At 70.8% G+C, this 57,671-nt stretch carries 45 protein-coding genes (1 of these 45 running past the window's edge); 30 read left to right on the plus strand and 15 right to left on the minus strand.

The features are described 5' to 3' along the window. The 12 genes from AC1DVZ_RS03505 to AC1DVZ_RS03560 form a co-directional block, all read left to right on the plus strand. Positions 1-1,397: FHA domain-containing protein (locus AC1DVZ_RS03505; RefSeq protein WP_477616798.1), on the plus strand; the 1,397-nt coding region annotated here is incomplete at its 5' end. Next, positions 1,394-3,061: a serine/threonine-protein kinase gene (locus AC1DVZ_RS03510; RefSeq protein WP_477616799.1), complete on the plus strand. Its 1,668-nt coding sequence runs from the start codon at positions 1,394-1,396 to the stop codon at positions 3,059-3,061. The genes AC1DVZ_RS03505 and AC1DVZ_RS03510, both read left to right, overlap by 4 nt. A 39-nt stretch (positions 3,062-3,100) precedes the next feature. Continuing rightward, a complete protein-coding gene (locus AC1DVZ_RS03515; protein ID WP_477616800.1) occupies positions 3,101-3,871 on the plus strand; it encodes a hypothetical protein in 771 nt (256 codons plus the stop codon). Positions 3,872-3,886: 15 nt separating this feature from the next. Then, positions 3,887-10,192 carry an Ig-like domain-containing protein gene (locus AC1DVZ_RS03520; RefSeq protein ID WP_477616801.1) on the plus strand — a complete coding sequence of 2,102 codons (6,306 nt, stop codon included), beginning with the start codon at positions 3,887-3,889 and terminating at the stop codon, positions 10,190-10,192. Between the two features lie 64 nt (positions 10,193-10,256). Beyond that, complete coding sequence (locus tag AC1DVZ_RS03525; RefSeq protein WP_477616802.1) at positions 10,257-11,225, plus strand: AAA family ATPase; 969 nt, start codon at positions 10,257-10,259, stop codon at positions 11,223-11,225. A gap of 188 nt (positions 11,226-11,413) precedes the next feature. Further along, positions 11,414-12,742 (plus strand): DUF58 domain-containing protein, encoded by a 1,329-nt coding sequence (locus tag AC1DVZ_RS03530; RefSeq protein ID WP_477616803.1) that lies wholly within the window; start codon positions 11,414-11,416, stop codon positions 12,740-12,742. Continuing rightward, positions 12,739-15,168, plus strand: coding sequence for a transglutaminase-like domain-containing protein (locus AC1DVZ_RS03535; protein WP_477616804.1), 2,430 nt, complete (start codon positions 12,739-12,741; stop codon positions 15,166-15,168). The genes AC1DVZ_RS03530 and AC1DVZ_RS03535 overlap by 4 nt, the downstream gene beginning before the upstream one ends. After that, a complete protein-coding gene (locus AC1DVZ_RS03540) occupies positions 15,165-19,661 on the plus strand; it encodes an FtsK/SpoIIIE domain-containing protein (RefSeq protein ID WP_477616805.1) in 4,497 nt (1,498 codons plus the stop codon). The genes AC1DVZ_RS03535 and AC1DVZ_RS03540 overlap by 4 nt, the downstream gene beginning before the upstream one ends. A 190-nt stretch (positions 19,662-19,851) precedes the next feature. Then, positions 19,852-20,121 (plus strand): hypothetical protein, encoded by a 270-nt coding sequence (locus AC1DVZ_RS03545; RefSeq protein ID WP_477616806.1) that lies wholly within the window; start codon positions 19,852-19,854, stop codon positions 20,119-20,121. Positions 20,122-20,270: 149 nt separating this feature from the next. After that, complete coding sequence (locus AC1DVZ_RS03550) at positions 20,271-20,576, plus strand: WXG100 family type VII secretion target (RefSeq protein ID WP_477616807.1); 306 nt, start codon at positions 20,271-20,273, stop codon at positions 20,574-20,576. Positions 20,577-20,700: 124 nt separating this feature from the next. Then, positions 20,701-21,918 carry a hypothetical protein gene (locus tag AC1DVZ_RS03555; protein WP_477616808.1) on the plus strand — a complete coding sequence of 406 codons (1,218 nt, stop codon included), beginning with the start codon at positions 20,701-20,703 and terminating at the stop codon, positions 21,916-21,918. Between the two features lie 148 nt (positions 21,919-22,066). Further along, positions 22,067-22,543, plus strand: a complete 477-nt coding sequence (locus AC1DVZ_RS03560; protein ID WP_477616809.1) for a DcrB/PsbP domain-containing protein — start codon at positions 22,067-22,069, stop codon at positions 22,541-22,543. Positions 22,544-22,978: 435 nt separating this feature from the next. Here AC1DVZ_RS03560 and AC1DVZ_RS03565 read toward each other — a convergent pair whose 3' ends face one another. Further along, positions 22,979-24,070: an inositol-3-phosphate synthase gene (locus AC1DVZ_RS03565; protein ID WP_477614200.1), complete on the minus strand. Its 1,092-nt coding sequence runs from the start codon at positions 24,068-24,070 to the stop codon at positions 22,979-22,981. A gap of 13 nt (positions 24,071-24,083) precedes the next feature. Further along, positions 24,084-24,758 (minus strand): PadR family transcriptional regulator, encoded by a 675-nt coding sequence (locus AC1DVZ_RS03570; RefSeq protein WP_477616810.1) that lies wholly within the window; start codon positions 24,756-24,758, stop codon positions 24,084-24,086. A 268-nt stretch (positions 24,759-25,026) separates the two neighbouring features. Between AC1DVZ_RS03570 and AC1DVZ_RS03575 the strand changes: the two genes are divergently transcribed. The 6 genes from AC1DVZ_RS03575 (at position 25,027) to rplI (ending at position 30,729) form a co-directional block, all read left to right on the plus strand. Next, positions 25,027-27,237 (plus strand): transglycosylase domain-containing protein, encoded by a 2,211-nt coding sequence (locus AC1DVZ_RS03575; RefSeq protein ID WP_477616811.1) that lies wholly within the window; start codon positions 25,027-25,029, stop codon positions 27,235-27,237. Next, positions 27,234-28,736 carry a glycosyltransferase 87 family protein gene (locus AC1DVZ_RS03580; protein WP_477616812.1) on the plus strand — a complete coding sequence of 501 codons (1,503 nt, stop codon included), beginning with the start codon at positions 27,234-27,236 and terminating at the stop codon, positions 28,734-28,736. Before AC1DVZ_RS03575 ends, AC1DVZ_RS03580 begins: the two co-directional genes overlap by 4 nt. A gap of 163 nt (positions 28,737-28,899) precedes the next feature. Next, on the plus strand, positions 28,900-29,187 hold the full coding sequence (gene rpsF, locus AC1DVZ_RS03585; RefSeq protein ID WP_056921396.1) for a 30S ribosomal protein S6: 288 nt from the start codon (positions 28,900-28,902) through the stop codon (positions 29,185-29,187). A gap of 85 nt (positions 29,188-29,272) precedes the next feature. Next, positions 29,273-29,851 (plus strand): single-stranded DNA-binding protein, encoded by a 579-nt coding sequence (locus AC1DVZ_RS03590; protein WP_477616813.1) that lies wholly within the window; start codon positions 29,273-29,275, stop codon positions 29,849-29,851. A gap of 168 nt (positions 29,852-30,019) precedes the next feature. Continuing rightward, on the plus strand, positions 30,020-30,256 hold the full coding sequence (gene rpsR, locus AC1DVZ_RS03595) for a 30S ribosomal protein S18 (RefSeq protein ID WP_056884210.1): 237 nt from the start codon (positions 30,020-30,022) through the stop codon (positions 30,254-30,256). A gap of 26 nt (positions 30,257-30,282) precedes the next feature. Further along, a complete protein-coding gene (gene rplI, locus AC1DVZ_RS03600) occupies positions 30,283-30,729 on the plus strand; it encodes a 50S ribosomal protein L9 (RefSeq protein WP_477616814.1) in 447 nt (148 codons plus the stop codon). A gap of 69 nt (positions 30,730-30,798) precedes the next feature. On the opposite strand, the gene AC1DVZ_RS03605 is transcribed toward rplI, so the two are convergent. After that, positions 30,799-31,629, minus strand: coding sequence for a M57 family metalloprotease (locus tag AC1DVZ_RS03605; RefSeq protein WP_477616815.1), 831 nt, complete (start codon positions 31,627-31,629; stop codon positions 30,799-30,801). 271 nt (positions 31,630-31,900) lie between these two features. Between AC1DVZ_RS03605 and AC1DVZ_RS03610 the strand changes: the two genes are divergently transcribed. Then, positions 31,901-33,424, plus strand: a complete 1,524-nt coding sequence (locus AC1DVZ_RS03610) for a gamma-glutamyltransferase (protein WP_477616816.1) — start codon at positions 31,901-31,903, stop codon at positions 33,422-33,424. A 159-nt stretch (positions 33,425-33,583) separates the two neighbouring features. On the opposite strand, the gene AC1DVZ_RS03615 is transcribed toward AC1DVZ_RS03610, so the two are convergent. From AC1DVZ_RS03615 to AC1DVZ_RS03625, 3 genes are read right to left on the minus strand one after another with little or no spacing between them, the layout of a single operon-like run. Beyond that, positions 33,584-34,939 (minus strand): MATE family efflux transporter, encoded by a 1,356-nt coding sequence (locus AC1DVZ_RS03615; RefSeq protein WP_477616817.1) that lies wholly within the window; start codon positions 34,937-34,939, stop codon positions 33,584-33,586. A 28-nt stretch (positions 34,940-34,967) separates the two neighbouring features. After that, the gene (locus AC1DVZ_RS03620; protein WP_477616818.1) at positions 34,968-35,621 is read right to left on the minus strand and encodes a TetR/AcrR family transcriptional regulator; all 654 of its coding nucleotides are present in this window, start codon (positions 35,619-35,621) and stop codon (positions 34,968-34,970) included. A gap of 5 nt (positions 35,622-35,626) precedes the next feature. Then, complete coding sequence (locus AC1DVZ_RS03625) at positions 35,627-38,137, minus strand: glycoside hydrolase family 3 protein (protein ID WP_477616819.1); 2,511 nt, start codon at positions 38,135-38,137, stop codon at positions 35,627-35,629. Positions 38,138-38,278: 141 nt separating this feature from the next. On the opposite strand from AC1DVZ_RS03625, the gene AC1DVZ_RS03630 reads away from it, so the two are divergent. Next, entirely contained in the window at positions 38,279-39,091 is an 813-nt protein-coding gene (locus tag AC1DVZ_RS03630) for a PIG-L family deacetylase (RefSeq protein ID WP_477616820.1), read from the plus strand. A gap of 85 nt (positions 39,092-39,176) precedes the next feature. Here AC1DVZ_RS03630 and AC1DVZ_RS03635 read toward each other — a convergent pair whose 3' ends face one another. The 3 genes from AC1DVZ_RS03635 to AC1DVZ_RS03645 all read right to left on the minus strand — a co-directional run bounded on the left by AC1DVZ_RS03635 (position 39,177) and on the right by AC1DVZ_RS03645 (position 41,159). Further along, positions 39,177-39,866: a DNA alkylation repair protein gene (locus AC1DVZ_RS03635; protein ID WP_477616821.1), complete on the minus strand. Its 690-nt coding sequence runs from the start codon at positions 39,864-39,866 to the stop codon at positions 39,177-39,179. A gap of 49 nt (positions 39,867-39,915) precedes the next feature. Further along, positions 39,916-40,755 (minus strand): hypothetical protein, encoded by an 840-nt coding sequence (locus AC1DVZ_RS03640; RefSeq protein ID WP_477616822.1) that lies wholly within the window; start codon positions 40,753-40,755, stop codon positions 39,916-39,918. 131 nt (positions 40,756-40,886) lie between these two features. Further along, complete coding sequence (locus AC1DVZ_RS03645) at positions 40,887-41,159, minus strand: DUF2277 domain-containing protein (RefSeq protein WP_477616823.1); 273 nt, start codon at positions 41,157-41,159, stop codon at positions 40,887-40,889. A gap of 398 nt (positions 41,160-41,557) precedes the next feature. On the opposite strand from AC1DVZ_RS03645, the gene dnaB reads away from it, so the two are divergent. Both dnaB and AC1DVZ_RS03655 read left to right on the plus strand, forming a co-directional pair. Then, positions 41,558-42,925 (plus strand): replicative DNA helicase, encoded by a 1,368-nt coding sequence (gene dnaB, locus AC1DVZ_RS03650; protein ID WP_477614185.1) that lies wholly within the window; start codon positions 41,558-41,560, stop codon positions 42,923-42,925. A 74-nt stretch (positions 42,926-42,999) separates the two neighbouring features. Further along, positions 43,000-43,845, plus strand: a complete 846-nt coding sequence (locus tag AC1DVZ_RS03655) for an aminoglycoside phosphotransferase family protein (RefSeq protein WP_477616824.1) — start codon at positions 43,000-43,002, stop codon at positions 43,843-43,845. Between the two features lie 21 nt (positions 43,846-43,866). Here the strand turns inward: AC1DVZ_RS03655 and AC1DVZ_RS03660 are convergent, their stop codons facing one another. Further along, complete coding sequence (locus AC1DVZ_RS03660; protein WP_477616825.1) at positions 43,867-44,802, minus strand: DUF429 domain-containing protein; 936 nt, start codon at positions 44,800-44,802, stop codon at positions 43,867-43,869. Between the two features lie 215 nt (positions 44,803-45,017). Between AC1DVZ_RS03660 and AC1DVZ_RS03665 the strand changes: the two genes are divergently transcribed. After that, positions 45,018-46,073: a fatty acid desaturase family protein gene (locus AC1DVZ_RS03665; RefSeq protein WP_477616826.1), complete on the plus strand. Its 1,056-nt coding sequence runs from the start codon at positions 45,018-45,020 to the stop codon at positions 46,071-46,073. A 51-nt stretch (positions 46,074-46,124) separates the two neighbouring features. Here the strand turns inward: AC1DVZ_RS03665 and AC1DVZ_RS03670 are convergent, their stop codons facing one another. Continuing rightward, positions 46,125-47,231 carry a DNA glycosylase AlkZ-like family protein gene (locus tag AC1DVZ_RS03670; RefSeq protein ID WP_477616827.1) on the minus strand — a complete coding sequence of 369 codons (1,107 nt, stop codon included), beginning with the start codon at positions 47,229-47,231 and terminating at the stop codon, positions 46,125-46,127. A gap of 35 nt (positions 47,232-47,266) precedes the next feature. After that, a complete protein-coding gene (locus AC1DVZ_RS03675; RefSeq protein WP_477616828.1) occupies positions 47,267-47,992 on the minus strand; it encodes a serine hydrolase in 726 nt (241 codons plus the stop codon). Between AC1DVZ_RS03675 and AC1DVZ_RS03680 the strand changes: the two genes are divergently transcribed. The 5 genes from AC1DVZ_RS03680 to AC1DVZ_RS03700 all read left to right on the plus strand — a co-directional run bounded on the left by AC1DVZ_RS03680 (position 47,943) and on the right by AC1DVZ_RS03700 (position 51,939). Beyond that, positions 47,943-49,466 (plus strand): flavin-containing monooxygenase, encoded by a 1,524-nt coding sequence (locus AC1DVZ_RS03680; protein WP_477616829.1) that lies wholly within the window; start codon positions 47,943-47,945, stop codon positions 49,464-49,466. The genes AC1DVZ_RS03675 and AC1DVZ_RS03680 overlap by 50 nt on opposite strands. Positions 49,467-49,479: 13 nt before the next feature. Further along, a complete protein-coding gene (locus AC1DVZ_RS03685) occupies positions 49,480-49,674 on the plus strand; it encodes a hypothetical protein (protein WP_477616830.1) in 195 nt (64 codons plus the stop codon). A 23-nt stretch (positions 49,675-49,697) separates the two neighbouring features. Continuing rightward, a complete protein-coding gene (locus tag AC1DVZ_RS03690) occupies positions 49,698-50,258 on the plus strand; it encodes a DinB family protein (protein WP_477616831.1) in 561 nt (186 codons plus the stop codon). Between the two features lie 140 nt (positions 50,259-50,398). Continuing rightward, positions 50,399-51,415 carry a GTP pyrophosphokinase gene (locus AC1DVZ_RS03695; protein ID WP_477616832.1) on the plus strand — a complete coding sequence of 339 codons (1,017 nt, stop codon included), beginning with the start codon at positions 50,399-50,401 and terminating at the stop codon, positions 51,413-51,415. 110 nt (positions 51,416-51,525) lie between these two features. Next, positions 51,526-51,939 (plus strand): VOC family protein, encoded by a 414-nt coding sequence (locus tag AC1DVZ_RS03700; protein ID WP_477616833.1) that lies wholly within the window; start codon positions 51,526-51,528, stop codon positions 51,937-51,939. A 91-nt stretch (positions 51,940-52,030) separates the two neighbouring features. Here the strand turns inward: AC1DVZ_RS03700 and AC1DVZ_RS03705 are convergent, their stop codons facing one another. The 3 genes from AC1DVZ_RS03705 to AC1DVZ_RS03715 form a co-directional block, all read right to left on the minus strand. Next, positions 52,031-53,632, minus strand: coding sequence for a glycoside hydrolase family 13 protein (locus AC1DVZ_RS03705; RefSeq protein WP_477616871.1), 1,602 nt, complete (start codon positions 53,630-53,632; stop codon positions 52,031-52,033). A 222-nt stretch (positions 53,633-53,854) separates the two neighbouring features. Next, positions 53,855-55,342 (minus strand): DHA2 family efflux MFS transporter permease subunit, encoded by a 1,488-nt coding sequence (locus AC1DVZ_RS03710; protein ID WP_477616834.1) that lies wholly within the window; start codon positions 55,340-55,342, stop codon positions 53,855-53,857. 227 nt (positions 55,343-55,569) lie between these two features. Next, the gene (locus tag AC1DVZ_RS03715) at positions 55,570-56,040 is read right to left on the minus strand and encodes a VOC family protein (protein WP_477616835.1); all 471 of its coding nucleotides are present in this window, start codon (positions 56,038-56,040) and stop codon (positions 55,570-55,572) included. A 117-nt stretch (positions 56,041-56,157) separates the two neighbouring features. On the opposite strand from AC1DVZ_RS03715, the gene AC1DVZ_RS03720 reads away from it, so the two are divergent. Both AC1DVZ_RS03720 and AC1DVZ_RS03725 read left to right on the plus strand, forming a co-directional pair. Further along, entirely contained in the window at positions 56,158-57,078 is a 921-nt protein-coding gene (locus AC1DVZ_RS03720; protein WP_477616836.1) for an amidohydrolase family protein, read from the plus strand. A 10-nt stretch (positions 57,079-57,088) separates the two neighbouring features. Beyond that, positions 57,089-57,671 carry the 5' portion of a hypothetical protein gene (locus tag AC1DVZ_RS03725; protein WP_477616837.1) on the plus strand. Its footprint extends 371 nt past the window's final position, so only the first 583 of its 954 coding nucleotides appear in the window; the start codon lies at positions 57,089-57,091; the stop codon falls past the right edge of the window.

A 57,671-nucleotide genomic window follows, 5' to 3' on the forward strand; every position in this document is an offset into this window, starting at 1 on the left:
TGCTCGAGGGGTCGCCGCTGCGCGTGGTCACCCGCGGCAGCGCGTATGCCGTGGGGTCCGGTCCCCACGGGCCCTCCGAGCTGCGCGCCACCGGGCGCGGTCCCTGGGCCGACCAGGACGCCGCCCCGGACGTCACCGTGCTCGTGCTGCACACGGGGTCGCCGACCGGTCCGGCCACGACGGCTCCGACTTCTGGTGTCCCCGTGGCCGCGACGGTCTCGGAGTCCCCCACGGTCTCGGAGGCGACGACCCCACCCCCGGCCGAACCCGCTCCGAGTGGTGGCGGTGCCGGGTGGAAGCTGCCCAGCGTGTTCGGCCGCACCCGTGAGCCGGCCCAGCCCGATACCGGGCTGCCTGCCCAGCCGGACCCCGCCGCACAGCCCGCCCAGCCCGCGGCGACGGTCGACGTGGTGGGTGACGTGGGTGAGGTGGAGGACCTGCCGAGCTATGACCACCTGTTCGGCGCCACCCAGCACGACCGGCCGGCCTGCATCGAGCCGCACGACACCCAGGGCATCGACGAGCCGCCCATCGGCCACGCCCCCATCGAGTCGGCCGGCGGCTTCGACCCCCGCGACGCCGTCGAACGGCAGCCCGCTCAGCGACACCCCGACCACACGCTCGCCCCGCCTCCCGACACCGGGCGCCCTGCTCCCGCGCCACCACGGGCCGGCCTGATCAGCTCGGTGCCATGGAGGAGTGGCGGCTCCGACGTCCCGCCGCCCGCACCGGCCGCACCGGTCGCACCGCCCGCGGTCGAGGGGCCGCGATCGCAGCCTCGCGCCGAGCCAGAGGTGCGATCGCGACTCGTCGTTCCGCCTGCGATCCCCGATGAGCCGCCCACGACCGCCGAGGAGTCACACACCTCCGAGGACTCCGATGCCACGGTCGACCGCAGCGCTCTCCTCGCGGGACGGGCGGCAGCCGTCAGCGGTCCCACGGTCCTCGCGGTCCTCTGCCCGGCCGGCCACTCCAGCCCCCCGCACTCGGGCGTCTGCCGCCTGTGCGGACGCGAGATCCCGCCGCAGCAGCCGTTCCAGACGACCCGTCCGCCGCTCGGTCTGCTCCGCCTCGCGAACGGCGACGTGGTCCAGCTCGACCGAGGCGTCCTGCTCGGACGCTCGCCCAAGGTCAACGCGGAGCTCAGCGCCGCCGACCGGCCACACCTCGTGCGGGTGGCCTCGGCCCAGAACGACATCTCGCGCAACCACGTCGAGATCGTCCTCGAGGGATGGCACGTCCTGATCCGCGACCTGGGCTCCACCAACGGCACCACGGTCGCGCTGCCCGGCCAGCACCCTGTCCGGCTGCGCCCCAGCGACCAGCAGGTCATCGAGCCCGGCACTGTCATCACCCTCGCCGACGAGGTCAGCCTGACCTACGAGGTCGGCGCGTGAGCACGTCCACCCCACCGGAGATTCCCGGTCTCGTCTACGTCCAGCCGGTCGGTTCGGGCGGGTACGCCGACGTGTTCCTCTACGAGCAGCAGATGCCGCGGATGAACGTCGCGGTGAAGGTCCTCAAGGGCGAGGGCCTGACCCCGGCCATCCGCCGTCAGTTCGCCGACGAGGCCGACACCATGGCCCAGCTGGCCGACCACCCCTACATCGTCCAGGTCTTCCGCGCCGAGACCGCCTCGGACGGTCGGCCCTACCTCGTCATGAAGTACTACCCGCCGCCCAACATGGCGGTGCGGGCCCGCTCGGAGCGGTTCACGGTCGAGGAGGTCCTGCGCATCGGGATCCAGCTGGCCAGCGCGGTCGAGACGGCCCACCGGGCGGGCATCACGCACCGCGACATCAAGCCGGCCAACGTTCTCGTCAGCCAGTACGGCGCTCCCGGTCTCACCGACTTCGGCATCGCCGGCCGCGGTGGGGCCGCCGCCGAGGAGGAAGCCGACGACGTCGGTGTCTCGGTGCCCTGGGCCCCACCGGAGGTGCTGTTCGGGCAGTCCAACGGTGACGCCCGCGCCGATGTCTACAGCCTGGCCGCGACCCTGTGGCAGCTGCTCGTCGGTCGGTCGCCGTTCGAGGTCGCCGGTGGCGACAACTCCGCCTACGCCCTGATGCCCAGGATCCGCTCCACCCCGGTGCCGAGCACCGGTCGGGCCGATGTGCCGGTCTCGCTCGAGCGGCTCCTCGGACAGTCCATGGCCAAGGACGCCGGCAACCGCCCGGCCACCGCACTCGCGTTCGCGAGGGCCCTACAGGAGATCGAGCAGGAGCAACGCTTCCCGCGCACGGCAATCGTCGTCCTCGACGAGCAGGGCCAGACGACGCTCGCCGACCAGACTCCCTCCCCGGCCGACGACGGCGGGGACGAGGACCGCACCCGGGTGCGCAGCCCTCAGGCGGTGCGCAGCGCCCAGGTCCTGCCGCAGCCGCGGCCGGCGCACACGGCATACCCGTCGCTGCGCGGCTCCACCTCGATTCCCGCAGCGGGGCACACCACCGTGAGCTCTTCCCGGGCCGGCGCGGTGGGGGCCGCTGGCGCCGGGGTCCCCGACGACCTCGCCGAGGAGGGGACGGTCCGGGTCGACCGCTCGCGCGATGCCGCCCACCCGCCCCATCAGGGCGCGACGACGGCTCCGGGTGGCGCCACCGCACCGGTCGAGGGTGACGGTCGGCACGAGATCAGCCCGGCGGTGCTGCTGACCCTCGTCGGCGTGGTCGTGGCGCTGCTCGCAGCGGTCGCGCTGTGGGCGGTCCTCGGTCGCGGCGACGGCGACCCCGCCACGCCGACGACCGCCCGGACGGTGGCCGGGCCGGGCGACGACAGCCCGCTCGACGCCCCGGAGGTTCCCACGATGAGCGTGAGACCGGTCATCGGAGGGGTGGCCTTCTCGTGGAGCTACCCGGGTGCCCGGAAGGGCGACACGTTCAGGTTCCGGTCCGCCGCGACGGTCGACGCCGTCTCCGAGGCCGGGCCGTCCCCGTCGCTGCCGACGTCGACCACGGTCGTCAAGGCCGCCAAGGGGACGCAGGTGTGTGGTGAGGCCCGGGTCGTCAGGGGCGGGGCCGAGTCCAACTGGTCCGCCCCGAACTGTGAGAAGGCGGGCTAGCGATGGGGGAGCTGACATGAGAAATGACAGGGGGATGACATGGGTGTGACCGTGGACTTCTGCGGTGAGCTGTTCGTGGCCGAGGGGTCGGGTCCGCTCACCATCGGCCGGGTGGGGCACATCGAGATCGACGACAACCCCTACCTGCACCGCAACTTCCTCCAGATCGTCGAGGAGGGCGGGCTCTGGTGGTTGGCCAACGTCGGCACCACGCTCACCGCCACGGTGGCCGACAAGAAGGGGCTGTTCCAGGCCTGGCTCAACCCGGGCGCGCGGATCCCGCTGGCCCTCGAACGGCTCACCGTCTGGTTCACCGCCGGGCCGACGACCTACGACTTCGACATCCTCGTGGACTCGCCCGCCTTCACCTCCACCGGAACCGAGGACAGGGCGGACGACGACGCGACCGGCGAGACCACCGTGGGGCGGGTGTCGTTCACGCCGGACCAGAAGCTGTTGATCGTGGCCCTCGCGGAGCCGTTCCTGCGCCGGGGACAGGCGGGCACGGCCCAGATCCCTTCGTCGGCCGACGCCGCCGCGCGGCTGGGCTGGAAGGTCACGAAGTTCAACCGAAAACTGGACAATGTATGCCAGAAGGTCGCCGATGCTGGTACACGTGGACTGCACGGGGGGCCGGGGAAGCTGGCCAGCAACCGCAAGGCCAGGCTCGTCGAGCACGCACTGTCGACCCGTCTGGTGACCGAGCCAGACCTGGTGCTGCTCGACGGCACGGCGCTGCTGGACGGCGTGGACGGCACGGGCGGCACGGGCGGCACGGACGGCACCACGCACACCAACCAGGGGGAGTAGGTAGTAGTGAGTCCGATGTCGACTCGACGGGTGGGGGTGGCGTCCGGTCTCGTGGTGGCGCTTGCCGCGACGAGCCTGACGTTCTTCGCGGTCACGTCCAAGGGCGAGACCGTGCACGAGACCGAGCTCAGCGACGGCGGGGTCTGGGTGTCGTCCGCCAAGGACGCCCGGTTCGCGCGGGTCAACAAGGCCGTGGGGCAGTTCGACGGGGGCGTCGCCGCCTCGAGCGGTTCCGGCGAGCCCGTCGACATCCTCCAGGACGACTTCGCCGTGGCCGGACTGGTCGTCGGGTCGGGCGCACTCACGCCGATCGAGCCCAAGTCGGGCCGGCTCGCGGAGGGCACGGGGGTGTCCGCCCCCGCTTCGCAGGCCGGCACCAACCTGCAGGTGTTCGTTCCCCGCACCGTGGACCTGCGCGGTGGCACGGTCGCCATGGTCGACCCGAAGAGCGGCAAGGTCTGGGCCCAGACCTACGACGCCAAGGCAGGTCTGGTCACCCTCGAAGCCCTCACCACCGGCGCCAAGCCGCTGGTGACCGTGGGCGCCGTCGCGGCGATCGCGGTGGACGTCAAGGGGGGAGTCCACGCGGTCTCCGGTGCGACGGGCAAGGTCGTGTCGATCGCCCGCACCGCAACGGGATTCGCCAAGCCGGTGGTCGAGTCGGTCACGCTCAAGGACGCCAAGGTCGTCGACATCACCGCGGTGGGCACCCGCTGGGTCGTCTACAGCGCGGGAGACGACAAGCTCTGGACCCAGGGCAGTGACAAGCCGGCTGACGGGGGCACCGCGCGGGCCGAGGGACAGCCTGCGTATGCCGCGTTGCAGCAGCCCGGTCCCGACGCCGACTCCGTGGGCCTCCAGGACTCGACGACGTTGCGGCTCATCGGCTTGGGCGGTGGAGGGGCCGGCGGCGGTGTCCAGGTCACCATCGGCGACAACGAGACGCCGCCGTTGCCGTCACGTCCCCTGCGCACCGGCGCGTGCATCCACGCGGCCTGGGCCAGCGTGGTCAACAACTACTACGGCAAGGACTGCGGTTCCGGGCAGCCGAGTCCGGCCGTGACCATCGTGCGCGAGACCAAGGAAGCAGTGAAGTCGGGCGTCTCGCTGCGCACCAACCACGGACTCGTCGTGCTCAACGACCTCGACGGCGGGGAGGTCTGGGACCTCGACAGCAAGCCGAAGAAGCTCGACGAGTGGGACTCGCTGATCCCGCCGCCGCAGACCGACAAGACCACCAAGAAGAAGGACCCCAACCTCATCGACGAGACGTCGGTGGCCCAGCCCCCGCAGGCCAAGCCCGACAACCTCAAGGCCCGTCCGGGTCGGACGTCCAAGCTGCACGTCCTCGACAACGACACCGACGCGGCTGGCTCGGTGCTGGCGATCGACCCGGGCGACCTGGGCCGACCGGACCTGGCCGGGGTCTCGGCCAGCGTCGCCGCGGACGGCCAGAGCATCGACGTGGCGATCCCGGCCAGGCCGGAGCGCCAGTCGTTCACCTTCAGCTACAAGATCAACAACGGCAAGGCCCCCCAGAAGTCGGAGGCCAAGGTCACCGTGACCCTGGTCCCCGACGAGGTCAACAGCCCGCCGACGTTGCGACCTGGCACGGCGAACCTGTCCCGCACCGTCTACCCGGTCATCCGGGGCAAGCTGCTTCCGGTGCAGGTCGTCGGCGACTGGCGCGACCCCGAGAGCGACTCCCTCAGCCTCGAGGCGACGGGCGACGGTTCGTCGGTCGACGGCCTCGGCCGCCTCAACGTCCTCGCGCCGATGAAGGCGGGCACCCAAGGGGTGGAGTACTCCGTCAACGACGGGCGCGACAGCACCAAGGGCAGCGTGACGGTCAAGGTCATGGGTCCCGACGAACCTCTCCAGAAGCCGAGGACCCAGCCGGACGTCGTCCGCGGTGTCGTCGGCAAGCCGCTGCAGCTCGAGCCGCTCGGCAACGACATCCCGGGGGCCGACCCCAGCGAGCCCGACGCCAGGATGCGGTTGAGCCGCGAGCTCCAGTCCAGCACCGTGGACGTCACCACCAACCTGGACACCGGCGTCGTCACCGTGACCGGTGCGAGCGCCGGGACCTTCGAGCTGAGCTACGGCGCCCAGGTGGGTGGCGGCATCTCCGCGGGCCGGGTGCGCGTCGACCTGATCGCCGACCCGAGCCCCGACGCCCCTCCCGTGGCGGTGCCCGACTCGGCGACGCTGCGCGACCAGACGCCCGTGCTCACCGACGTCCTGGCCAACGACTACAGCCCGCGGGCCGACGTGCTCGTCACCCGCTCGGTCACCGTCACCTCGGCCAACGCGTGGCTGCGTCCCTCGATCTACCAGGGCCGCTGGGTGCGGATCGAGGCCCTCGACCCCGCCGGCCCGGGTGGACGTCCCCGCACGGGCACCGTCTCCTACACGATCAGCGACGGCGTGAAGTCGACCACCGGCCAGGTGGCCGTCTCGCAGTTCCCGGCCAACGACCGCAACGGGCCGGTGGTCGGCGACGACCAGGCCGTGGTCCGCGCGCAGGACACCGTGACGGTGCCCGTCATGGACAACGACAGCATGGCGGACGGCATACCCCTGGTGCTCGACCCCGCCAGCGTCAAGGTCATCAACGGGGCGGGTGACGCGTTCGCCTCCGGCAACGTCGTGCGCTTCGTCCCCAGGAACCGCAGTCCGAAGGTCCAGGAGACCGTGACGGTGGAGTACGCCGTCTACCCCATCGGGGACAAGCAGAAGGCGACGACGGGTCGGATTGCCATCACCGTCATGCCGCTGCCCTCGACCGGCACACCCAACCAGCCGCCGGTCGCGCGCAGCTTCTCCACCAGTGTCACCGCCGGCGACCCGCTCACGATCACGGTGCCCTCGTCCGGCGTCGACCCGGACGGCGACAGCGTGACCGTCGTGGGTCTGGTCGGCGACGAGGGCGGTGCCGTCGACCTGAGGTACGGCCGGGTCACGGGCTTCGGCCCGTCGACGATCAAGTACGAGGCCTACCCGACCGCCGCCGGCACCGAGGTCCTCAACTACGAGGTCCGTGACCGGTTCGGCGCGACCAGCCGGGGCTTCGTGCGGATCGGGGTCGTCCAGCCCGGTGACCCGCAGCCACCGGTGGCCGTGGAGGACGAGGTCCGCGCCAAGCCGGGCAGGAGCGTCACGGTCGACGCCACCCTCAACGACCTCATCGCGCGGGGCGACAGTGTCGAGCTCGAGTACAAGGCGCCCCTCAACCCCGAGTCCGAGCTGGCCAAGTGGAAGGTCGACGAGGCCAACACCTACTTCACGACCAAGGTCCCCGACGTCAAGGCCGGTGTCCAGCACCTGACCTACGGCATCGGCAACGGCCTCTTCGACCCGTCGCGGTCGACGATCGCTGTGGTCCCCGACCCCACCGCCAAGAACCCACCCGTCGCCGTCGACGACACCGCGAAGCCGACCCAGGGCGAGACGAGTGCCGTGGTCGACGTGCTCGCGAACGACCGCGACATCGACGGGACCCGCGAGTCGCTCACGGTGTCGGCAGTGCTCTCGCCGGACGGCACCATCGAGGGCAGGCAGGTCCGCGTCGAGGTCAAGCCGTTCCCCTACACCGTGCCCTACGTCATCACCGACGAGGACGGCCTCACGGCGATGGCGCTGATCCACGTCCCCACGGGTGGGTCCGGGGTCCCGTTCGTCGTCTCCGGCGCGCTGATCGAGATGGACAAGGACTCCACCAGGTCGGTCAAGCTCTCCGACTACGTCAAGTCGCCGCGGGCCCGGGTCGTCAGCATCACCACCGGCGACAACCTCAGCGCCTCGCCCAGGGACCGGCTGAGGGTCGAGGCCGACGGCCGTTCGGGACTGACCCTCACCTCGTCCGGTGGCTACATCGGACCGGGTGCCGTGATGCTCGAGGTGAGCGACCAGGAGACCGTGGACCAGAAGGACTTCAAGACGGCCTACGTCTCGATCCCCGTGCAGATCGGTCCCAAGATCCCCCTGCTGCGCTGCCCGGACTACGCGGTGTCGCTCAACGCCGGGGGTCTGGCGCGCACGGTCGACATCCCCACCCTGTGCCACGCCTGGGTCCCCATCGGGATGACCCTCGACGACGTCGCGTTCGAGAGCTCCTGGCGGCCCGAACCCAAGGGGGTCGACCTCTCCCGCAGCGGGGCGGGTGACCGGACCATCGGGCTGAAGGCGCGCAAGGACGCGCCGAGCAGCATCGACGGGCGGCTCGTCGTCAAGGCCCGCGGCGGCCCCGAGTCGGTCGTCAGGGTGTCGGTCATCGGGCTCGCCGAGGGCACCGTGGGCACCGACGCCAACGGCAACCCGCTCACCAACCTGGGGCCGCCCAGGCTGCGGCCGTTCTCGATCGCGGGTCTGAAGGCCGGTTCGTCCCAGACGATCAGCCTGCGGTCCTACCTCGACTCACCGCTCGAGAAGCCCGAGTGCTCCATCTCGTCGGCCACCGTCCCGGCGGGTTCCGGGCTGACGGTGAGCTACTCCGGGTGCGACCTGACGGTCACGGCTGCGGCCACAGCCCGGGGGCAGGCGTCGGTGAACGTGTCGGTCGCTGACGGTCCGGGGCGCTTTGCGGCGGGCAGGGGCACCATCGAGATCCTCGGCAAGCCGGACGCACCGACCGGCGTTGCCGCCGAGGCCGACCGGGTCAGCGGAGGTTTCGCCCGGGTGCGCTGGCTCCCGCCGGCCATCGACGGCGGCAGCCCCATCACGCGCTACATCGTCGTCGTCAGGGGCCCGGGAGGTCGCGAGGAGAGCTGCTCGGCCTCGCCGTGCACCATCACCGGTCTGCAGGACGGCGAGTCCTACACGTTCACCGTGTCCGCGGTGAACGCCATCGGCCGCAGTCCCGAAAGTGCGACCAGCAACGCCGTGGTCCCCGACACCCTGCCCAACCCGGTGACGGGTGTGCGCATGGCCGGTCGGGGTGACGGCTCGCTCGACATCGCGTGGAGCGCGCCGGCCAGGAAGGGCAGCGAGGTCACGGCCTACGACGTCCGCGTCACGGACACCACCAGCGGCACGGTCCGGTCGCAGGCCGTCGCGGCGCCGACCCTGCAGGCCACCGTCGCTGGCCTGGTCAACGACAACGAGCAGACCGTCCAGGTGCGGGCCAAGAACAAGCTGGGCCACGGACCCTTCGGCCCGGCGGTCAGCATGCAGTCGGCCGGCACCCCACCGGCTGTGGCCGCTCCGGCCGTCACCAACGGAGGTACCGGTCCGGCCGCAGGCTCGTCGCGGCTGACCATCTCGTGGTCGGCGGTGCAACCCAACGGACCGCCGCTGACGAAGTACACCGTCTACGAGAGCCGCGACGGCGGCGCGTGGGCAGCGATCGGCACCACGTCGCCCAGCACCCGGTCCCTGGGCCACACCACGGTGTATGACGGTGCGAGCTACCGCTACGTCGTGACGGCCACCAACGGTGCCGACATCGAGGGCCCCAAGGCCAACTCGACGGCGTTCTCGTCCGTCGGCATCCCCGAGGTCCCGGGTTCCCCCAACGTGAGCACGCCACAGCCGAACAAGGGAGCCACCGTGCGGGTTGCGGTGGGCGACTCGCGGGCTGCCGGCTTCACCCAGCTCCAGTGGCTCACCAGCGAGGGTGACACCGGAACGGTGAGCTGCGGCTGCCCAGAGGGCACGGTCAGGCAGTTCGACATCAACGGGGGTCTCGGGATCGTCAACCAGACCATCCGGGTCCGGGCGTTCAACGGCAAGGACTGGTCGGCCTACGGACCTGCCAGCAACTCCTACCGGCCCTACGGCAGCACCCTGGACCCGACCAACCTGCGCTCGACGCGCACCGGCAACACGATCACCTGGCTCTGGAACACCCCCGACAACGGGCGCGCCACCGACCAGGTGCAGGTGCGCGGGGCGGTCGACCAGACCTGGAACAGCGACCACACCTCGGTCGACTTCGACGGGGCCGCGGGCCGCAGCTACCAGCTCGAGGTCCGGGCCCACTCGGCGGCCGGCTGGTCGGGCTGGGTCGGCCCGGACGGCGCCAGCATCCCTCCTCCCGATCCGTCCATCGGGGGCATCAGTCGCGGCCAGCTCCGGACCAGTGCCTGCGGCAACTGCCGCGAGATCAACTGGACGGCCCAGGACGTCCTGCCCGGCGGCTACACCATGCACTGCTACTACAACGGCGGCAGCGAGTTCTACAGCGCTGCCGTCACCGTCAACGCCAACGGCAGCCACAGCGGTGCCTGGTGCGCCGTCGACCCCAACCTGGCCAACACCGTCAAGATCACGATCACCGGCGGTCCGTCCGGGACGGCAACCTCCGGCTTCGTGAACTTCTGACCACGCGGCACACCTCCATGACCACCACACACGAAGTCCACCACTACCGAAAGACATGGCACCGATGACCGTCACCCATGACCAGGCCCAATGGTTCGCGCAGGCGTTCACCCAGATGGTCGAGAACGTCGACAAGGCCGTCCTGGGCAAGCAGCACGTCATCCGGCTCGCGCTGACCTGCATGCTGTCCGAGGGGCACCTGCTGCTGGAGGACTTCCCGGGCACGGGCAAGACCCAGCTCGCGCGGGCGATGGCCAGCACGGTGCAGGGCACCAACAGCCGGGTGCAGTTCACGCCCGACCTGCTGCCCAGCGACGTGACCGGGGTGACGATCTACGACCCGGCCAAGCAGACGTTCGACTTCCACCCCGGTCCGATCTTCGCCAACATCGTGCTGGCCGACGAGATCAACCGCGCCTCGCCCAAGACCCAGTCGGCGCTGCTCGAGGTGATGGAGGAGGGCCGGGTCACGGTCGACGGCGTGCCCCACCCGGTCGGTGAGCCGTTCATGGTCATCGCCACCCAGAACCCCATCGAGCAGGCGGGCACCTACCGGCTGCCGGAGGCGCAGCTCGACCGGTTCCTCATGAAGACGAGCCTGGGCTACCCCGACCACGAGGCGACCGTGAAGGTCCTCGCGGACGCCAAGACCCGTGACCGCACCAAGGCCCTCGAGCCCGTCGTGACGAGCAACGTCGTCATCGACATGGCGGCCCTGGCCGACGAGGTGCACGTCGACCCGGCGATCCTCGCCTACATCGCGCGCATCGCCGAGGAGTCCCGTCGCCACGTGTCGATCAAGCTGGGCCTCTCGGTCCGCGGCTGCCTCGCCTTCGTGCGCTGCGCCAAGACCTGGGCGGCCAGCCAGGGTCGCACCCATGTCATCCCCGACGACGTGAAGCTGATCAGCCACCCCATCCTGTGCCACCGCCTGCTGCTGACCGCCGAGGCGCAGTTCGCCAACATCACGGTCGACCAGGTCATCAACCAGATCCTCTCCGAGGTCGCCCCGCCCGCCGAGCGAGTCGCCTGAGCATGACGGTGCAGAAGCCAGGGCCGGCTCCGGGGCCGGAGGTGCGCGAGCTCCCGGAGGACGTGGGCCACACGACGCGCAGAGCCGACCTCAAGCAGGGTCGGCGGACCGGACGTGCCCAGGCCCCGACGGCACCGGGGTCGCCTCTCGGACCACCCCCGTATACCGGGTCGCCGAGTCCATCGGGCGTGGGCGCCACCGGCCCGCGCCGCCTGCCCACCCTGCCGTCACTGCCCTCCATCACGGTGACCCGGCCCAAGCTGCCGACCTCCGTCGCCCGTGCTGGTGCGCGGGCCTCGGGCGAGCTGGCCGGGCGCACCGAGGGGATCCGCAGCGCCACCCGACCGGTGTGGGCTCCCGTCGCCGCGTTCCTGCGCTGGGTGTCCCCGCTGGGCTGGAGCATCCTCGCGCTGGGTGTGGCGTGCTGGCTGGTGGCCGCGCTGACCGACTGGGACGAGTGGGCCATGATCGGTGCGGCGGCGATCGCCCTCGTGGCGTGCTGTGCGCTGATGGCCGTGGGGCGCACCCGCGTGCGGATCGACACCGAGGTCGACCCGTTGCGCGTCACCGTGGGCGAGCCGGCCACGGGCCGCATCGCGGTGACCAACGAGTCGAAGCGGGGCATGCTGCCACTGCTGGTGGAGCTGCCCGTCGGTGTCACCGCGGCCCGCTTCACGCTGCCGCCACTGGGATCGGGCAAGGCCCACGAGGAGCTGTTCGTCGTCCCGACCGAACGCCGCGGGGTCATCGCGGTCGGTCCCGCCTCGACCATCCAGGGTGACCCCCTCGGCATCGTGCGACGGACCCTGCGCTGGACCGACGTCACCGAGCTGTTCGTCCATCCCCGGACGGTCTCGCTGGAGAGTCTCGGCGCTGGGCTGCTGCGCGACCTCGAGGGTGAGACCACCCAGGAGATGTCGATGTCCGACCTCGCCTTCCACGCGCTGCGCGAGTACCAGCCGGGCGACGACCGGCGCTACATCCACTGGCGCTCGTCGGCCAAGGCGGGTCGCCTGCTCGTGCGCCAGTTCCTCGACACCCGTCGCTCGCACCTGACGATCGTCGTCGACGCCGACCCCGAGAAGTACGCCGGCGGTGAGGAGGACGCCGAGACGGCGATCTCGGTTGCTGCCTCGGTGGGTAAGCGCGCCCACATGGACGAGCAGGACTTCACCATCGTCTGCCGCGACTCCACCGCGTCGCGCACCAGCGCGCCCCTGGCCATGGATGCGCTCGCACGCGTCGAGCTGGGCCGCAGCGACCTCTACGCCATGGCCGGCGAAGGACTGTCGCTCGCCCCCGACACGTCCATGGTCGTGCTCGTCACCGGGTCGGCCACTCCCTTCATCCAGGTCCAGCGAGCCCTGGGCCGGTTCGAGACGGAGGTCCTGCGGGTGGCCCTGACCATCGACCGCGACCAGCGCGTCGGAGTCAAGAACGTCGGTGGCACCACCCTGCTGAACATCCACGGCCTGGCCGACCTGCCCGCCGTCCTGATGGGGGTGACGGCCGCATGAGCGCCAACCCCCTCGCCCCTCCCCGCGAGTCGATGCTGCCCACCGAGCGCACGCGTGCCGACCGCGTCGCCGGCCTGCGTGCGAACCTGCTTCCCTCGCGCGACGACGTGGTCGACCTCGCGTTCACGGCGCTGCTGGTCGCCTTGGCGCTGTGGGGTTTCCGCACCGTGTTCTTCGGCTGGGAGTGGATCCTCGCGGCCGTCGGCGGGCTGCTGCTCGGCCTGCTCGTCGCCCACGTGGTGACCGCCTTCCGGCTGCCGGCGGTGGTGACCCTGCTCGGTCTCACCGCGGCATACCTCGTCCTCGGCGGGCCGCTCGCGGTCCGCGACCACCTCGCCCTCGGGGTGTTCCCCACGGGGCGCACCGTCCACGACCTCGCCGCGGCCGCGGTGCACGGGTGGAAGCGCCTGCTGACCCTGCTGCCACCGGTCGACGCCACCGTCACCCTGCTCGCCCTGCCGCTCATCGTCGGCCTGGTCGGGGCGGCCGTCACCTACACCGTGGCGCGCCGCCGCAGCCACGGGTATGCCGTGGTGGTGCCTCCGCTGGCCGCCCTCGCCCTGACCATCGCGCTCGGCACGCTCGAGCCCGCCTCCCTGGTCGCCCAGGGGGCCGCCTTCGCGCTGGCCGCCATCGGCTGGATGATCGTGCGGAGCACCCGGTCGCGCCCGCCCCTGCAGAACGGCGCGGGACGCGGAGCCCGCCTGGGCATCGGCACCGGACTCCTCGCCCTGGCCGCCGTCGCGGGACTGGTCGCGGGGCCGCACCTGCCGGGCACCGACGGCGAGCTGCGCCGGGTCGCCCGCACCGAGGTGGTGCCGCCCTTCGACATCGCCGCCTTCCCGAGTCCCCTGGCCGGCTTCCGCAAGTACACCGAGCCCAACGAGGCCAAGCTGTGGGACACCGCGCTGATGCGCGTCACCGGAGCCCCCGCCGGCACCCCGGTGCGGTTCGCCACGCTCGACTCCTACGACGGCAGTGTGTGGGGCGCCGGCTCGAGGGCCGGCGAGGACTCGCCCGACCCCGGCACGGCGTTCCAGCAGGTAGGGGAGCGGGTGAGCGCCCAGGGTGAGGGCCGGCCGGCCACGTTGCGGGTGACCATCCCCGATGGTGGCTACTCCGACGTCTGGCTGCCCACGGTGGGCCAGGTGACGGGGGTGAAGTTCGGCGGCGTCCGGGCCGACCTGCTGGCGTCGCGGTTGTGGCTCAACACCGACACCAGCACCGCGATCGTGCCCGACCGGGTCAGCCCGGGTGACCGCTACACGATGGACGTGCTCCTGCCGACCGAGGTCGTGCGCGACAAGCTCCCCGGATCGCTGTCGCCGGCCAGCGGCAACCTCGCGCAGAGCCAGGAGCTCGGGTTCCTCGACTCCAAGATCGACGCCTGGACCGGCAGTGCTGCGAGCCCGTGGGAGGAGCTGCGGGCGGTCGCCACCGCCATGCGCGGGGACGGGGCCTACACGGACGGTGGCACCAAGAACTCGGTCGAGAGCTACTACCTGCCCGGGCACTCGCGCGGCCGCCTCGCCCGGTTCGTCGGTGCGACCCAGCTGGCAGGCAACGACGAGCAGTACGCCGCGACCCTCGCGCTCGTGGCCAACCGCTTCGACATCCCGACCCGCGTGGTCATGGGTGCAGAGCTGCCCGAGGGCGGCGTCGTCCGGGGCCGCGACGTCCACGCCTGGGTGGAGGTGCAGGACACCACCGGCACGTGGATCCCGTTGCTGTCCAAGACCTTCCTGCCCGACCGCAACCAGAAGCCCAACCAGCTGCAGTCCAAGACCGACGAGCAGAAGGTCGGCGCGCTGGTGCCGCCGCCCGCGGGGGTCAACCCGCCGAGCGTGCTCCAGGGCCCCGACCAGGCCCAGAACGCCGTCAACCTCAAGAAGCCCCCGAAGAAGCTGTTCGACCCCTCGGCCTGGCCGTCGTGGGTGCGGTTCCTGGTCTTCTACGTCGTGCTGCCGCTGCTGGTCCTCGTCGCGCTCTACTGGGGGATCCGCGGGGCCAAGGCCTGGCGCCGGCGCCGGCACGCCACCCGGGGCACCGCCACCGCGCGGGTCGCGTGGGCGTGGGACGACCTGATGAACTCGGCCAGGTCCTTCGGCCACTCCCTGCCACACCGGTCGACCCGACTCGAGCAGGCCGCTGCCCTCCACCGACTGCCCACCGCGAACGCCCTTGCCGTGCAGGCGAATGCGTTGATCTTCGGCCCCGGCACCCCTGAGGTCGCCGATGCCGAGGGCTACTGGGCCTCGACCAACCAGGCGCGCCGTGACCTGCGGGCCCACTGCGACTTCTGGCGACGCCTGCGCTCCGACATTGATCCCCGTCCACTCCTCGCCCACGGGCCGGAGATCCCCGGAGCGGGCCGACGCTCGCTCCCCACGTTCGCCACCCTGACCCGGAGGACTGCCACCCCGTGAAGCTGAAGTTCACCCTGCGATCCACCGGCGACGTCGACACCGACCTCGTGGCCACCGTCGACGGCACCACGACCGTCGGCCAGCTCGCCGAGTACCTCGTCCTCGCCGACCCGTCGCGCGCAGGCGCTCCGGTGCTCGGCCAGGAGCAGGGCCTCGGTGACCTCACCCTGTCCCACGTGGCCGAGGGCTACCGCGCCGTCGACGCGCGAGCCACCATCGCCGAGAGCGGCCTGCGCTCCGGCGCCCACGTCGCGGTCACCCGACGCACCGAGGGATATGCCGACCGTGGCCAGTCCGTGGCCACCGCCGTGATCGTGGCGGGGCCGGACTCCGGCCGGGAGGTCCCGCTCGGTGCCGGCACGGCATACCTCGGTCGCGGTCGCGGCTGCGAGATCCAGCTGGGCGACGCCCAGGTGTCGCGCCGCCACGCGCGGCTGCTGGTGACCGACATCGTCGAGGTCATCGACCTCGGCTCCTCCAACGGCGTCCAGGTGCAGGGGCAGCAGGTCGACCGGGCCGTCCTGCGCAGCGGCGACCGCTTCACGATCGGCGAGACCGAGGTCGAGGTGCGCATCGCCGGTGGCAACACCGGCCTGGCGGCCGCGCGGGGCACGTCGCTGCCGTTCTCGCGATCGCCGCGGATCGCGCCGCTCTACGTCGGCCACGAGTTCCCGGTGCCGGCGCTGCCCGAGCGGCCCAAGCCCGAGCGACCCCCGTGGATCGCCGCCGCGGTGCCGATGCTCATGGGGGTTGCCCTGGCGGTGGCGCTGAAGAACCCGATGTTCCTCCTGTTCATCCTGCTCACCCCTGCGATGTTGTTCGGCCACTACCTCGAGGCGCGCCGCACCGCCCGCAAGGACTACGAGCAGGCCCTGGTCGAGTTCCGCGAGGACCTCGGGATCATGGTCCAGCGGCTCACGGAGGAGCAGGAGCGCGAGGTGGTCGGCAGGCAGGCCGAGCACCCGGCGAGCAGCGAAGCCGTCGAGGCGGTCGGCAGCGCCTCGAGCCTGCTGTGGACGAGGCGACCGGGTGACCCCGGGTTCTGCGAGTTCCGCCTGGGCCTGGGCACCCTGCCCTCGCGCAACACGCTCAAGCTCCCCGAGCTGGGCCGCTCACGGGCCGAGGCGTGGCTCGAGGCGTCGCGCGCCGTCGAGGGCAGGGGTGCCGTGGACCCGGTCCCGGTCGTCGCCGAGCCGCTCCGCAGCGGTTCCATGGGCATCTCCGGTCCGCGCCAGCGGGCCCTCGAAGCAGCCAGGGCCGTCGTCGTCCAGGCCGTGGCCCTGCACTCCCCGGCCGACCTGGTCGTGGCGGCGGTCGGCTCCCCTGCCACGGCTCGCGACTGGGACTGGCTCAAGTGGGTGCCCCACACCGCCTCACCGCACAGCCCGGTCGACGCCCGTCACCTGGCCAACACCGGCCCCGCGAGCTTGTCCCTCGTCACCGAGCTCGAGGAGCTCATCTCCACGGGTGAGCCGTCGGCCGAGCTCGCCGACGACTCCACCGGCCCGGTGCAGGGCGGGTTCAAGCCGCCACGCCTGCCGGTCGGGCGACCGGTCATCCTGCTCGTCGTCGAGGACGACGCCCCGGTCGAGCGCAGCCGGCTGGTCCAGCTGGCAGAGCGCGGCTGGCGCCATGGCATCGTCGTCCTCTGGCTGTCTCCGACGACCGCGACGCTGCCGGCTGCCTGCCGGACGTTCGTCGAGCAGGGTCCCGAGCCGGGCGACGCCGTCGTCGGCTACGTCGGCGAGGCTGTCGTGCGCCTGCCCGTCACCGCCGACGCCGTGGTGGGGGCGGAGGTCGAGCGACTCGGCCGCCAGCTGGCTCCGCTCATCGACTCCGGGGTCCCGGTGGAGGACGAGAGCGACCTGCCCAGGTCGGTGTCGTTCCTTGCCGTCGTCGGCCAGGAGCTCGCCGAGGCCCCCGGGCCGGTGATCGAGCGGTGGGGGGAGAACCGGTCGATCCTCACCGGCCCCTACGCCGCAGCCCCCGTCGCCCGCCCCAAGCCGGGGAACCTCCGGGCCGTGATCGGCCAGTCGGCCGCCGGCACCTTCTCGATCGACCTGCGAGCCGACGGCCCGCACGCGCTCGTCGGTGGCACCACGGGTGCCGGCAAGTCCGAGCTGCTCCAGGCCTGGATCCTCGGCATGGCGGTCGCCCACTCGCCGCAACGGCTGACGTTCCTGCTCGTCGACTACAAGGGTGGTTCGGCGTTCCGCGACTGCGTCAACCTGCCGCACACCGTCGGCCTGGTCACCGACCTCTCGCCACACCTCGTGCGCCGCGCGCTCGCGTCCCTGTCCGCCGAGCTCAAGCACCGCGAACACATCCTCGCCCAGCACAAGGCCAAGGACCTCGTCGAGCTCGAGCGCCGCGGCGAGGTGGCCGCCCCGCCGAGCCTGGTCATCGTGGTCGACGAGTTCGCCGCCCTGGCCCAGGAGGTGCCCGAGTTCGTCGACGGTGTCGTCAACGTCGCCCAGCGCGGCCGTTCCCTCGGGCTGCACCTCATCCTCGCCACCCAGCGCCCCGCCGGGGTGATCAAGGACAACCTGCGTGCCAACACCAACCTGCGGATGGCGTTGCGGATGGCCGACGAAGCCGACAGCGACGACGTGCTCGGCACGCCCGTGGCCGCGTGGTTCGACCCAGCGCTGCCGGGGCGTGCCGTGTCCAAGTCGGGTCCGGGACGGCTCACGCCCTTCCAGACCGGGTATGCCGGTGGGTGGACCACCGGCGAAGCGCCGCCGGCGTCGCTGGACGTCGAGACGCTCGGCTTCGGGGTCGGCACCGCGTGGGAGCTCCCGGTCGTGGAGGACTCGCACGACGTGGTCCAGGAGGACCTCGGCCCCACGGACATCCAGCGCATCGTGACGCAGATCGGCGCCGCGCAGGAGTCCGCCGAGATCCCCGCCCCGCGCAAGCCGTGGCTGCCGGAGCTGGGGCCGGTCCACGAGCTGGCCGACCTGCCGACGAGGCGGCGCGACGACGAGCTCGTCATCGGGATCAGCGACGACCCGGACAACCAGACCCAGCCGCCGATCAGCTTCCGTCCCGACATCGAGGGCAACCTCGCGGTGTTCGGCGCCTCCGGTGCGGGCAAGAGTGCGTTCCTGCGCACGGTCGCCGTCGCCGCCGGCTTCACCGTCCGCGGCGGACCGTGCCACGTCTACGGCCTCGACTTCGGCAACCGCGGGCTCGCGATGCTCGAGCCGCTCCCGCATGTCGGCAGCGTCATCTACGCGAGCGACCACGAGCGGGTCGTCCGGCTGCTGACGATGCTTCGCGAGACGATCGACGAGCGCGCACTGCGGTACTCCGCCGTGAACGCCGCCACGATCACCGACTTCCGCCGACTGGCGGACGCGCCCGACGAGCCCCGCATCCTGGTGCTGGTGGACGGCCTCACCAGCTTCCAGGCGGCCTACGACAGCCATGCGGGACAGCGGTGGCTGGACCTGTTCACCTCGCTGGCCGGCGACGGCCGACCCGTCGGTGTGCACTTCGTGGTGACCGCGGACCAGCGAAACGGCCTCTGGGGTGGTCTCTCGTCCGCGATCCAGAGCCGGGTCGTGCTGCGCATGGCGACGGTCGACGACTACCTGTCGCTCGACGTGGCGGCGGACGTCCTCTCCCTCAACTCCGCGCCCGGACGGGCCATCGTGCACGGCCGGGAGGTCCAGATCGCCGTGCTCGGCGGTTCATCGGACTCCACGCTGCAGGCCCGGGCCATCAACGGCTTCGCCGAGGGGGTCCGCAGGGCGGGGGTGCCGCAGGCTCCGCCGATCCTGTCGCTGCCCGAGTCGCTGTCGCTCTCCGAGCTGCCGGCTGTGGACGCATCCGGCCGTCCCGCGATCGGCCTGTCGTCGACGACGATGCGCCCGGTCGGCTTCGACCTGCGCGGCAGCCAGATCGTGCTCGGGCCCTCGGGCAGCGGACGCACCACCGCCGTCCTCACGATGGCGCAGGCCGCCCTGCGGGCCCAGCCGGGGCTGCGGTGCTGGCTGTTCAGCCCGCGTCGGTCGGTGCTCACCCGGGCCACCGGCCTCTGGACCGAGACCGCTGTCGGCGTCGACGACTGCCGGGCCCTGGCCAAGCGGCTCAAGGACGRGGTGGTCGAAGCCGGACCGGGCGGAGCCTCCATGCTGGTCGTCGTCGAGCGCACCCAGGACTTCGACGGGTCGATGGCCGAGGACGAGCTCGTCGAGTTGTTCAAGGCACTCATCAACTCTGAGCAATGCGTTGTGACAGAAGCAGATTCGGGCTTCTACAACTCCAACTACGGCATGGCCGGCTCGCTCAAGACCTCTCGCTCCGGTCTGTCGCTGCAACCCAGTGGGGACGAGGCGTCCGCCTTCGCCACCGACTACCGGGGGGTCAGCCGCGACCAGCTCCTCGAGGGCCGTGGCTTCCTCGTCCGGCGCGGGAACCCAGAACTTCTCCAGGTGGCCCTGCCGCTGTCCACGACCCCGACAGGGGGTGGGAGCGGCTCTGTCTGAGGAGGGCGGCACCGGAAGCCACTGGTGCCGTCGGGGTGGGTGTTGGGGTGGGTTGGTGGGGAGTCCTCCCCATTGAGCCCCTCTGGATCCGCCCATAGTTTGTGCACACCAAGGCTTTTCGCATCACCCATGCACATCACACACGACGGCGGGCGCAGCAGGCGCTCGCACCGAGAAGAGGGGAACTGACATGGCTGAACTGTCCATGCAGACGGGCGTCGCCCGCACGCAGGCCGGCGTCCTGGATGACTCCGCGCAGAAGATCAAGAAGGCGAAGTCGGAGATCGACGACCTGATCGGTCAGCTCAAGAGCAGCTGGTGGGGTGAGGACCAGAAGAAGTTCGAGACCAAGTGGAACGGTGCGTATGCCGCGGACCTCACCAAGGCCTCGACCGGCCTGAGCAAGGCGGCGGACCAGATCCGCACCGAGGCCAAGCAGCAGGACCAGACCTCGAACTGAGCCTCCAACTGAGCCGGGGGGCTCAGCGAGGACCACCGCACGAGGCACCACGCGGTCGGCCGTGACGGCACCACGTCGTCGGGCACGACGGCATACCGGAACGACCAGCCAGAACGACCACACACGAACTTCGTAGAAGGAGAACAACCATGCTTCCCACTCCCGATGGTGGCGGCAGCGGCGGCGGCGGCGAGAAGAAGGGAATGGACCCGGCCAAGGTCCAGGACATCTCTTCGCGCCTCGGCAAGGCCAAGGCCGACCTGCAGCACGCCAAGCAGGACGCCGACCAGGCGGCCAACAAGCTGCACAGCGCCTGGCACGGCCCGGACTCCAACCGGTTCCAGTCCTCGTGGAAGTCGGACTCGAACAACATCGACCAGTGCGTCCTCGACGTCACGGAGATGCACAAGCGGCTGCAGGCAGAGCTCGCCGAGCAGAAGGCCACCTCGAACTGACGGCCCCGCACGCCGGTGGCCGCCCCTTGGTTCGCAGGGGTGGCCGCCGGCGTGACCTCGACCCACCGGCATACCTCGAACCACCACGTGCCCCACACGGCACCTCGCGCAAAGGCAGAGCACCATGGGCGGCACGGACAAGAAGGGCATGGAGAACCAGAAGGTTCGCTCCATCGCCGAACAGCTGTCTCGCGTGCACCGCGACCTGACCGACGCGACCGCCAACGCCGAGAAGGCCGTGCGCCAGCTGCGCTGGGTGTGGGAGGGCGACGACGCGACCACGTTCCTCAACGCCTGGCCCACGACCAGGACAAGCCTGGACCTCAGCACCGGGGGCGTCGACGAGCTCGCCAGGAAGCTGCGTGAGGAAGTCGGCGAGCAGGAGCTGACCTCTGGGGTCGCCGGCGCCGGTGGCGACAGTGACGGCGACGGCATCCCCGACCGCGACGACCGCGACGACGACAACGACGGGGTCCCCGACGAGCGGGACGACGACGGCGACAACGACGGCCTCCCGGACGACCGGGACGGCGACGACGACAACGACGGGGTCCCCGACGAGGAGGACCCCGACTTCCACGACTTCGACGGCGATCCCGACGTGGCACCGGGTGACGGTCACCCGCTCCCCGGCGACGAGGACGATGGCGCTCCCTACAGTGGCGACCCGCTCGACGTGGACGGCGACGGCACCCCCGACACCGAGGACTCCGACGACGACGACGACGGCATCCCGGACGAGGACGACCCGGAGCACCGGGACGACACCCTGAGCCCGTTCGACGCCCTCGAGGTGAACGCCGGCATGACGCTCGCCGAGGGCGACAAGGAGCTGTGGGACGAACAGCTCGCCGAGCACACCTGGGGCGACGAGGACGGGAACCACCTCTCCGTCGAGGCGCTGGGCACCGACGCGAGCGCGGACTACCAGGCCGGCTTCTCGCAGGACGGGCTCGTGCTGGCAGGCGGCGTCACCGCCGGCGCCTATGTCGCCAAGGTCAGTGGCGCCTACTCGAACAGCTACGGCACCGCCGCCGAGGGAAAGGCCTTCGTCGGTGCGGAGGGCAACGCCGACGCCGGCTTCACGCTGGGCGCCGACGGCGCCAAGGCCACCCTGGGTGGCGAGGCCTTCGCCGGCGGCAAGGCAGAAGGGTCGGTGAGCCAGGACCTCGGCCCGGTCGATGTCGGAGTCGGGGGCGAGATCTCCTACGGCATCGGTGCGCACGCGGAGGCCGACGCCGAGTTCAGCAGCGACAACATCGGTGTCTCCGTGGACATCGGCGCCACCCTCGGCCTCGGTGGTGGCATCAAGCTCGACATCGGGTTCGACCCGCCGTGGTAGCCCCACCCCGGGCACACCCACCGCGGCTTACCGCCGTGGTAGCCCCACCCGCACGATGTGATGGCATGGCAGTACCCGCCCGGCAGACCCAACCCTCCACTGTGCAGCACGCACGACCATGCGGCACGCAACGAAAGGTCCCGACGAGATGACCACCCTGACCTACCCCTCCGAGCGGTTCCCCGCACCCCCGTCGGTCAGCCTCGAGGTCCCGGACACCTGGGAGCCGGTCTCGGTCCCCGCCGTCGCCCTCGCGGCACGTCAGGCCGAGCAGAACGCCGACTTCACGCCCAACGTCATCGTGCGCCTCGGGACGCGGCCGGCTCTCGACCAGGTCGCGGACGCGGTCATGGAGCTGCGGGCCAGCACCGAGAACCGGCCGGGTGCCCAGATCGGCGAGGCCCAGCCCATCCAGCTCGACGGTCTGCAGTTCCACCGCGTCGACCTGTCGTGGACGGATGCTCAGTTCGGTGTGGTCCACCAGGTGCACGCGTTCGCCAGCCTCCAGCGCGACGACGCCGTCCAGGACTTCGTGCACATCACCGGATCGGCCGGCGGTCAGGGCGGCGAGACCGACCTGGCCCTCGTGGAGCAGGTCATCCTGTCCACCCGCCTCACCCGCTGACCCACCCGGCACACCCCCGACTTCTGGCCACGCATGCGGCACGGGAGCCTGCGATCGACCACTCGGTGCGGCACAGGTGGCCAGAAGTCGAAGAGGGGTCTGCACTTCTGGCCACGCATGCGGCACGGGAGCCTGCAGTCGGCGCCTCCGTGAGGCATGGCTGGCCAGAAGTCGAAGAGGGGTCTGCACTTCTGGCCACGCATGCGGCACGGGAGCCTACGATCGACCACTCGGTGCGGCACAGGTGGCCAGAAGTCGCGGGGCGGGGGGGGGCACGCGGCATACGAAAGGGGCACCCGACCAGATGGTCGGGTGCCCCTTTCAGCGTTCGTTGCCCTGGATCGTCAGCGCTCTGGGTTCACCGTTCGCGCTTCCTCGGGCTCCGCTTCGGCCGCCGGCTCGTACCTCGCCGCCAACCTCCGCATGCGTCCTTCGTCAGCGCTCTTCGGTGCCGGCGATGAAGGCCTCGAGCTTGGTGCGGCCCTCGGTGTCCTCGCGCTGCACGGGCGGGGACTTCATGAGGTAGGACGAGGCGCTGATGAGCGCGCCGCCGATGCCACGGTCCTTGGCGATCTTGGCCGCACGGATGGCGTCGATGATGATGCCGGCCGAGTTGGGGGAGTCCCAGACCTCGAGCTTGTACTCGAGGTTCAGCGGCACGTCGCCGAAGGCGCGACCCTCGAGGCGGACGTAGGCCCACTTGCGGTCGTCGAGCCACGCGACGTAGTCGGACGGGCCGATGTGGACGTTGCGGCTGTCGGTCAGACCCGCGAGGGCGCCGGTCAGGTTGGACGTGACGGCCTGGGTCTTGGAGACCTTCTTGGACTCGAGGCGCTCGCGCTCCAGCATGTTCTTGAAGTCCATGTTGCCGCCGACGTTGAGCTGGTAGGTGCGGTCCAGCGTCACGCCGCGGTCCTCGAACAGCTTGGCCATCACGCGGTGGGTGATGGTCGCGCCGACCTGGCTCTTGATGTCGTCACCGATGACCGGGACGCCAGCGGCCTCGAACTTCGCGGCCCACTCGGGGTCGGAGGCGATGAAGACCGGCAGGGCGTTGACGAAGGCCACGCCCGCGTCGATCGCGCACTGCGCGTAGAACTTGTCAGCGACCTCGGAGCCCACCGGGAGGTAGGAGACGAGCACGTCGGCCTTGGTGTCCTTGAGCACCTGGACGATGTCCACGGGCTCGGCGTCGGACTGCTCGATGGTCTGGGCGTAGTACTTGCCGATGCCGTCGTAGGTGTGACCGCGCTGCACGGTGACGCCGGTGGGCGGCACGTCGGCGATGCGGATGGTGTTGTTCTCGGAGTTGCCGATGGCCTCGGAGAGGTCGAAGCCGACCTTCTTGGCGTCCACGTCGAAGGCGGCGACGAACTCGACGTCCTTCACGTGGTAGTCACCGAAGGTGACGTGCATGAGCCCGGGGACGTTGCCGGCCGGGTCGGCGTCCTTGTAGTACTCGACACCCTGGACCAGCGAGCTGGCGCAGTTGCCGACGCCAACGATGGCGACGCGAACGGATCCCATGGGAATACTCCTTCTAGAGGGTTTTTGGGGTGGTGGTGGGGGTGGTGCTCGGAGTGGTGCTGGGGGTGGTGCTCGGTGGTGCGGCAGGTGAAGACGTTCGTGCAGGCGCAGCGGTATGCCGCGTGGTCGCCGAGGCGGGGACGTTGCGCTCGGCGGTGATCAGCTCGTTGAGCCAACGGACCTCGCGCTCGGCGGAGTCCAGTCCGTGCCGCTCGAGGGCGGTGGTGTAGGTGTCGAAGCGCTCGCGGTTCTTGGCCGAGCTGGTGCGGATGTTGTCCAACCGCTCCTCCAGCCGACTGCGGCGTCCCTCGAGGATGCGCAGTCGGACCTCGGCCTCGGTGCGGGCGAAGAAGGCCAGGTGGACGTCGAAGGTGTCGTCCTCCCAGGCGGTCGGCCCGGCTTCCTTGACCAGTTCCTGGAAGTGCTCCTTGCCGTCCGCGGTGAGCTCGTACACGATCCGCGCGCGCCTGGAGCCGGAGGTGGCCGCCGCGTGCTGGGTGCCGGTCGCCTCGGCGATCAGGCCCTGGTCGGTCAGGCCGCGCAGACAGGGGTAGAGCGTGCCGTAGGACAGGGCGCGGAAGACGCCGAGCGCCGCGTTGAGGCGCTTGCGCAGCTCGTAGCCGTGCATGGGGCTCTCGTGCAGCAGCCCGAGGACGGCGAACTCGAGCAGTTCGGATCGACGGCTCATGACTGGTCAGCACCTCCCCTTCGCGATCGGCAGACGGAACTCGTCCGTGGTGGTCACCGTGTGTTCGACGACAGGGACAGCGTACACCAGATATATCGAGCCGATATATCTGGGAAACGTACGGCGAACAGCCGGCCGCTCGGCACACCCGGGGCACCGAATGCACGATTCAGATCGGCGGCAGTCATACTGAGGGCCACTTGACTGCGCGCAAGGGCGGCCCGAGGGCCGTGGCCTGCGCCAGCTGTATGCCGATCGGGAAGGTCACATGAGTACCTCACGTCCGAAGACGCGAGCCCAGGCCAAGGCCATCCAGGCTCGCCAGGCCAAGGCGGGCAAGGCTGGCCGGGGCAAGGCGGCCACGTCCCGGGGTGGCGCCGGCAAGCGGTGGGCCAAGTGGCTCGGCATCACCGCGCTGGCGGGGTTCCTGCTCCTCGTGATCGGCTTCTTCGTCGCCTACTCGATGATCGACGCACCCAAGCCGAACGACCTGGCGGCCGCTCAGGCCTCGATCATCTACTACGCCGACGGCAAGACCGAGATCGACCGGATCAGTGAGGTCAACCGCGAGTCCGTACCGCTGAAGCAGGTGCCCAAGGCCGTGCAGGAGGCCCACCTGGCTGCGGAGGACCGCAACTTCTACCAGAACTCCGGGATCAGCCCGACCGGCATCCTCCGCGGCGCCTGGACGACCCTGCGCGGCGGCACGGCCCAGAGCGGGTCGACGATCACGCAGCAGTACGTCAAGAACTACTTCCTGACCCAGGACCAGACCCTGTCGCGCAAGGGCAGGGAGATCATCATCTCCATCAAGATCGCCAAGCAGCAGTCCAAGGACCAGATCCTCGAGAACTACCTGAACACGATCTACTACGGCCGCGGGGCGTTCGGCATCCAGACGGCGTCGAAGGCCTACTTCAACAAGGACGTGTCCAAGCTGACCCCGTCCGAGGGGGCGCTGCTGGCGTCGGTCGTCAAGGGACCGTCCTTCTTCGACCCCGGTCTCGGGGACTCGCAGAAGGCCAACGCCGAGGCCCGGTGGAAGTACGTCATGGACGGCATGGTCACCGAGGGCTGGTTGACGCCGCAGGCGCGCACCACGGCACAGTTCCCGACAGAGTCCCTCGTGAAGTACCGGCCGAACCGCAATGCCGCCGGACCCAACGGCTTCATCACCGACGCGGTCAAGCGCGAGCTGAAGGCCAAGCTCAAGCTCACCGACACCGACATCGACAAGGGTGGCTACCGGATCGTCACCACGATCGACCAGCGGGCCCAGAAGGCCGCGGTCGACGCCGTCAAGGACCGGATGCCCAAGGGCAAGGGCACCTCGTCGTTGCGGGTCGGCCTGACCTCGATCAAGCCCGGTGACGGCGCGGTGGTCGCGATGTACGGCGGCGCGGACTACCAGAAGGAACAGTTCAACACCGCCACCCAGGCCACGATGCAGGCTGGGTCGACGTTCAAGATCTTCGCCCTGCTGGCGGCCCTGTCCCAGGACGAACCGATCAGCACCAAGACCAAGTTCGACGGCAGGAGCCCGCAGTACTTCAAGGAGTTCGAGGACTCCAAGGCCAAGACCGACTTCCTGCGCCGCGGCGGTGTCCGCAACTTCGGGCCGGGCTCGGGTGAGCAGTTCGGCAACATCGACCTGCGCAGGGCCACCGGCCACTCCGTCAACACCGTCTACGCGCAGCTCAACATCAAGGTCGGGCCCAAGGCCACCCGCGACGCGGCTGTGGCAGCGGGTCTGCCGGAGAAGGGGCTGGGGACCAACTACGCCAACGTCCTCGGCACCTCGCACGTGACGGTGACCGACATGGCCAACGCCTACGCGACGATCGCGTCGCAGGGCACCAGGGTGACGCCGTACTACATCCGCACCGTGAAGGGTGGACCCGGCGACCTGAACTACAAGGCCAAGCCGGTTAAGAAGGCGGCCTTCGACAAGGACGTCATGGCCGACACCGTCGATGCCATGGAGCAGGTGGTCAAGGACGGTACCGCCGAGTACGCCCAGAACCTCGGGCGTCCGGTCGCGGGCAAGACCGGCACCACGACCGACAACAAGGCGGCCTGGTTCGACGGGTTCACCCCGCAGCTGGCCACCGCGGTGGGTATCTACAGCACCGGACCCAAGGGCGAGGAGCTGTCGATGAACGACATCCCCGGCGTCGGGGAGCTGACCGGTGCGACCGTGCCGCTGCGCATCTGGACCGACTACATGACCGCGGCGCTCAAGGGCCAGAAGGTCGTCGACTTCCCCAAGCGGGCCGGTCTCGGTGACGACAAGGTGCCCACTCCGACACCGACGACGACGACCACCACGACGACGACCACGACGACCACGCCGACGACGACGACGACCACGAGGCCCACCCAGACCAAGACCAACGGCACGGGCAAGCCGACGGCCACCGTCCCGCCGCCGACGACGATCACGCTCGGTGCCGGCGGACCACCCCCGACGACACAGTGACCCGGCCGTACGACCCGGCGCCGGACGTCTCGCCGGCGCCGGACCTGTTGCCCGGTGGTGCGCTGGCGGTCGCCGGCGGGCCACTGGGCAGGCACGCCTCGGCCCGGGCCGTCTCGTGGATCGCCACCGTCATGCCGTTGCTCGTCGCGACGGCCGCGACCATGGCGCTGTCGGTCGTGGAGCGCGCCCACTGCATCCAGAAGGGCTGGACCGGCTCGGACCAGTTCTGGCACGCCTGCTTCTCCGACCTGCCGGCGCTCTACCAGCTGGGCAACCTCGACAACGGACTGGCGTCCTACCTCGGTGGGGGCGGTGCACGGGCCGACCACCCGGTGCTCACGGGTTCGGTGATGGCCTGGGTGGGAGGTCTGGTGCCCGACGGGTCGTTCCTCGACCAGACGCGGTGGTACTTCGGCCTCTGGGCACTGCTCGGCACCGCCCTCGCCGTCGCCGTCGTCTACCTCACCGCCGCATCGCGGCCGCTGCACTCGACGAACGCCGCGCAGGTCGCGCTGAGCCCGGTGCTGCTGCTCACGGCGATGCTGTCGCCCGACCTGTTCGGGGTCGCCCTGGCCAGCGCCGGCATCTGGGCCTGGAGCCGTCGACGCCCGGCGCTGGCCGGCGCGCTACTGGGTCTTGCCGTCGCCGCCCGCACCTACCCCGTCCTCATCCTCCTGGCGCTGGTCGTCCTCGGGCTGCGCACCGGCCGCCTGGAGGCGGTCGGCCGGACCCTTGGCGCCGCCGCCGGGGCAGTCGGCCTCGTCCTGTTGCCGTTCCTGGTCGCGAACCCCGGCGCCATCGTGGTCTCGTACGAGAAGTGGTGGGACAGCCCGGCGGGTCTGGGCTCCCTGTGGATGGTGCCCGACCTCGTCGGTCACCCCATGCCGACCGGAGCCAGCACCTTGCTCACGGTGGTCGGCCTGGTGCTGGCGGTGCTGACGGGCGCGGTGTTCGCGCTGAGCACCCGACGTCGGCCCACCCTGGCCGAGGTCTCCCTCGTCCTGGTGGCCCTCGCCCTGCTGGCAGGCAAGACATTCCCCGTGCAGTCCTCCCTGTGGCTGCTCCCGCTGGTGGCGCTGTGCGGGCTGCGCTGGCGTGACCACCTGCTGTGGGCCGGGACCGAGGCCCTCCACTTCGTCGCCGTCTGGCTCTACGTCGGCGGCCTGTCCAAGCCCGACCGGGGCCTCCCGGCCGGGTGGTATGCCGTGGCTCTCGCCCTGCGCGTGCTCGCCGTCGCCTACCTCGTCTGGCGGGTCTGGCACACCGCCGCGCAGCGCGCCGAAGCCCCAGAGATGTCCCCCGAGCCTGCCGCCGCCGCCGCCGACGCCGACGCCGACGCCGACGCCGACGCCGACGCCGCGAGTCTGGAGGATCACCCGGGTCTGGGTGCGGACGATCCTTCAGAGTCGGCGCGCAACGAGGACTCCGACGCGGTGGTGGACGAGCTCGCCGGCGACTTCACCGACGCCCCCGACCAGCTGCTCGTCCGCTTGGCCTGACTATCCCTGTGGACGAGGATTCGGCGTTGTCCCTGCGGGCCGGTAGTCTTTGTCAGGTTTCCCAGCGGCGCACCTCGACGGTGCTTCGCGGGGGATCGCACTGCAACCCTCCTGTCACGGAAACGCCGTGACCGCCATAGACCAAAGGAGGCGGGTTATCAGCATGCGTCAGTACGAACTCATGGTCATCCTCGACCCCGAGCTCGACGACCGGACCGTCGCGCCGTCGCTCGACAAGTTCCTCACCGTCGTCACCAAGGACAAGGGCACCGTCGACAACATCGACATCTGGGGCCGCCGTCGCTTGGCGTTCGAGATCAAGAAGAAGGCCGAGGGCATCTACGCCGTCGTCAACTTCACCGCAGAGCCGGCCACGGCCAAGGAGCTGGACCGCCAGCTCGGCCTCAACGAGTCGGTCATGCGTACCAAGCTCCTGCGCCCCGGCGCCTGAGCTGCACCGATCCGTTCTGTGCACTGAACTGAATTCGTTCCACTAGCTCCACCGACCTGACCCAAACGAACAGGGGACCTGCTCCATGGCTGGCGACACCATCATCACCGTCATCGGCAACATCACCGGCGACCCTGAGCTGCGCTTCACCCCCTCGGGTGCTGCCGTCGCGAACTTCACCGTGGCCTCCACGCCGCGGCAGTTCGACCGGCAGTCCAACGAGTGGAAGGACGGCGAAACGCTGTTCATGCGCTGCTCGGTGTGGCGTGACGCGGCGGAGAACGTCGCCGAGTCGCTCCAGCGGGGCACTCGCGTGCTCGTCACCGGTCGCCTGAAGTCTCGCTCGTACGACACCAAAGAGGGCGAGAAGCGCACCGTCATGGAGCTCGAGGTCGACGAGGTCGGCCCGTCCCTGCGCTACGCCACTGCGAAGGTCAACAAGACCCAGCGCGGCGGAGCGGGTGGCGGTGGCGGCTTCGGAGGTTCCGGTGGAGGCCAGGGCGGTGGCCAGGGTGGCTCGCAGGAGGACCCGTGGGCGACCGGTCCGTCCGGTGGCCAGGGTGGTCCGCAGGCAGCTCCGGCAGCCGGTGGCCAGCAGTCCGGTGGCCAGCAGGGTGGCGGGTGGGGCGGCGGCGCGCCGTCCTACGACGAGCCCCCCTTCTGATCGGTTCAGATCTTCCGTCTGTTCGCAGACAACCAGGTATGCCGGGTGGTGAGCTTCCGCAGGGAAGCCGGCCACACGGCATACCAAGGCTAGACAAACTCGAAACACACCATCCCTGGGAGACCAGGGCTCATCCGCCGAGATTCTCGGCAGAAGGAGAGCACCACGATGGCCAAGCCCGTTGTGCGCAAGCCCAAGAAGAAGGCCAACCCGCTGAAGGCGGCGAAGGTCGAGAACATCGACTACAAGGACACTGCGCTGCTGCGCAAGTTCATCTCCGACCGCGGCAAGATCCGCGCGCGTCGGGTGACCGGTGTGTCCGTCCAGGAGCAGCGACTCATCGCCACCGCGGTCAAGAACGCCCGCGAGATGGCGCTGCTGCCCTACTCGAGCTCGTCCCGCTGAGCTCGGGCGCAGGAAGGATCTGAACCATGAAGGTGATTCTGACCCACGAGGTCTCCAGCCTCGGGACCGCCGGTGACGTCGTCGACGTCAAGGACGGCTACGCCCGCAACTTCCTGTTCCGCCGTGGCCTGGCCACCGCGTGGACCAAGGGCGGGCAGAAGCAGGTCGACTCGATCAACAAGGGCCGTGAGGTCCGCGCGATCAACTCCCTCGAGGAGGCCAAGTCGATCAAGGGCAACCTCGAGAACAAGGCCGTCAAGGTCGTGGCCCACGCTGGTGACTCCGGTCGCCTGTTCGGTGCCATCTCGACCGCCGACATCGCCGCTGCCGTGAAGGCGGCCGGTGGCCCGGAGCTCGACAAGCGCAAGATCGAGGTCACGACCCCGATCAAGTCCGTCGGCAGCCACGAGGCGCTCATCCGCCTGCACCCCGAGGTGCAGGCCAAGGTGACGCTCGACGTCGTCGCCGGCTGACCCAGCCGCTGCACGACCAAGGCCCGGCCCCCGCTGCACGCGGGGGCCGGGCCTTCGTCATGCCAGGTGTCAGCTGCCGTACAGCGCGCGGACGCCGGCGCCGTCGCTGGCCTGGAACTGCAGGTTGGCCGAACCACCGTTGCACTGCGGGTAGTGCATGATCGAGGAGCTGTCGTACGCCGTCAGCGGACGCCAGTTGTTGTCCTCGAAGCAGGTTCCGGCCTCGGGGCGGGTGTGCTCGTGCCGGAAGCCGAGGGAGTGGCCGAGCTCGTGGCCGAGGATGTTGGCCGGAGTCCAGGAGCCGGAGGTCCAGATCGAGTCGTCGACGAGCACGTTGCGCGAGCGCTTGGCCGTGCTCGGGAAGAACGCGCGCGCGATGTACTGCGTGGTCGACACGGGCTCCACCGAGAACAGCACCGAGTTGTTGCGGGTGTTGCAGTTGCCGTCCTGGGCCGGCACGTAGACGAAGTTCACCTTCGACGAGGCCGCCTCCCACAGACCGGCGCCACCGGCCATGGCCTGGACGATGCCGCTGTGGTTGGTCCCGAACTTCGTGCTCACGCAGTAGGTCAGGTTGGCGACCTGCGACGCGCTCCACCTGTCGTCCGCTCCGCCGACCGTGTTGACGATGAGCGAGTCGGTGTCGGTCCTCGGGGCCTTGGGGTCGACCATGCCGTCGTAGAACTTGCGCATCCCACCGTTGCTGGCCTCGGGCTCGTCACCGTTGACGATGTACTGGCCGTCCAGGTCGACGTAGCTCGAGTCGAGGAACTCCTGGAACGAAGGGACCCCACCAGTCGTGGCGTCCAGGGGTGCGCCGGAGGCCGAGGTGACGGCTCCCGTCATGGCGATCGCGGCGGCGGCCGCCGCCGCAGTCAGGCGAAGTGGGGTACGAGTCATGAGGTTTCTCCTCTTGGGCGTGCGGGCCCGTGGTGGGGTTCGCTGCGGTGGCAGCCCGGCCAACGCTAGGAATCGGTGCCCCGGCACGGGGCCAGCAGATGCCCCCAAATCGGCCTAGTTCCGGCAAAGGGATGGTCAACGTGGCTGATCAGTGGGGCTGTAGCGGCGAGCGAGACCGGGAGTGGGCCACGAGAGCGACGGGAGCGCGGGGCCTGACAGCCGGACGCCGGACGCGATGGCACCCATGGGGGCGATGGGACAGAATCGGCGCATGACCAGACGCGTGGCGATCGCGGCGACCGGACCGGCGTCTGCCGACGCCGGCCTCGCGGCGGCCGCTGCCGGGGGCAATGCCGTCGACGCGGCGATCGCGGCCATGGTGTCCGCGATGACCACCGAGCCTGGGATCGTGTCGGCGGCGGGCGGCGCCTTCGTCAGTGTCTGGCCCGCCGGGGGCGACCCCGAGGTGATCGACGGCAACGTCGAGATGCCCGGCCGCGGGCAGGACCCGAAGCGGTTCGGGGCCGGGTTGCACGAGGTCACCACGTCCTACGGTGGCGGCCTCACGTTGTATGCCGGCCACGGCTCCGTCGCGACGCCGGGCGCCTTCGCGGCCCTGGGGGTTGCCCACGACCGCCACGGCGCGGCGACGTGGCGAGACGTGCTGGCCCCCAGCGTCGCCGCGGCCCGAACGGGCTTTGTCATCGGTGGCGCCGCGGCGAGCTACCTCGCCATCACCGGGGAGGCGGTCTTCGGGTGGGACGAACACACGCGTCCGCTCGTGCGGGGTGCCGACGGCGCGATCGTCATCGCCGGACAGGAAGCGACGAACCCCGACCTGGCCGACACGCTCGAGCAGATCGGCGCCGAGGGGGCACGTTCCCTGTACACCGGCGACCTGGCCGCCCGGATCGCCGCGGACAGCGACGCCCGAGGTGGCCTGGTCACCGCGGCCGACCTCGCGGCATACCGGGCGGTGGTCCGCACGCCACTGCGGCTCAGGCTCGGTGAATGGGACCTGGCCCTCAATCCTCCTCCCTCGGTAGGTGGGCCGATGCTCGCCGTGATGCTGCGCGAGCTCGCCGCCGCTGGCTGGGACTGGGCGCGCATCATCGAGATCCAGCGGCGCGTGCTGTCCTACCGGCACCAGGTGCACGACCTCTCCACCGACCTCGAGGAGGACGGCTACTCGCTGCTCGAGTCGGTCGACCGCAACGGGCTGGCCAGCCTGCCGACCTCGTCGTCGACGGCGCACATCTCGGCGGTCGACAGCGACGGCACGGTGTGCGCGATCACGGCGTCGAGCGGATACGGTTCCGGCGCAACGGTTCCCGGCACCGGACTCATGCTCAACAACTGTCTCGGCGAGCCCGAGCTGAACCGGCTCGGGTTGCACGCGCTGGCGCCCGGCACCCGGCTCGCCTCCAACATGTCTCCGTCCGTCGCACGCTCGCTGTCCGGTGGGGCGCTCGCGATCGGAAGTCCCGGCGCCGACCGGATCACGACGGCCCTGATGCAGGTGCTGGGTCGCTACTGCCTCGAGGGACTGCCGATGCAGCAGGCCATCGACGCCACCCGCGTGCACGTGCGGATCCTCGACGACGGCACGCCGCGCGTGGACCACGAGGACGACGACGCCGTCTCAGCGGCGGTGGAAAGCCTTGGGCTGCCGTCCTTCTCGCACGGCGCGAGGTCGATGTTCTTCGGTGGCGTGGGTGCTGCTCGGCGGCTCCCTGACGGCACCCTCGACGCGGCCGGCGACCCGCGCCGCGAGGCCGCGACCCGCGTCTCCTGACCCCGCCTGACCCCACCTGACCCCGCCTGACCCCGCCTGACCCCGCCTGCCCGCGCACGACCCGCCTGCCCGCGCACGACCCGCACTTCTGGCCACCTGTGGCGTGTGCGGAGCCAGATCTGGGCGGCACACCTGAGATCAGTGGCCAGAAGTCGAGGGTCAGCGGGCGGCGCCGGTCACGGCCCACGCGTCGCCGCGGATGCGCCACCAGAAGAAGCACGCTCGGATCGCCATGAAGGCGGTGAACACGACCCACAGCACGACGACCGCTCGTGGCGCCCCGTGGGCGAGGAGCCCGTCGCCGGTGGCGTGCACCCAGAGAGCCAGCGGCAGGTAGAGCGCCAGCGTCGCTGCCATGGCCCCGGCCAGCCAGCGCCCGTCGCCCGCGCCGATGAGGACGCCGTCGACGACAAAGACGTAGCCGGCCAGGGGTTGCCCGAGCGCGACGACCACGAGGGCGGCGGACAGGGCTGCTCGCACCGCGGGGTCGGTGGTGAACAGCGCGGGCAGCAACGAGTGCACCGCGAGGACGACCACCCCGAGGACCGCTCCTCCCCAGATGCCCCACCGGACCATCGTGGTCGTCGCGGCCCGCGCGCCGACGAGGTCGCCGGCGCCGAGCGCCTTGCCCGTGAGCGCCTGTGCAGCGATGGCGAGCGCGTCGAGCGCGAACGCGAGGAAGCTCCACACCGTCGCCGCCACCTGGTGCGAGGCCAGCGGGACGTCACCCAGGCCAGCGGCGACCCAGGTGGTGACGAGCAGGATCGCGCGCAGCGCGAGGGTGCGCACGAGCAGGGGTATGCCGGTCAGGGCCGCGCGGAGCACGCGTCCGGGATGTGCGTGCAGACTGGCGCCTGCCCCGCGCGCGTGGCGCACCAGGACGGTCACGAGCCCGATCGCCATACCTGTCTGCGCGATGACGGTGCCCCACGCCGATCCCGCTATGCCCCAACCGAATCCGTAGACGAAGAGGAGGTTGAGCACCACATTGGAGGAGAACCCTGCGACGGAGGCGACCAGCGGTGTCCGGGTGTCCTGCAACCCGCGGAGCACCCCGGTGGCGGCCAACGCCACGAGCATCGCCGGGATGCCGAGGGCCGAGATGCGAAGGTACGTCACGGCATACCCGATGGCGTCGTCCGAGGCACCGAAGACGCGGCACAGCGGTTCGGCGGCGAAGGCGACGGCGGCTGCGGTGGCCGCACCGAGGACGACCGCGAGCCAGGTGCCGTCGATTCCTGCTTCGAGGGCGCCGCGCTCGCTGCCGGCGCCGATCTGCCGCGAGACGATGGAGGTGGTGCCGTAGGCGAGGAAGACGAAGATGTTCGCCGCGGTGATCAGGGTGGCGCTCGCGACCCCGAGGCCGGCGAGCTGCGCGGTGCCGAGGTGGCCGATGATCGCCGAGTCGGCCAGCAGGAACAGTGGCTCGGCGACGAGGGCGAGGAACGCGGGAACTGCGAGGCGCAGGATGTCGCGGCTCTGCGCGGACCGCGCGCCACCGTGCCCTCTGCTCACCGCGCCACGCTAACGGTTGGCTGGTGGCCTACTGGGGGGTGGTCGCCCAGCGGTCCTTGACCGCGGCGACGAAGGACGCGATGTCGCCAGCCATGTCCACCTGGTCGGGCGCCATCAGCCACTGCAGCTGCAGCCCGTCCATCAGGGCGACGAACTGCCGTGCGATGGCCGGCGCGGGCAGGCCGGGCTGGGCAGTCCCGTCGGCGACGGCGTCGGCCAGGGCGCGGGTGAGCGAGTCGACGGCACTCGCGTGGTGGCGCCGGAGCCAGTCGTGCCCGGGGTGGTCCGGGTCGACCGCTTCTCCGGCCAGGCTGGTGAACAGCCGGACCATGGCCTCGCGGCCGGCGTTGAGCCGCACCAGCTCCACCATGTCGTCGAGGACCTCCCAGCCGCGGGCGGGTACCTTGCGCCGGGCCGACAGGCTCGCCAGGTCGCGCAGGTCGCGCTGCTCGAGCACCGCCGCGAGCAGGTCCTCCTTGGTGGCGAAGTGGTGCAGCAGGCCGGTCTGGCTCAGACCCGACGCCACGGCGATGGCGGTCATCGGGGTCGCGTGGAAGCCACGTTCGGCGAACAGCTCGGCCGCCGCCGCGACGATCCGTTCGCGGGTCTCGCCGGTCCCGGCCGCACCCTTGGGCCGGCCCCGCCCGCGCCGGGCGGTGCGCGGCACCGAGGTGGTCTCCACGCCGGTCAGGCCAGCGGGAGTCGGGTGCGGATGTCGCCCAGACCGCGGGCAACCAGCAGCTCGCCACCGGTGAGGGGCGTGCCCCACTCCCCGGCCGCGGTGTCCCACCGGCGCCACAGCCGCGAGTCCGTCGAGACCTCGACCTCGGCACTCCCACCCGCCTGCACCGTGGCCGAGCCCCAGCCGACGAGCCGCACCGGCTGGTCGGGCTCACTGGGCTGGAAGTAGGCCTGGACGACCTCGCGGGAGTCGCGGTCGCTCGTGTTGCGCACCCTGACCCGCACACCGGTCTCGGTGAGCTCGGCCGACTCGTAGTCCCACGACCCGTAGCCCTCGCCAGCGCCCAGCCAGTGGGCCGGGGTATCCGCATGACCGGCGTGGAAGCCGCGGTAGCCGACGAACAGCCCGTCGGTGTAATCGAGCTGCAGGTCGGTGGGCTCGACGTCCCACGCCGGGGCCGCACCGTCCGCCGCGGGCCACGACGTCACGAGGCGACCGGCCGGCTCGCGCAGTCCGAGCAGGGCATCGGCCACGGCGTGACCACCCTCCTGCCCCGGCAGCCCCACGACGATGACCGCGTCGACCTCGCCGGCCCAGGGCATCAGCACAGGGGTGGCGGCGTTGACGACGACGACCGTGCGGGGAGCGACGGCGGCGACGGCGGACACCAGTCGGTCCTGGTCACCCGGCAGGGCGAGGGTGGACTTGTCGGTGCCCTCGGTCTCCTGCTCGGGGGTGAGTCCGACGACGACCACGGCGACCTCGGCGCTGCGCGCGGCCTCGACCGCCGCGTCGATCACGTCGTGGGCCCGCGGAGGCACCGGACCGGCGACGAGTGACTTCACGCCCATACCGGAGGCGAGCACGTGCGAGAGCGTGCTCAGCTTTCCGTCGGGGCCCGGCTGGGGTTCGGATCGCAGGATGGTCAGCACGGCCTCGACCAGCGAGCCGGGCGCCGCGTCGACGTCCGTCGTCCACCGCGGCGGCTTGAACATGCCCTCGCCCGGATCGGCGCCAGTGGCGGCGAGGTCTGCCCCGCCGAGTTCGGTGCCGTCGAGGCTGACCTGCCACCGGCCGGTGCCCAGTGCGCCGAGGCGCACGCGACCACCCTCGACCAGCCGTGCCGAGATCCGCAGCTGGTCGGTCGGGCGCGGCAGGGTCTCGTCCCAGCCCGTCGTCACCTCGGCGGAGTCCAGGTGTTCGGAGAGCATGACCACGCCGTCGGCGTCGACGTGCTCGACGTGCATGCCGGGTGCGCCGGTCACGGGGTCGCTGATCGCTGCGGGCGATGCGGGGAGCGGCCGCTCGCGCACCTCCACGCCATCGACCACCGTCAGGCGGTCGCCGATCGCGGCACGCAGGCCTTCGGCGATGGAGACCTGGTAGGGCGGGTTCACCTGGGCCGAGCCGCCGCCCATGCAGACGGTTTCCACGGCGTGCCGCCCGATCAGCGCGACCGTGCCGGATCCGGCGCCCGATCCCGTGCCCGAGTCGGCCAGCGGCAGGACGCCGCCCTCGTTGCGCAGGACGACCATCCCGTCGGTGGCCAGTCGGCGCAGCTGCTCGCGGCGCGAGGGTGCGTCCGGCGCCAGCGAGTCGGTCGGCCACGCCCGGTGCCCGTCGGAACCGCCGACACCACCGGCACCATCGGAACCACCCAGGGCGCCGACCCGCTCCGCGAGCCGGAGCAACCGGCATACGTGCTCGTCGATCACGGACTCGGGCACGGCACCTGACTCGACGTCGGCCACCAGCGCCTCGCCCCATGGTCCGTCAGGACCGGGCATGACCAGGTCGAGGCCGCCGAGCGCCGCCGGCGCGGAGGTCTTGGTCGCGAACCAGTCGCTCATGAGCAGGCCGTCCCAGCCCCACTCACCCTTGACGACCTCGTTGTTGACGTGGTCCTGCTCGGTGGCGGCGGCTCCGTTGACGTCGTTGTAGGCCGCCATGATCGACCACGGCTGCGACTCCTCGACGGCGATCTCGAACGGCAGGAGGTAGACCTCGCGCAGCGCCTCCTCGCTCACGACCGAGTTCATGTAGTTGCGGAGGGTCTCGGACTCGTTGGCCACGAGGTGCTTGAGGCAGGCGCCGATTCCCTTGCCCTGCAAGCCCTTGACGTAGGCCGCGGCGAGACGGCCGGTGAGCAGCGGGTCCTCGGAGTAGGCCTCGAAGAGGCGCCCGCCGAGGGGGGAACGGTGCAGGTTGATCGTCGGCCCGAGCACGACGTGGATCTGCTGCCGCTCGGCCTCCTCGGCCAGCATCTCGCCGACCTCGTGGGCGGTGTCCTCGTTCCAGGCGCTCGCCAGCAGGGTGGCGTTCGGGAAGAGCGCCACGTGGTCGCCGCCGGTGAACTTGAGGCCGCGGACCCCGGTGGGGCCGTCGGAGAACGCCATCGGCGCGAGCCCGATCGAGTCCTCGCCGTGCAGGGTGAAGGAGGTGGCGCCGGTGAGCAGGCGCACCTTGGTGGGGAGGTCGAGGCTGGCAACGAGGGCACTGAAGTCGGTGGAGGTCACGGCTCCCAGTGCAGCGGAGCGCCGAGGCGCAGTAAATAGTTAGGCATAACTATTTCGCGGACTGAGACGACGGACGGGTATGCCGCGGGGTTGGGACGGCGCGTCGTGTCCCCGGTCGGAGGGGGCGGGCATGATGGCGTCGTGTCCACGATCGTCTTCCTCCACGCCCACCCCGACGACGAGGCGTCCCAGACCGCCGGCGCGATGGCTCGCGCCGTCGCCGAGGGCCACCGCGTCGTCACCGTCTTCGCCACCAACGGCGACCACGGCGAGCTCCCGTCCGGCGGACTGCCCGAGGGCGAGACCCTGGTCCACTGGCGTCGCCGCGAGGCCCAGGCCAGCGCGGACGCCCTGGGCGTCCAGCGGATCGCCTGGCTGGGTTATCGCGACTCGGGGATGACGGGCTGGGCCCAGAACTCCGAGGAGGGCGCCTTCACCGGAGCCGATGTCGATGAGGCGGCGGCCAAGCTCGTCGCGATCCTCGACGAGGAGGAGGCCGACGTCCTGGTGGGCTACGACTGGCACGGCGGTTACGGGCACCCCGACCACGTCAAGGTCCACGCCGTGATCCACCGCGCAGCCGAGCTGGCTGCCCGCCGCCCGCGACTGCTCGAGTCCACGATGAACCGCGACCTCGTGCGCGGTGTCTACGAGGCCGCGGTCGCCGCCGGCGCCGGAGACAGGGCGTTCGACCCCGACAGCCCGATGGACGACGGCAACCCGCTCGGCACCCCCGAGGCCGAGATCACCTGGCAGGTCGACGTGGGCGACTACCTGGACCAGCGGCGGGCCTCGCTGGAGGCGCACCGCAGCCAGGCGACCGACATCGAGGGCATGCTGTCGATGCCCCCGGACTTCTTCGCGGTGTTCTTCGGTCGCGAGCACTACCTCGAACCCGGAGTCGACAGGGCCCAGCACCCCCGGATGAAGGTGGGCTGGCCGTTCGGTGACTGACGCCGCTCCCGCAGCCTCGGGCACTGCCCTCACGAGGTAGCGGCGCCGGCGGGACCGCCGAGCGCCGTGCATCCGCGCCGGCTGGTCAGAGGTGCTTGACGGCCTCACGACGGCTCAGGCCGCTGAGCCTGTCGCCGTAACCCGCCACGGCCGCGCGCACCCAGTCCGCGTCGGTCCGGGCGTGCTGGCGCAGCGCCCACCCGATCGCCTTGCGGATCCAGAAGCTGGTGTCCGCGAGGTTGGGCTCGATGACGTCACGCAGCAGCGCGAGGTCGGTCTGCTCCTTGAACGTCAGCTGGCTGATGATGGCGGTCCGGCGCAGCCACAGGTCGTCGTCCGTCGCCCACGCCCGCACGATCGGGGTCATGATCGCCTTGTGTGACAGCAGGATCGGGCCGATCCGGTTGCTCGCGACCTCGTCGACGTGGTCCCACCAGGCGCCGGTGACGACCAGGTGCCGGTACAGCGGCACCGCGTCCGGGTCCTGCCACTCTCGGTAGGCGCGGTGCCCCGTGAGCGCTGTCGCGGCATACCGCTCCTCACGGTGGGTGGCGCCGTCCCAGAGGTCTCGCACGGCGAGCTCCCAGTCATGGCGCTCCTCGATTCCGTATGCCGGGTCGGCCAGGATCGGTCGCAGCAGCGCCTTGAGCTCGGGGGAGGTGAGGCCGCGGTAGGGCATCGACGACTTCATGTAGGCCTGCTGGCTGATCGCGCGCTGGGGGTCTCCCGCACCGGCGAGGGCGGTCCGGACGGCATCGACGACGGGGTGTGTCACGGAGCCAGCATGCCGTCCGGCGCGGACAGCGGCGCGGGACCACCCACGATCACGCTCCGGTGGAGAGCACGTCGTCGCGCCGCGCCACGAGCAGAGCCCGGGTGGACGCGAGCAACGCGCCGGGCTGGCCGGTCGCACGTAGGCGCGGGGCGCCCGGCGGTGCCATGACCTGGTCGGCGCCCGGCGCCAGCCGATCCAGCAGGGCCGCCCCACGCCCGGCAGCAGACGGCGGAACGCCCAGCCGTGGCCACAGGTCGCGCGCCAGCAGCTGACCGCTGGGGCCGACCAGCGCGTTGGCCTGGGCCGCTGCCCACACCAGGGCCCCCATCGCGGTGTCGTCACGGGTGCTGCGCAGCAGCATGCCGGGGTCGGCGGCCAGCGCCGCGGCGAACAGCTGGCGCAGGGCGGCCGCCAGCTCCTCGAGCCCGAACACCTCGACCGCCACCCGGTCGCACTCGGCACTGATCGCGCGCGCCCTGACCTGGAGGTCGGTGGGCAGGTCAGGCAGGTCGAGAGGTCGCGAGACCAGTGGCCGGTCGTCGAGGTCGAGCAGCGACCTGCGCCCCCCGACGAGACAGTCCAGCCACCGCAGCTCGCGATCGCGGTGGTCGGTCGCCGTGGTCAGCGCCGGGCGGCGGCGCCGCGCCGTGGACGCCCACCGTCCGTCGCTGCCGTCCTCCACCCAGTGGTCGGCGGGCAGTCCGTCGACGAGCACCAGGTGGGTGATCCGCGGCCCACGCTCGCGGCTCAGCGCGGCGACCTCGCCCGCCATGGCGTCGACCTCGTCGGCCCACCGGCTGGACCAGTCCTCGACGTCGGCCGTGGGAACCACGTCGACGGCAGGCGCAGGCTCCTCCGGGCGGATCGACGAAGGCGGCGGGGACGTCATGCCCCCACGATGACAGCGACGGCGGTGCCCCTCCGGAGATATCCACAGCCTCGTCGGCGGGTAGCGCTGGAAGGCGCCCGTGCCGCCGTGGCGAGCACGCGGCATACCCCGCCGTCGGTATGCCGCGTGGTTCAGGCGGCGCCGTACCGCGCCTGGGCGCGGACCCTGGCCTTGGCTGCCTCGGTCTCGCGGTCCTTCGGCGGCGCCGACGTGGTGAGGTGGTCCAGCAGGTGCTGGGTCGCGTGCGCGACCTCGGCGACGGCCTCGTCGAAGGCGGCCTGGTTGGCGGCACTGGGCTTGGTGCTGCCGCTGACCTTGCGGACGTACTGGAGCGCCGCGGCGCGGACCTCGTCGGAGGTGGCGGCGGGCTCGAAGTTGTGCAGCTGGCGGATGTTTCGGCACATACCGTCAGGCTACGTCGGGGCGGCCGAGTGTGTCGCGCGTCATGTGGATGAGCCACACGATGGACACGCCCGAAAGTTTCCTGGGTCCACACCCCGTGGATCACGAACCTGCAGGTCAACGCCCTGCCGTGGGACGGTGCGTCGCGAAATCCACAGGGTTATCCCCCGACTGTGCACAAGCAAGTCGGGCGTTGCGCACACGTTGTCCCCACCCTGTCCACAGGGCTGGTTCGACGTGTGGCGCGGGCGGCCATACGTTGTGCCGGGTCACGGGGTTCCGGTGTCGCTGACGAGGTTTGTCGGTGGGCACTGGTCTACTCGAACTACACAGGTGGAACCGGTCACCGGTGACCGTTGAATCATGGGACAGGGGAGTTGCACGGGTGTCTCTTGCGGAGTTGAGCACGAGTGCGTTCGGCACCGGCGGTGACGGACCGCCGCCGAGCGACGAACGCGTTCCCCCGCAGGACCTGCACGCCGAGCAGTCCGTCCTCGGCGGCATGCTGCTGTCCAAGGACGCGATCGCCGACTGCGTCGAGGGGCTGCGCGGCACCGATTTCTACCGGCCCGCTCACGAGCTGATCTACGACGCGATCCTCGACCTCTACGGGCGCGGTGAGCCGGCCGACGCGATCACCGTGTCGGACGAGCTGTCCAAGCGCGGCGACCTGCAGCGGATCGGTGGACAGGCCTACCTGCACACCCTCATCCAGGCCGTCCCTACGGCTGCGAACGCCGGCTACTACGCCGAGATCGTCAGCGAGCGGGCCGTGCTGCGCCGCCTCGTCGAGGCCGGCACCCGCATCGTGCAGCTCGGCTACCAGCAGGGCAACGGCGACGTCGAGGACATCGTCAACGCCGCCCAGGCCGAGGTCTACGCGGTGGCCGACAAGCGCGGCGGCGAGGACTACCACGCACTCGGCGACATCCTCGAGGAGACGCTCAACGAGATCGAGGTCGCTGCGGGACGCGACGCCAGCGAGATGCTCGGCGTGCCGACCGGGTTCATCGAGCTCGACGAGCTGACCCACGGCCTGCACCCGGGCCAGATGATCGTCCTCGCTGCCCGACCGGCCGTCGGCAAGTCGACGATGGGCCTGGACATCGCCCGGTCGGCTGCGATCAAGCACAAGATGGCGACCGCCGTCTTCTCGCTCGAGATGAGCCGGTCCGAGATCACGATGCGTGTGCTCTCGGCCGAGGCCCAGATCCAGCTGCAGGACCTGCGCAAGGGCACCATCGGTGACGCGGGCTGGAAGAAGCTCGCCCGCATCATGGGGCAGATCTCGGATTCCCCTCTGTTCATTGACGATTCGCCCAACATGTCGCTGATGGAGATCCGGGCCAAGTGCCGCCGGCTCAAACAGCAGCACAACCTCAAGCTCGTCGTCATCGACTACCTCCAGCTGATGAGCTCGGGCAAGAAGGTCGAGTCGCGCCAGCAGGAGGTGTCGGAGTTCTCGCGGGCGCTCAAGCTGCTCGCCAAGGAGCTAGAGGTCCCGGTGATCGCGATCAGCCAGCTGAACCGTGGTCCCGAGCAGCGCACCGACAAGCGCCCGCAGATGTCCGACCTGCGTGAGTCGGGCTCGATCGAGCAGGACGCCGACATGGTGATCCTGCTGCACCGTGACAAGGCCGACCCCGGCCGCGAGGGTGAGGCCGACGTGATCGTGGCCAAGCACCGTAACGGTCCGACCAAGGACATCGTGCTGGCCTTCCAGGGCCACTACTCACGCTTCGCCAACATGGCCCGCGACGGCTTCTGAGTCCGGTGAGCGGTGTGCCGGACCTGGGTCCCGCGCCGGACCGAGTGGTTGTCGAGGTCGCCCAGGCTCGCCGCTTGGTCACCTGTCAGTTCCCGGACTGGGCTGACCTGCCGATCGAACCGGTCGTCAAGGGTGGCTGGGACAACGTCACCTTCCGCCTCGGCGCTGACATGGTGCTGCGCTTCCCCAGCGCGTCCGAGTACGCCGAAGCGGTCGAGAAGGAACACAGATGGCTCCACGCGCTTGGCCCTTCGCTGCCGCTTCCCATTCCGATTCCCCTCGCCAAGGGTGCTCCGAGCGCGGACTACCCGCATCCGTGGTCGGTCTACCGGTGGCTCGATGGCCACACCGCAACTGCTGACCTGATCGCCGGCCCGGTCGCCTTCGCCACCGACTTGGCGGCCTTCCTCGCTGCCCTGCAGGCACTCGACGCAACCGACGGGCCACAGCCCGGAATCCACAACTGGTTCCGGGGCGGCACGCTTCGCACCTACGACGACAACACCCAGCGCGCCCTGAAGGACCTGCGGGGCCTCGTCGACGTCGACCTGGCGGGCCGGGTGTGGGCCGAAGCTCTCAGCGCGCCATGGGACGGCGTCGACCGTTGGTTCCACGGCGACGTCGCCGCCGGGAACCTTCTCCTGGACGACGCTGGACAACTGGCAGCCGTCATCGACTTCGGAACCTGTGGAGTTGGTGATCCAGCCTGCGACCTCGCGGTCGCCTGGACCCTCCTGACCGCTGACGGACGCCAGGCATTCCGAGATCACCTCGCGGTGGACGAACCAACCTGGCGGCGGGGGCGCGGCTGGGCACTCTGGAAGACCGTCGCCAGCTGTTGGCACAGCTTCGAGGACCCGGAGGACGTAGAAGACTTCGAGACCGCCAAGCAGACACTGGACACCATCCTCGGGGACTGACCTCCGTGGGTGCCGCGGGTGTCAGACCCAGATAGCCGCGGGTATGCCGTCCGAGAAGGATTCCGGCGGCTCCGGCAGCGACCGTGCGAGTCCGGTCGTGCGACGTGCCGCCGTCCACGCGGCCGCACACGCGTCGAGGACGTCGTCCGCGGCATACCCGTCGCCCTTGAGCACTGAGGGTGACGCGATGCCGGTGGCGGCGAGGGCCGCGAGGCGGGCGCTGCGGCCCTCGTCGGTCTTCTTGGAGGTGAGCATCGGGGCGCCTGCCATGACGGCGAAGCTCAGCTCGGGGTGCACCTCGAAGACGGCCACGGTCGGACGGCTTCGCACCCACGCGTCGACCTCGAGGATCTTGTCGCGCAGCCCGAAGGCCTGGGCGCCCACTCCCTGGCCGGACGTGGCGCGGTTGGCCACATCCGCGGCCACCCGCGACTCCTGTTCGTAGGCCGCCCGAGTCAGCGTGGTGAAGACCGAAGAAGCCTTGCCCTTCAACGCTTTTCGCGCCAGGACGTCTGCCTGTCGGGTGCTGTCGTCGGGGAGTCCGATGGGGATGTCGATCGCCACAGCCTGGAGGTCGAGGGTCTGGCGCACCATCTCGACGAGCGCGGCGATGGTGGCCGCGACGGCGATGCGCGGGCGGGGCGCGCCGGGTTCGAGGATGGCCCCCACCCACCCGGCCGAGCAGGCGTCGACCCCGAGCACGGGCACGGTCACCTCCACCGGCGGCGCAGGCGTCGGGCCGCTGGGTGGCGCGGCCACCGGATCGGTATGCCGCGTGGCGAGGGCATTGACGTCCACCCCGAGCGCGTCGCCGAGGCGTCGCAGCGTGCCGGCGATCTCGGCCACCGCCGTTGCCGCCTCCCCGGGCCCGCCTGTCGCGGCGAGCCGCGCTGCCAAGCTGGCGGCTTGCCGGGAGAGCTCCACGGACAGGTCGTGCGCGCTCGGATCGTCTGCCATGTGCTCACCGCCGTTCGGTCGTGGTCTGCCGTGCGCCAGCGTGCCACGATCGCCATGGCCGCGGGCAGGCCAACCCGACTGTGACCCTTTGCGGCTGCTCCCGCACGCCGATTTGTCACCTGTCTGCGTCGCTGCTTCGCGCGTAGACTCGACGAGCAAGGCTGCCCCGGACCCGGTGGCGTACCACCACGGCGCATCACCACCGGGAGTCCGTCATGAGCACCCTTCCCAGTCCAGTCACGTCGACGACGCCAGTCACGTCGACGGAACCAGCCCCTCGACGGTTGTACGCGGACGTGAATGCAGCGGTGCGCGCCGCCGGACTGATGGATCGGCGGCTCGGGTCCTACGCCGGCCACTTCGCGTTCAACCTCCTCGGCCTGCTGGTCGTCATGGCGGCCATGGTCGTCTGGCGCGACTCGTGGTGGCTGATCGCGTGGGCGGCGGTGCTCGCCGTGGTGTCGGTGCAGATCGGGTTCCTCGGTCACGACATCGCGCACCGTCAGGTCTCGCGCCGGGCCAAGACCGCCACCCTGCTCGGGCTGTTCCACGCGAACCTGCTCAGTGGGCTCAGCTATGGCTGGTGGGTCGACAAGCACAACGCCCACCATGCGCACCCCAACGACCTCGACACCGACCCCGACGTACGAGCGGGCGCTCTCATCTTCGACGTCAGCCAGGCGATCGGGCGCCGGGGGCTGGCCGCGACGGTCACCAGGTACCAGGCGTGGCTCTTCTTCCCCATGCTCACCTTCGAGGCCGCGAACCTCTATGTCGCCGGCATCCGCACCCTGGTCCGCCCAGGCTTTCGCTACCGGTCGACCGAACTGCTCTTGATCGGCTTCCACACGGTGGCCTACGTCTCGCTCGTGGTGGCCACCATGACGTGGGCGCAGGGCCTGGTCTTCGTCGCGGTCCACCAAGGGCTGCGCGGCCTCTACCTCGGGGTGTCCTTCGCCCCCAACCACAAGGGCATGCCCGTGCTGTCCAAGGCCGACGAGGCGGACCCGTTCCTGCGCCAGGTGCTCACGTCCCGCAACATCCGCGGTGGCCCGGTGGTCGACTGGGCCCTCGGCGGGCTGAACTACCAGATCGAGCACCACCTCTTCCCGAGCATGCCGCGCGCGAACCTTCCCAGGGCGCAGGTGATCGTGCGCTCGTTCTGCGACCGCAACGGCGTGAGCTACGTCGAGGCGTCGGCGCCTTCCTCCTACGCCGACGTGGTCCGCCACCTGCACGCCGTCGGAGCACCGTTGCGCCTGCGCGACTGATCCTGCGGTCCGAGGCTCTGACGGCCCGAGGCTCTGACGGGCCGAGGGACCTCAGCGGGCGACAGCCAGGCCGAGCCAGTTCGCGAGCGACGCGATCTCGGCGTCGACCGCGGCCCGCAGCGCGGCAGGAAAGGGCGCGTCCTCGTGAACCGCATCGACGCGCAACACTCCTGCCGCCAGGTCGGCCGCCGCGTCGACCTTTCCGACGAGCCGGTCCCCGTGCAGGATCGGCAGCGCCCAGTAGCCCCACCGGCGCTTGTCAGCGGGCTTGTACATCTCGAGCTGGTACTCGAACTCGAAGAGCTCGGCCATCCGCTTGCGGTCGAACACCATCCGGTCCAAGGGCGACAGCAAGACCGTGCGCCCGACGAACGGCTCACCGAGGCGCTCCAGCTGCAGGGGGTCGACACGCCAGGCTCCGCGCAGGCCATCCACGAACGCCACCTCGCCGACCTGCCCCACGTCGTTCGGCTCTCCCGGAGCCTCGACCGCCTTCTCGCGAGCCAGTCCGAGTGCGGCCAGCCGCCGCCGGGCGCGCTCGCCAAGGGCAACGTCCACCGGCACGGCCGCGCTGTCGGGGAAGACCCGACGCGCCAGGTCCCACTGCCGTTCGCGCCCCTCGCGGCTCACGACGGCCACCTCACCACGGGCCTCCATGAAGTCGAGCATCCGCTGGGTGTTCTTGTTGTTGGTCCATCCGCTCGACCGCCACGGGACCACGCACGAGTCGGGCAGGCGACGGGCCGACAGGGGTGCCTCCGACTCGAGCTGCTCGAGGATGTCGAGGCGGCAGTCGTCGTTGGCCGACACCCACTCGGCGACGTCCATCTGCCAGTCGCGAAGCGGTTCGGGGCCGGGCCACCGGGCCATCTCGGCGCGGAAGAGGGACATGTCCTCGGCAGGCCGCAGGAAGCCCCTCAGCTCGACCACCGCCCGCTCCTGGAACAGCTCGTCGAGGTCGCCCAGCGCGTAGCGGCCGCCCAGGCGGCTCCAGCACACGAGATCCGCGCTGGGCGCGACCGCCGCCGTCAGGTCGACCTGGACCGCACCCAGGCGCCGCACGACGTCGAGCAGGTCCGTCGGCCGCGGGGCATCGAGCAGCTGCGCCCGCACCGCGATGCGTCGCGCCTCCGCGCGGGACAGCACGATCTCGGTCACCTCGGCACCCTAACCGCGGGCGCCGACTGGCCGCCTCAACTGCGTCCGGACTCCAGCGCCAGTCGCCGCTCGAGGATCTTCGCGAGGTAGTTCATCTGTGCGACGTGGGCCGAGTCGCCGTCGCTCTGCAGCACGGCCGGGCCCTGCGCATCGGTGATGATCGCCACGGCATACCCGTCGACGATCCCCATCTGGCGGGTGACGGTGTCGCTGCGCAGCCAGCCACCCTTGAACGGCCCGGCGCCGATGCTCCCCAGACCCCACCGGTGCGCCGTGATCGGTCGCATCGACGAGAGGAGGTAGGAGCTGGACGACTTCGACACCACTCGTCCGGCGCTCAGCGCGGCCATGAAGCGCACCTGCTCGCGGATGGTCCACTGCATCCCGCCCTGAGACGTGTCAGGGGCCACGGTGCGGGTGTCGCCGATGGACCGCAGGACCCGGTTGATGGCCGCTCCGGGGCTACCGGGGATGGCGTCACGCAGCGCCACCACCGCGTTCGCGTCGGAGGCGGTGAGGGCGGCGGTCACCCATCGCTTCTGCTGGGCGGTCGCCCTGGCCGGGTCGCCGTCGCACGCGGCGTCGAGGAAGGCGGCGACCACCAGCACCTTGGACGTCGACCAGGCCTTGTAGCTCGAGACCGACCCCTCGACGATGACGTTGCCCGGGTCGCTGATCGGGGCGAACGCGAACGCGTCGTTGGGATCCCCCTTGAGGCTGGTCCTGAGTGCGGACGGCGAGGGGGCGGGCCTCGGCTTCACGGTCGGGGCCTTGGTCTTGGTGGTGGTCCGGGGCGTCGCCGTGGTCGTCGTGGAGCTCGTGGTCGTGCTGCTCGTCGAGGCCGACGTCGTGCTGGTGGACGTCGCGGTTGCCGCCCGGGGCGCGTCCTCGGTGCCCGCGCACGCGCCGAGCGCGAGGCAGGCCACTGCCAACCAGACCGTATGCCGCATGGTCACCGAGGGTAACCCGGCCGCCTCCCAGCGCGAACCGGGCTGCTGCCATGATCGCCTGATGCCCTACCTCGTCAGGCAGCGCGACCTCGCCCCAGCAGTCACCGCACCGATCCCCGCAGACCCGTCCCTGCCGCGAGCGTGCGTGATCGGCGCTGGGTCCTCGGGCCTGGCCGCTGCCAAGGCGCTGTATGCCGCTGGCGTCCCGTTCGACTGCTTCGAGCGCGGCAGTGTCATCGGCGGCAACTGGGTGCTAGACAACCCCAACGGCCTGTCGGCGTGCTACGAGACGCTCGAGATCAACACCTCCGGCCCGCGGATGGCGTTCTCCGACTTCCCGATGCCACGCGACTACCCGCCGTATGCCCGGCACGACCAGGTCGCCACCTACTTCAACGCCTACGTCGACCACTTCGGGTTCCGCGACCGGATCACGTTCGACACCACGGTGACCGACGTGGCCCTGGGCGCCGGTGACACGTGGCAGGTCCGCACGACCGGACCCGACGGCGACCAGGTCCGTGACTACGACGCGGTGCTCGTCGCGAACGGCCACCACTGGGACCCGCGATGGCCCCACCCGGCATACCCAGGGGCTTTTGACGGCGAGCAGATCCATGCGCACGACTACCGCTCCGCCGAGCAGCTGGCGGGGCGCGACGTGGTCGTGGTGGGTTCTGGCAACTCGGCGCTTGATATCAGCGTCGAGGCCGGACGGGTGGCCCGCTCAGCCAACCTCTCGCAGCGTCGCGGTCAGTGGGTGCTGCGCAAGTTCGCCCTCGGGCGCCCGACAGACCAGGCGGTGCTGCCGGCGTGGCTGCCCTGGTGGGCCACGGCCATGAAGTTGCGACTGGGGACGATCCTCTCCGGCAACGTCGCGAAACTTGGTCTGCCGCAGCCCCGCCACAAGCCGGGCCAGTCCCACCCCGTCCAGTCCGAAGGCATCCGCGACGCCCTCTGCACCGGCCGGGTGACCCCGAGGCCGGCGATCGAGCGCCTCGACGGCGACCACGTGGTCTTCGTCGACGGGGTCCGGGTGCCGGCCGACCTCATCGTCTGGGCCACGGGCTACAACGTCACCTTCCCGTTCCTCGACCCCGCGCTCGTCGCGGCCAAGGACAACGAGCTGCCGTTGTGGAAGCGCACCGTCCACCCCGATCTGCCCGGGCTCTACTTCATCGGGCTCGCCCAGCCGGTGGGCGCGGTCATGCCCCTGGCCCAGGCCCAGGGGGGAGTGGGTCGCCGAACGGCTCACGGGCAGGTATGCGCCACCGCCGGACAGTGAGGTCCGTCGCCAGATGCGGGCGGACCACGAGCGCAACCGGCGCCAGTTCTACGCCTCGGTGCGGCACACGATGGAGGTCGACTTCGACCACTACCTGTGGGACCTGCGTCGCGAGATCCGGCGCGGCGCCGCCCGCGCTCAGGCCGCCCGGGCCGACGCCGCCCGCGCCGGGGCCGCCCGCGCCCGAAATGGAGTTGGTGCGGCCTGACCGGGCCGGACATGATCGAGCCCATGACTTCGAAGGCGCAGAAATACCCGGACATGTGGGTCGACCCCGAGGATGACCCCCGTGAGGCGGCGAGCACCGCGGCGACCGACGAGCGCAGCGTCCTGCTGGACTACCTGCGTCACTTCCGGCTGACCTTCGGGATGAAGTGCGACGGTCTCGACGCCGAGCAGCTGGCCCGTCGGTCGGTCGATCCGTCCACCATGTCGATGCTGGGGCTGCTCCGGCACCTGGCCGCGGTCGAGCACGCCTGGTTCCGGATCACCATGGCCGGCGAGGTCGTGCCCCGGCTGTGGGGCAAGGACGAGGATCGCGACGCCGACTTCGACGGAGCGGTCGCGGACGACGAGGTGGTCGCCGAGGCCTGGCGGTCCTGGCGCGAGGAGGTCGCCTACGCCGAGGCGTTCGTCGACCGCGCCGAGTCGCTCGAGCTGATGAGCACCCACCCGACCCGCGGCCCGATCTCGCTGCGGGAGCTCCTGGTGCACCTGATCGAGGAGTACGCGCGGCACTGCGGCCACGCCGACCTCATCCGCGAACGGATCGACGGCCGCACCGGACAGTAGGTCCAGCCTCTCGCGCGGCACCGCCACGGTCGCGCTGGCCGCACGCCATGCATTGCCCCAGACGTCTGGGGCAATGCAGGGCGTCTCGCGCGGACTCCCGTGCCTGCGGGGCGCAGTCCCGGCCCCATACCCTGTGCAGCGTGAGCGACGAGGCCGCGCGTCCCCAACCCATCAGCGTGCACGACGCGGTGCAGGAGTATGCCGCGCTGCAGCCCGGCCTGCGGGTGCACGCGGAACAGTTCGTCGCGCTCGTCACCTCGCTGCTCGACGACGCCGGCATCAACTACGTCAGCGTCACCGGTCGCGCCAAGTCGGTCGCGTCCTTCGCCGCCAAGGCGGGCCGCACCGTCGACGGTGACCAGGTCTACGCGGACCCGCTCACCGAGATCACCGACCAGGTCGGGGTCCGCGTCGTGACCTACCTGCACGGCGACGTCGACGCCGTGGCGGGGCTGTTGTCCGACCAGTTCAGCGTCCTGGACGACCGCGACATGGGGCGCGAGACGGCCCGGCAGGGCCGGTTCGGCTACTCCAGCCGTCACCTGCTCGTGGCGGTCGACCCCGTCAAGGGCGTGCCCGCGGCATACGAACCGTTGAAGGGGCGCAGCGCCTCGGTGCAGGTGCGCACGATCCTCCAGCACGCGTGGGCCGAGTTCGAGCACGATGTGCGCTACAAGGGCACCATTCCCGAGGAGCACGTGCCCGACCTCGACCGCCGGTTCACGCTCGCGGCGGGACTGCTGGAGCTGGCTGACCGGGAGTTCTCCGAGATCCGCGACACCCTGCAGGCGACGATGGGCGGCCAGCGGCTGAAGGTCGACGAGGACGACCCGAGGATCAGCGCCTCGGACCTCGCGACGTTCCTCGCAGGCCAGTTCCAGGAGGCCGGATGGTCGCGCACCGACCACTACGCCTGGATCTCGGGGCTGCTCCTGGAGCTCGGCATCACCTCGCTCGACGAGCTCTCCGGCCTGCTGTCCTCGATCGACCTGGAGGGGATCAACGCCCGGATGGGTTACCGCTACCCGGCTGGCGCGGTTCGTCGCCTCGACGACGCGCTGCTCGCGGTCTACGGCACCCGGTACCTCGCCCTGCACGGCAACGCGCATCGCGAGGCGGCCCTGCGGGCCAGGCTCGAGAAGCTCCGCGCCGTCTGATCGGCCGGGCGTTCGTGCCCGACACCGGTCGGTTCCTGCCGCCACCTGACGGTGTCACCCGCCGGCGCTAGTCTGCGAAGCATCCCTCCCTTCTCACGCAGGAGCGCGTCATGGCCTCGATCCTCAACCCCTACATCTCGTTCAAGGACAACGCCCGCCAGGCGTTGGAGTTCTACCAGGAGACCTTCGGCGGCGAGCTGACGGTGAACACGTTCGGGGAGTACGGCGACCCCAGCCAGCCGGGCGCCGACGGCGTCATGCACGGCAACCTCGAGACCCCGTCCGGCTTCCGGATCATGGCGGCCGACACCCCGCCAGGCATGGACCACAACCCCGGCACCAACATCGCGGTCAGCCTCTCCGGCGACGACGCCGACGAGCTCCGTGGCTACTGGGACAAGCTGTCCTCCGGTGGGCAGGTGCAGGTCCCCCTCGAGAAGCAGATGTGGGGCGACGAGTTCGGCATGTGTACCGACCAGTTCGGCATCGGCTGGATGGTCAACATCGCCGGCACCCCGGCCTAGAGCCCCAGCTCGACCCCGACTTCTGGCCACTGGTGTCGCATGAGCACGCTCGACACGGACGCTCCCGCGTGACCAGTGGCCAGAAGTCGGCCTAGGGGCGGAGCCAGGCGGTCGCGTCGGTGGGAAGCAGGCCGTCCTCGAGCGGGATGCTCGACAGCAACACCTGGTCCACGGGCAGCTCGACGGGCGTCCCCGACAGGTTGGCCACGCAGCGCAGCGCCCCGCCGCGGTCGAAGTCGAGGACGTCGCGTGGGGATTCGCGCCACGCCAGCCCCGCGGCAGACAAGCCATCGGTCTCGCGGCGCAGCCGCAACGCCTCGCGGTAGAGCGCCAGCATCGACGCGGGGTCGCCGTCCTGGGCCTCGACGGTGAGGGCGCTCCACGACTGCGGCTGCGGCAGCCAGGGCGTGACGCCGTCGGGGGAGAAGCCGAACGGCGGCTCCTGCCCGCTCCACGGCAGCGGCACCCGGCAGCCGTCGCGCCCGCGCATCACCCCGCCGCTGCGCAGGAACATCGGGTCCTGCAGCACCTCGTCGGGCAGGTCGTCGACGTTGGGTAGCCCGAGCTCCTCGCCCTGGTAGATGTACGCACCTCCGGGGAGCGCGAGCATGAGCATCGCGGCTGCTCGCGCACGTCGCGTCCCCAGCGCCAGGTCGGAGACCTCGCCCTCCCCGTCGCTGATGAAGTACGAGCTGGTGGTCGGCCGGCCGTAGCGGGTGACGGGGCGGATCTCGTCATGGCTGGTCAGCACCCAGGTCGAGGGCACCCCGATCGGCGCGAACGACGACAGGGTCGCGTCGATGACCTCGCGCAGCGGCCCTGCCTCCCACGGCCCCTTGAGGTAGGGAAAGTTGAACGCGGTGTGCATCTCGTCGGGCCGCAGGTAGTTGGCCAGCCGCTCCGGGGTGCTGACGACGGCCTCGGCCACGAACGCCCGGTCGCCGTCGTAGGTGTCGGCGATGGCTCGCCAGCGACGGAAGATGTCGTGCACCGTGTCGACGTCCCAGTGCGGGTTGTCGTCCCAGTCGACGGTGCGGAACTGCAGCACCCCGCCGTAGTCGGCGTCGGGGAGCCCCGCCTTCTTGGACATGGCCGGCGCCGCGTCGATCCGCAGGCCGTCGACGCCGCGGTCGAACCAGAACCGCAGCACGTCGTCGAAGTCGGCCAGCACCTCCTGGTTGCTCCAGTCGAGGTCGGGCTGCTCGGGGGCGAACAGGTGCAGGTACCACTGCCCGGGCGAACCGTCCGCCTCCACGATCCGCGTCCAGGCCGGGCCGCCGAACGCGCTGATCCAGTTGTTCGGGGGCTCGTCGCCGTCGTCTCCGCGGCCGTCGCGGAAGAAGTAGCGCGCGCGCTCCGACGACCCCGGCCCAGCAGCCAGCGCTGCGAGGAACCACGGGTGCTGGTCGGAGGTGTGGTTGGGGACGAGGTCGATGATGACCCGTAGGCCCAGCGCCCGCGCCTCGCTCAGCACCGCGTCCGCGTCCTCCAGGAACCCGAACATCGGGTGTATGCCGCGGAAGTCGCTGACGTCGTAGCCGCCGTCAGCCATCGGCGAGGGAAACCACGGCGAGATCCAGAGCCCGTCGACACCGAGCTCGGCGAGGTAGGGAAGCTTGGCCCGCAGGCCCTGCAGGTCGCCCTCACCGTCGCCGTTCCCGTCGGCGAAACTGCGCGGGTACACCTGGTACATGACAGCGGAGCGCCACCAGGGCGACGGGTCGGGGTCGACGGCCACACGCTGAACCTAGTGGCTCGGAGCCCCTTCCGACAGGGCAAGTCCAGCAGGGCTGTTCCGACCTGGCCAGACGCCAAGAGAATGGCGCCGGCATGCGCATCGGCGCCCAACCCGGTGGGTCGGACGCCGATGCGCTGGATGTCGATGACCCTGCGGACGAGGGCCGTGAGGTCCACGTCAGTGGACCACCACAGGCGGCACTCCCTGGTCGTCGAGCAGGTGCGACTTCTCCTGCTTGCGTGGCAGGAAGTACGCCGGGATGAGGGTCAGGCTCACCAGGATCGCGGCCCACCAGTAGGTGTGGGCGAACGCGCCCGCAGCCGCGACCGGTGCCTGCGCCGGGCTGGACGGCGGGTTGTCCTTGAGGGCGTTGGTCAGGACCACCGAGAACAGGGCGACGCCGACAGAGCTCGCGATCTGCTGGGTGATGTTGAGCAGGGTCGACCCACGGGCCACCTCGTGGTGGGTGAGCGTCTTCAGGGCGGTGGTGAAGATGGGCATCATCGTGCCGCCCATACCCAGCCCCATGACGAACAGCACCGGGATGATGAAGCCCCAGTGCGAGGAGTCGGCCTCGATCTGGGTCAGGGCGAACATGCCCCCGATGATGAGCACCAGTCCGAAGGGCACGATCCGCCCCACGGGGAACTTGTCCACCAAGGTGCCGGCGATCGGCATGGTGAGCATGGCGCCGACGCCCTGCGGTGCGACCAGCCAGCCCGCGTTGAGCGGCGTCTCACCCTGCACCTGCTGGAGGAACTGGGGCACGAGCAGCAGCCCGCCGAAGAACGACGCCGCGAAGATGAACATCGTGATGACAGAGACGGTGAGGTTGCGGTTCTTGAACAGTCGCAGGTCGAGCAGCGGGTGCTTGGGCCGGAAGCTGTAGAGGACGAACGCGACCATCAGCGCCAGGCCGACGAAGCCCGGGACGAGCACCTTGGCGTGGCCGATGCCGCCCTGGCCCGGGATCGACGAGACGCCGTAGAGGAACAGGGCGAGGCCGGGGCTCATCATGAGCATGCCGACGAAGTCGAACGACTCGGAGGGCTGCGGGTTGTCCTTGGCCAGTGCGAACTGGGCGTAGACGAGGGCGACGAGCCCGATCGGCGCATTGATCAGGAAGATGTAGTGCCAGCTGAAGTGGTCGATCAGCCAGCCACCGAGGATGGGGCCGAAGATCGGGCCGAGCAGCATCGGCACGCCGAGGRTGGCCATCAGGCGGCCCATCCGGGCGGGGCCGGCGGCGCGGGTCATGATCGTCATGCCGAGCGGCATCAGCATGCCGCCGCCGAGACCCTGCAGGACCCGGAAGCCGATCAACATGCCGATCGACGTGGCCGCGGCGCACAGGACCGAGCCGAGGGTGAACAGCAGGATCGCCAGCATGTAGAGACGCTTGGTGCCGAAGCGGTCGGCCGCCCAGCCCGACAACGGGATGACCGTGGCGAGGGCGAGCGTGTAGCCGGTGACCGTCCAGGCGACGGTCGAGTAGGCGAGCGGCTCGCCGCCGAAGGCCGTCTGGAAGGTGCGCAGCGCGACGTTGACGACGGTGATGTCGAGGATCGACATGATGGCCCCGAGGACGACGACGCCAGCGACCTTCAGGACGGCGGCATCGATCTTCTCGGGGTAGACCACGGGTGTCGTGGCAGGTGCAGACACAAGGAGTCCTCTCGGAAAAGGTATGAGTCGTCGCGCCCCCCGCGACGGTGCGTGACGCAGTAAAAATCCTAGACCTGCGGACCGACAGCCCACACGCCCTTTTCGGCGGGTGCGGCATCGCTGCAGGTGGGAGGGCCGGTCAGGTGTCGCCGGCCGAGTGGTCAGGCGTTGCCAACCCCGTGGTCAGGCGTTGCCAACCCCCTGGTCAGGCGTTGCCGACCCCGTGGTCAGGCGTTGCCGGCGGCCTCGAGAGCGGCGATGTCGAGCTTGTGCATCGTCATCATCGCGGCGAAGACCTTGGCGGCGCGGTCGGGGTCGCCGCTCGCGATCTCGTCCCAGTTCTCGGGGACGACCTGCCAGGACAGGCCGAACCTGTCCTTCAGCCAGCCGCAGGGACCCTCCTGCCCGCCGTCGGCCGTGAGGGCCTCCCAGTACCGGTCGATCTCGGCCTGGTCCTTGCAGTCGATCGTGATCGAGACCGCCTCGTCGAAGGTGAACTGCGGCCCGCCGTTGAGCGCCACGTACGGCACCCCGTCGAGCTCGAAGCCCACCGTCAGCACCTCGCCGGCGCGCTCACCGCTTCCCTCGGGATAGCGGGCGATCGTTCCGATGGTCGAGCTGGGGAACACCGACGTGTAGAACTCCGCGGCGTCCTGGGCCTGTCGGTCGAACCACAGGCAGACGTACTGGCGTGGCATGACGTGCTCCTTTCGTGGTGGGTCGGCTCGGTGGTGCGGGTGGTGGCCCGCGTCCTACCCGTGTTGACCGCCGCCGGCGCGCAAACTCATCGGCGGGTATGCCGTAGCGTCGCCACCGTGACCCCGTCACCTCCGTCGCTGCTCACCGCACCGCGCGCCGACGCGGACGTCCCGGCCTACTGGCAGGCGCTCGGGGTGCCCGGTCTGGCCGACATCCACGTGCACTTCCTGCCCGAGCCGATGCTCGCCAAGGTGTGGGCCTACTTCGACGAGGCCGAGCGCAACTACGGCCAGCCGTGGCCGATCCACTACCGCGACGACGAGGCGACGCGACTCGAGACCCTCCGTGCGCTCGGTGTCCGGGCCATCCCGGCGCTGGTCTACCCGCACAAGGCCGGCATGGCGGCCTGGCTCAACGACTGGTGCGCCGACTTCGCCGCCCGGGTCGACGGCGCCGTCCACTGCGCCACGCTCTTCCCCGAGCCAGGGGTCGGGGAGCAGGTGGAACGGTCGCTGGAGTCGGGCGCACGGCTGTTCAAGATGCACGTCCAGGTGGGCGGCTACAGCCCTGAGGACCCCTTGCTCGACCCGGCCTGGGACGCGCTGGAGCGGGCCGGTGCGCCGGTCGTGCTGCATGCCGGGTCGGCCCCCAAGGAGGGCGCCTACACGGGCCCCAAGGCGGTGGCGGCGGTCCTCGACCGGCACCCCGAGCTGACCCTGGTCATCGCGCACCTCGGCATGGACGAGTACGACGCGTTCGCGGACCTGGCCGAGACCTTCCCGCGCATGCACCTCGACACGACGATGGCCGGCACCGACTTCAGCAACCAGTTCGCGCCGCTGACCGCGGCCTACGTCGAGCGGCTCGCGGCCCTCGGTGACCGCGTGGTGCTGGGCACGGACTTCCCCAACATCCCCTATCCGTACGCCCACCAGATCGAGGCCCTTCACCGTCTTGGGCTGGGTGACGAGTGGATGCGAAAGGTGTTGTGGCACAACGGTGCCCGCTTGCTGGGACTGGAGGGCCAGGTTGCCTGACGAGACACCGGTGAGCGATCACCTCGCCACCGCCATGCAGAGCCTGTATGCCGCCGCGCCCGACGAGTTCATGGCTGCGAGGTCCGCGCTGGTCGCCGCCGCCAAGGCGGCCGGCGAGGCCGAGGCGGCGGCCGAGATCGGCAAGCTCCGCAAGCCCAGCCTCGCGGCCTGGGCGGTCAACCTCACGGCGCGCACGGCTCCGGACGTGGTGTCGGCACTGACCGACCTCGGCGTGCAGATGCGGGCCGCGCAGTCGCGCATGGACACGGGGTCCCTCACGGCCATGCGCGGTGATCGAGACGCCGCCGTGGACTCCTTCGTCCGCGCCGCCTCCGAGGCCGTGGGCGGGTCGGGCCGCAGCCTCAGCGCGGCCGCCCAGCAGGACGTCCGCGCGACGGCAATCGCCGCACTCGCCGACGAGCGCGCTTCCGCCGCCGTGACGTCCGGGCAGCTCACGCGGGCCTTGTCCTACAGCGGGTTCGGCGWGGTCGACCTCGCCGAGGCCGTGGCGCGCACGGCGGGGGGAGCGATCCTGACCATCCTCCCGGGGGGTCGCGGTCAGGGTCAGGGACAGGGACGGGCTCGGGTTCGTG

This window comes from Pedococcus sp. P2_E5 (genome assembly GCF_056403895.1).

What these genes read in the sequence shown, in the direction of transcription:
- AC1DVZ_RS03515 (WP_477616800.1), top strand. Translation starts at nt 3,101, where the DNA reads ATGGGTGTGACCGTGGACTTCTGCGGTGAGCTGTTCGTGGCCGAGGGG.
- AC1DVZ_RS03520 (WP_477616801.1), top strand. Translation starts at nt 3,887, where the DNA reads ATGTCGACTCGACGGGTGGGGGTGGCGTCCGGTCTCGTGGTGGCGCTT.
- AC1DVZ_RS03525 (WP_477616802.1), top strand. Translation starts at nt 10,257, where the DNA reads ATGACCGTCACCCATGACCAGGCCCAATGGTTCGCGCAGGCGTTCACC.
- AC1DVZ_RS03535 (WP_477616804.1), top strand. Translation starts at nt 12,739, where the DNA reads ATGAGCGCCAACCCCCTCGCCCCTCCCCGCGAGTCGATGCTGCCCACC.
- AC1DVZ_RS03545 (WP_477616806.1), top strand. Translation starts at nt 19,852, where the DNA reads ATGGCTGAACTGTCCATGCAGACGGGCGTCGCCCGCACGCAGGCCGGC.
- AC1DVZ_RS03550 (WP_477616807.1), top strand. Translation starts at nt 20,271, where the DNA reads ATGCTTCCCACTCCCGATGGTGGCGGCAGCGGCGGCGGCGGCGAGAAG.
- AC1DVZ_RS03555 (WP_477616808.1), top strand. Translation starts at nt 20,701, where the DNA reads ATGGGCGGCACGGACAAGAAGGGCATGGAGAACCAGAAGGTTCGCTCC.
- AC1DVZ_RS03560 (WP_477616809.1), top strand. Translation starts at nt 22,067, where the DNA reads ATGACCACCCTGACCTACCCCTCCGAGCGGTTCCCCGCACCCCCGTCG.
- AC1DVZ_RS03565 (WP_477614200.1), bottom strand. Translation starts at nt 24,070, where the DNA reads ATGGGATCCGTTCGCGTCGCCATCGTTGGCGTCGGCAACTGCGCCAGC.
- AC1DVZ_RS03570 (WP_477616810.1), bottom strand. Translation starts at nt 24,758, where the DNA reads ATGAGCCGTCGATCCGAACTGCTCGAGTTCGCCGTCCTCGGGCTGCTG.
- AC1DVZ_RS03575 (WP_477616811.1), top strand. Translation starts at nt 25,027, where the DNA reads ATGAGTACCTCACGTCCGAAGACGCGAGCCCAGGCCAAGGCCATCCAG.
- rpsF (WP_056921396.1), top strand. Translation starts at nt 28,900, where the DNA reads ATGCGTCAGTACGAACTCATGGTCATCCTCGACCCCGAGCTCGACGAC.
- AC1DVZ_RS03590 (WP_477616813.1), top strand. Translation starts at nt 29,273, where the DNA reads ATGGCTGGCGACACCATCATCACCGTCATCGGCAACATCACCGGCGAC.
- rpsR (WP_056884210.1), top strand. Translation starts at nt 30,020, where the DNA reads ATGGCCAAGCCCGTTGTGCGCAAGCCCAAGAAGAAGGCCAACCCGCTG.
- rplI (WP_477616814.1), top strand. Translation starts at nt 30,283, where the DNA reads ATGAAGGTGATTCTGACCCACGAGGTCTCCAGCCTCGGGACCGCCGGT.
- AC1DVZ_RS03605 (WP_477616815.1), bottom strand. Translation starts at nt 31,629, where the DNA reads ATGACTCGTACCCCACTTCGCCTGACTGCGGCGGCGGCCGCCGCCGCG.
- AC1DVZ_RS03610 (WP_477616816.1), top strand. Translation starts at nt 31,901, where the DNA reads ATGACCAGACGCGTGGCGATCGCGGCGACCGGACCGGCGTCTGCCGAC.
- AC1DVZ_RS03640 (WP_477616822.1), bottom strand. Translation starts at nt 40,755, where the DNA reads ATGACGTCCCCGCCGCCTTCGTCGATCCGCCCGGAGGAGCCTGCGCCT.
- AC1DVZ_RS03645 (WP_477616823.1), bottom strand. Translation starts at nt 41,159, where the DNA reads ATGTGCCGAAACATCCGCCAGCTGCACAACTTCGAGCCCGCCGCCACC.
- AC1DVZ_RS03660 (WP_477616825.1), bottom strand. Translation starts at nt 44,802, where the DNA reads ATGGCAGACGATCCGAGCGCGCACGACCTGTCCGTGGAGCTCTCCCGG.
- AC1DVZ_RS03665 (WP_477616826.1), top strand. Translation starts at nt 45,018, where the DNA reads ATGAGCACCCTTCCCAGTCCAGTCACGTCGACGACGCCAGTCACGTCG.
- AC1DVZ_RS03685 (WP_477616830.1), top strand. Translation starts at nt 49,480, where the DNA reads ATGCGGGCGGACCACGAGCGCAACCGGCGCCAGTTCTACGCCTCGGTG.
- AC1DVZ_RS03690 (WP_477616831.1), top strand. Translation starts at nt 49,698, where the DNA reads ATGACTTCGAAGGCGCAGAAATACCCGGACATGTGGGTCGACCCCGAG.
- AC1DVZ_RS03700 (WP_477616833.1), top strand. Translation starts at nt 51,526, where the DNA reads ATGGCCTCGATCCTCAACCCCTACATCTCGTTCAAGGACAACGCCCGC.
- AC1DVZ_RS03705 (WP_477616871.1), bottom strand. Translation starts at nt 53,632, where the DNA reads ATGTACCAGGTGTACCCGCGCAGTTTCGCCGACGGGAACGGCGACGGT.
- AC1DVZ_RS03715 (WP_477616835.1), bottom strand. Translation starts at nt 56,040, where the DNA reads ATGCCACGCCAGTACGTCTGCCTGTGGTTCGACCGACAGGCCCAGGAC.